This is a genomic window from Bradyrhizobium betae (assembly GCF_004123905.1).
Classification (GTDB): Bacteria; Pseudomonadota; Alphaproteobacteria; order Rhizobiales; family Xanthobacteraceae; genus Bradyrhizobium; species Bradyrhizobium betae_A.
Map to the genome: position 1 here is coordinate 1 of NZ_MZXW01000045.1, position 52,365 is coordinate 52,365.

Below are 52,365 nucleotides of genomic sequence, written 5' to 3' on the forward strand. Positions count from 1 at the left end.
GAGCAGCTGGCCGTCAGGCCGCTCGACCGCGACGGCCGTTACGGTGTCTTCTTTGCCAGCTGGCAGGTCGGCTCAATCGACTTGACCCGCGGTCAAACTGTCAGTGATGTGTCCGAACAACCGTCAGCTATGTCCCCGGTCTGAACATCAAGCCGGGCGATGACATCGAGTGTACGGCTCGCCCAACGCCATAGCCGCCTAGTGCGCGTCGCCGCCGCCGGCCAGCGAGGCCGGCTTTTTCAGCAGCATGACCAAGAGGCTGAGGCCGAGATAGAACACCGTCAACACGAAGAAGGCATCGCCAAAGCTCATCACCACGGCCTGGCGGTGCACGATCTGGCTGAGCTGCTTCATCGCCATCAGCGTGGAATCGCCGAGCCCCTGGAACTTCTGCATCAGCATGGTCAGGGTTTCGGTCGCGGTGGCGTTGCCCCAGGTCACGCGTTCCTGCAGGCGCGTGATGTGGAGGTCGGTGCGGTCGTTGAGCACGGTGTTGATGACGGCAAGGCCGACCGCACCGCCGAGATTGCGCATCAGGTTGAACAGGCCGCTCGCGTTCTTTACCCGGTCGGGCGCCAGCGTGCCGAGCGCGATGTTGTTGGTCGGCACCATCGCGAACATCATGCCGATGCCGCGCAGGATCTGCGGCACGAGCAGTTCGTAGAAGTCGTAGTCGCGGGTGATCCAGGTCATCTGGTAGGAGCCGATCGCGAACACGATGAGGCCGAACGCGATCATGTAGCGCATGTCGAGCTTGACCATGAGCCGGCCGACCAGCGGCGCGACCAGGAACATGGTGATGCCCGAGACGAACATGGTCTCGCCGATCATCAGCGCGCTGTAGCCGCGCACTTCCGCGAGATAGCGCGGATAGATGTAGGTGAGGCCGTAGAGGCCGATGCCGATGCAGAACTGGAGGACGCAGCCGATCGCGAAATTGCGGTTGGAGAAGGTGCGCAAATTGACGATCGGCTCGGCCGCCGTGAACACGCGCCAGAAGAAGGCGATCGCCGAGATCGCGCCGATCCAGGCGCAGATCGCGACCGACGTGTCCTGCATCCATTCATATTGCGGACCTTCCTCCAGCACATATTCCAGCGTGCCGAGGAAGCCGGCCATGAACAGCAGGCCCCACCAGTCGAAGCGATCGAGCAATTCGAAATGCGGCTCGTCGAAATCAACCAGCGCGATCACCCCGAGCGTGATGGCGATGCCGGGCACGACGTTGATGAAGAACAGCCAGTTCCACGACATCAAATCAGTGATGTAGCCGCCGACGGTCGGGCCGATCGTTGGAGCCAAGGTCGCAACAAGCCCGATGATGGGACCGACGATGTGGAATTTCGAGCGCGGGAACACCGTATAGGCCGAAGCGAACACCGTCGGGATCATGCCGGCGCCGAGGAAGCCCTGGAGCGCTCGCCAGAGGATCATCTCCTCGATGGTGGTGGCGAAGCCGCAGAGCAGGCTCGAGACCGTGAAGCCGGCGGCCGAGATCGCGAACAGCAGCCGCGTACCGAGGGCGCGCGACAAAAACCCCGATAGCGGGATCGCAATGACTTCGGCGATCAGATAGGCGGTCTGCACCCAGGAGACTTCGCTGGAGCTCGCCGACAATCCGGCCTGGATTTCGCTCAGCGAGGCCGAGACGATCTGGATGTCCAGGATCGACATGAACATCCCGAACACCATGATGATGAAGGCGAACAGCCGCTTCGGCGCGATGCGCTCCGAAGCGGGGTTCGCCATCATGGCGGGGGAAGCAGTCGTGGCGTTGGCCATGGTCTGACCTCGTAGCGCTCAGAACGCGCGCTTACTGCGGATGGACCATGGTGGGATCGTCGAGATCGATCTCGCTGTCGGCGTCGGGCGCGCCCTTGTTGGTGTCGACAGTCGCATAGACCGACATGCCGGCACGGAGCAGGTTCTGCTTCGCCACCGACTTCGGCACGCGGATGCGCACCGGCACGCGCTGCACGATCTTGGTGAAGTTGCCGGTGGCGTTGTCGGGCGGCAGCAGCGTGAACACCGAGCCGGAGCCCGCGGCGATGCTGTCGACGATCCCTGAGAACTTGCGCATGCCATAGGCATCGACCTTGATCGTCACGGGCTGGCCCGGACGGATGCGCTTGAGCTGCGTTTCCTTGAAGTTGGCGTCGATATAGACGTCGTCGAGCGGCACGACGTTGCCGAGGCGCTGGCCGACCGCGATGAAGTCGCCGGCGTTGACCAGGCGGTTCGAGAACGTGCCATCGACCGGCGCGCGCACCGCCGTGAAGGCGAGGTCGCGCTCGGCCTTGGCGAGCGTGGTCTTCAGCTCGGCGAGCTGCGCCTGTGCTTCGGCCTGCTGCGCCCTGGTGACGTCGACATTGCTGACGGCGACGTCGTAGGCGGCCTGCGCAGCCTTGACCGCAGCGGCGCCCTGGTCGCGTCCGGCTTCCGAGCTCTCGAAGGTGGCGCGCGAGGCGAAGCCCTTGCTGCTCAGCGCCTGCTGGCGCTCATAGTCGAGATCGGCGCGCTTGAGGCCGGCTTCGGCGGAGACGAGCTGCGCCTTGGCCTGCGCGACCTGGCTGTCAAGCGCAGCGATCTGGCGGCCGATGCGATTGATGGTGGCCTGCTGGGTCGCGATCCGGGTCGCGGCGGCATCGACCGCGATCTTGTAGTCGCCGTCGTCGATGCGGAAGATGACGTCGCCGGCGCGCACCGTGGAGTTATCGCCGGCAAGGACCGAGGAGATGTGGCCGGCCACGCGCGCACCCAGCATGGTGTTGTTGGCGCGGACATAGGCATCGTCGGTCGAGACATAGAAGCGGCCGACCAGTGTGTAATAGCCGGCATAGCTGGCGGCCGCGAGCGCCAGCACCAGGCCGATCCCCATCATGACGAATTTGCGCTTGCCGGATTTTGGCGCGGCAGCGGCGGGTGCGGTCGGGGCCGGCTTGTCCGTCACGGGCTTCTCCGGAGCCTCGCCGGTGCGGCGCTTGGTTTCCTCGGCCACATGAGAGCGCAACTGCTCGGCGAGGGCTACCGGCGTCTCAGCCGTAGCGTCAGCGTTCGCCGAATTCGTCTCCACCGCTTCCTGGCGAAGGACGCGCGCAGCCTGATCTCTCGATACGGCCATAAAGGCCTCCCCAAAAAAAGCGCGATCAAGGGCGGCCGCGCTGCGGCCAGCTCCTCTCGCTGATCCCAAATATCATTGACCGAACGGTTCGGTCAATATACATAATATTCCCGAGCATGGACCCTACTGGCCCGAATCCTTTATTTGCGTTTCATCGTCCGGCACCCGTCCAGAAACCTTCCGAGACCCTGAACCAATGGTTGTAGCTGCCAGCGAACGTCTGCACGTCATCCAGGAGGAGGACAGCTCCAAGCGCCGCCAGATTCTGGACGGTGCCCGTAAGGTGTTCATGGATCTGGGTTTTGACGGCGCCAGCATGGGCGAGATCGCGCGCGCGGCGCAGGTCTCCAAGGGCACGCTCTATGTGTACTTCGCCGACAAATGCGCGCTGTTCGAAGCCATCCTCGAGCAGGAAGCGCTCCAGCACGGCCAGGTCGTGTTCAATTTCGACCCCGCCCGCGATGCCGAGACCACGCTGAAGGAGTTCGGCCAGGCCTATATCCATCTGCTCTGCCGGCCCGGCGGCGGATCGGCGATCCGCACCGTGATGGCGATCGCCGAGCGCATGCCCGATGTCGGCCGCCGCTATTATCTGCGCGTGCTGGACAAGACCATCAACCGGCTGTCCGAATATCTCAAAGCCCATGTCGCCTCCGGCGATCTCGCGATCGACGATTGCGACCTCGCGGCATCGCAGTTCATGGAACTGAGCAAGGCCTCACTGTTCCTGCCTTTCGTGTTCCAGGCCGCGCCGCCGCCGTCGGAAGAGCGCATGACCGAGGTGGTCGACAGCGCGACGCGGATGTTCCTGGCGGCGTACCGGGCGAGGTAATTGCGAGCGGACCGCGCGTTGCGCGCGCCGGTCCTGCGCCATTATATTGCGGGCCATGTCTCGTGATCTTCGCCCGCCCGTCGATATCCTCCATTATGAGATCGTCCAGGAACAGGCCTCGGCGCTTGGCCGGATGGGCCGCACACTCGAACAGGCGCTCACGCGTTTGCGCGAGTTCGACGCTGCACACGCGCTCGCTGAAGTGCCGGGCTCGATGCCACTGGCCCGGCGCAAGCTGGTGATGGAAGCCGGCCAGGCGCTCTGGATGTTCGTGGTGCAACGTGAGGCGTCAGGCCTCCGCGACAGCCGCTACATCATGCGCACCTACAACGTTCCGGCCGAGGTGCAGCTGTGCATGGGGCTGGTCCCAGCACCGTCGAAGCCGACCTCGAAATGACGTCGTAGAGCTACCGCCCGATCTCCTCCGTCTTGCGCCACCCATGCAGGACATCGCGTCCATCCCGCATGAACGCAAAGCAATTGCCGCCGCCGGCCGGCTGATCGTGGGCGCGGTCGATTGGATGGCCGGCGGTGTGGCAGAACAGCAGCGTGCCGACGGCACCGTGGCCGACGAAGAGAACATCGCCGGGACGATTGCGTGCCAGCACCGCCTCGGTCTCGCGCACGATGCGCGACTGCGCGTCGATGGCCCGCTCCCAGCCGCGGACGCTCAGATAAGGCTGCGCAAAAAACTGGTCGGCGACTGCTTCGAATTCGGCCGGCTTCAGGAAGCCGGTCGCCGAGCGGTCATTCTCGTGCATGGCCTCGCAGATCTCGATCATGATGCCGAGCCTGATGGCGATGATCTCGGCGGTCTCGATCGCCTTGCGCTCGCCGCTGGAGATGATCTGCGTGGTGTTCGCGAGCCAGCCCGCATGCGCAAGCCCCTCGGCGCGCGTTCGGCCTATCGGGCTGAGGCCCCATTGCGGCACGGGCACATCAGGGTCGATTTGCACCTGCGGATGGGTGAGATAGCGGACGATGTCGGTGGGCATAATGAATCTCAGTCTCTCCTCGTCATTGCGAGGAGCTCGCGACAAAATTGCGTAGCAATTTTGCGCTGATGCGACGAAGCAATGACGATGGAGGTCGATCTTCGCAAGGCAAGCCTAGTCGTCCGCGAACTCGTCTTCCTCGTTGATCTTCTCGCGCTTGTTGCTCCTGCGCCCACCGAGCGAACCGGTCACGGACGGATCGCGCGTGCTGGCATAAGGACTGCGCCCGCCCGCTCGCGCGGCGACTTCCTCGCCGGAGACTGCGGCGGGCTGGCAGATCAGGCGGCGGCTGGCGCGGCGCATCAGATCCACGTGGATGTGATCGTAGTGATAGACGTTGGAGCCCGGCGCCAGCACCGTGGTGAAATGCGCGCACGCCCCCGACTGCACGTCGCGCAAAAATCCCTGCTCTTCCGGCATGCCGCGCCAGCCGTCCTTCACGGTGATGCGGCGGCCATCGGCGAGCACGAAGGCAGCGATATCGAGCGCGTTGCCGAAGGCATGCTCGGAGATGTGGGCGTGCGAATTGCCGTTCATGCCGCGGCAGGAATAGGCAGAGATCTGCTTGATCTCGGCGACGCGGGCGCCGAACCAGCGCATCGCCGACGGCTGCACGGTGTCGGACAGCCAGCGGTCGAGCTCGGAGACGATCGGACAGGCCAGCGTCGCGGTCGGCTTCACGACAACCGGACCGACGGCGGCGACAGGATTGCCTTGCACAGGGCCAAGGCGCGGCTGTTGCGCCGGCGGCTGCGCGTAAGGCGCCGCCGACCGCGCCGGATAGCTCGGCGCATTCATGTAGCGCGCCGCACCCGCAGCATCGGTGCCCTCGGGCGGCAGGTCGATCTCGTCCTCCTGCGGCGCCACGCCGGGTGCATTCAGCGGCATCGGACCGGATGACGCGCCGTAGCCGGAGGGCTGGCGCACTGCACTCTCGGGATAGTTCGAGCGCTGCGGATAGTTCTGCCCCTGCGGATAATTCGACTGCGGCTGCACCGGCCAGCGCGGCTGGTTGCCGACGCTCCCCGGCGGGCGCAATTCCTCATCGGCAAAGCCGTAGCTGCTGGAGGCGTCACCGATGGCGGCGACCTTCAGCGGATACTCGGCGCCGCACATGCCCGGGCCGGAGATCGGCTCGATGCGGACGATGTCCGCGCTCTCCTTGACCGCGCCCGATTTCAGGCATGCGGCTTCGGCCTCGGCCCGCCATGGTTCACGTTCGGCCTGGAAAAAGCCGCGTCCGCAACCCGCTAGCGAAACAAGGACGATGGAGCCGACGAGATACAAACGAACTCCGCGCGTCATGCACGCACGTTCGGTGAATTTACTTAAAGACTCTTCAACACGTTGATTTCAGTGTTCTTTAACCATACCGGGCGCGGCCCGCCGATTGCTGCCGAAGATGAGTGACAGCAAGGATGACTTTTTCGTATCGAGAGTTTCTGTTAACCATGATCCTGCGCGCTAGGCAGCGCGCATGGAGGGAGCCACCTCATGACGTTCGCCGGGAGACTGAGCATAGTCACCGCGTACCTCGCCATGGCCTTTGTCGGCGCCATCGTGCTCGGCATGATCTAGAGACTTTGGTACCCGCTACGACCTAGCGCCCCACTGCCGCGACGTGGTGATCACCTTGTCCGGCTGCCCCTCCACCCGCGTCCAGTCGTTGCCGGAGCACCAGAAGCGCCCGATCGCGCAGGCCTCGACATAGAGCTTGCCGGGACTCTTCAGCGTCATCGTCCCATAATAGGTGTTGCCGCTCGAGCGGCTGTAGATGCTGCCGGCCCACGCGTCGTGCGCTTTCGGCTTCATGTTGACGAGCACGCTCTCGCCCTTGCCCGAATTCTCGGTCAGGACGTAGCCGCATAGCGCTGGGCCGCAACGTTCGATGCGGACCATGCTCTTGGCGCCGTCGCTCTCCCATTGCCCGAGCGGCAGATAGTCAGGCTCGTCGTCGCTACGTTTCGGAATTGTTGTGGCCGGCTGAAGCGTGGGGTCCGGATTGCCGACCGGCGGCTCCATCCGCGGCCGGTCGAGCGTAATCGTCTTCGGCAAATCAAGGCGCGACAGCTCAACCCGCGGCGGATTGGGGCTCAGCGCCTCAATCCTTGGCGCCTCAAGTTTTGGCGCCGGCGGCGGCACGACAGGTTGTGACGTCGCGGCGGCAAGGACAGTGGCCGGCGGTGCCGGTGGCGGAGCGACGACCGTCGCTTGCGCTGGCCGGACCGGCGCAACCGGATAGACCGGCTGCGGCGCCTGGACGACCGGGGCGGGCGCAGGCGGCGGGGCCGGTCTCGCGTCGACATCTTCCTTCGACCGCAGGCTGCGCTCGGAAACCGAAACACAGGAGGCGGACCGGCAGTTGCGCGGCGCCTCGACGTGGAACCGGTGGCCGCCGATCGAGAAGGAATAGGAGCCGGCCTCGGCTGCGGGCGCCATCGCCGTCAGTGCGATCACGATGCCAAGTGAAGTCACAAGCCGCGTCATCGGCGCCTCCCTCTGTGTCCCGACAACATTACGCGGGAGGAACCCGGCTGAATGTGCGCTGGCTCACCCAAAACTCACTTACGAGCGCCCGCGAGTCGTTGTGACGTCCATCACAGAACGCCGGAGAGGCACGGCGTAGGGTCGAACCACGCTTCATCCACCAGCGACTTCGTCCATATCGGGACCACACATTTTTCGGAGGTTGTCATGAACAAGCTCACCATCGCCGCCGCGCTCTTCCTCGCTTCGACTGCCGCAACCCATGCCGGCAATTCGATCTCGTTCCAGGTCGAAGGCCAGCACATCCGCATCGAGACGCCGCGCAATTGCGCCTCGCTCAATTGCGTGACCATCGTGGCGCCGGGCCTGTCTGACAAGCCGATCAAGCTGAACAACATCAACCTCAAAGGCCTTGGCTCCAAGGACGATGATTCCGACACCGCGCCGGCTCCGGCCACCACCGCGCAGCCTGCGCCGGCGCCGGTGCAGCAGCAGCCCGTGCAGCAGGCGCCGGTGCAGGCGACCGCGCCGGCCGCCCCCGCCGCGCCGGCAGCGACCATTGCCGCCGCCCCGTCTATCGATACGACGACGCAGCCCGCGCCGGTCGCGGCTCCTGCTCCGGTCGCAGCAGCGCCTGCTTATGTGCCCGCCCCGGCTCCGGTTGCCGTCGCGCCCGTGCAAGCCGCCAACACGCCGATCGGCGTCTGGGCGACCGAAGAGAACAAGGGCAATGTCCGCGTCGAGCAGTGCGGCACCAATCTGTGCGGCTACGCCGAGAAGTCCAACGAGCGCATCCTGATCAACATGAAGCCCGACGGCGCGAAGTGGAGCGGCCGCATCCACGATCCCGACTCCGGCCGCAACTACGACTCGACGATCGCGATGAAGGGCCCGAATGCGATGCGCGTGCAGGGTTGCGCCTTCGGCGGCATGTTCTGCGGCGGCCAGACCTGGAAGCGCGTGAGCTGACACCGGACGCATCGCGGCTGACGAGCCTTCTTGTTCTAATGATGGCGCCACGTCCCTGACACCGGGACGTGGCGTTTGAACGTTCACCGGTGCCGTGCGACCATGTTCATCCACCATTCAGCCTGACGCGGCTGATATCGGCAGACCTCGCCTCACGTTCTCACCGGGACCTCATTCGTGGCTTTGATAGTGGCTTGGCGCCGCTTCGTGTTTGCTGTTCCGCTGCTGGCGTTGCCGCTGGCCGGCGCGAACGCTGCATCTGTCTCCGAGACAATCGAGCTTGCGCAGGTGCAGCCGCAAGTACAGCCAACGCCTGCACCCTCCCCGGCGCCCGCCGCCACGCCAACACCCGCGGCAGACGCACAACCTGCCGCCGTCGAGCCGATCGGCAACGTCGCGACCGTCACGGGGATCGCCACCGTGATCCGCGACAAGAACTCCTATCCGCTGAAAGTGCGCGACGACATCTATCTCAACGACGTCGTGCAGACCTCGTCGAGCTCCTCGCTCGGCATCACCTTCAACGATGCGACCACGTTCAATCTCTCCGCCAGCGCCAGGATCACCATCGACAATTACGTCTATGAGGACGGCGGCAAGCAGAATTCGGCAATCTTCGACATCGGCAAGGGCACCGTCGCCTTCGTTGCGGCGGCCGTGGCGAAGACCGGCGACATGAAGATCGCGACGCCGACCGCGACACTCGGCATCCGCGGCACCACCGGCGTCGTCGACGTGCCCGAGAACGCGACCGCGAACACCACGAATAACGTCAACGTAAAACTCTATCCCGACGCTGACGGCCGGGTCGGCCATATCGAGGTCAACGACCGTAGCAGCGGCACGCGGCTCGGCGCACTGACGCAAGGCGCGAGCGGCTTTGCGATCCGCCCGGGCGCGGGCGGCACAGGCGGCATGCGCTTTGCGGCCGTGCCGATCACGATTCCCGCGCAGCAGATCGCGCGCGACCGTGGCTTCGTCAGCCAGGTGCATCTGGCGCAAACCACGGGCCGCCAGATCGTCACCGAGCAGCGCGATTTCCGCCGCGCCAATCCGGCCGCGATCAGCCGCATTCCACGGCCGGCCCAGCCGCCTCAGCAGCAGCAATTGCGGCCGACGACGGCGCCGGCTCAGCAACCGCAGCGGCCGAACGGCCAGCCCGGTCCGAACAACCGTCCGGGTCAGCAGCAGCCGGGGACACCGGGTCGCCAGGGAGCGCAACCGCCGCAGCGGCAAGGACAAGGCGGCGCCGCGCAGCCGGGCACGCCGCGCGCAGGCCAGGGGCAGCAGCAACAGAGGCAACAACAAGGTGCGGGACAGCCTGCAGGTACACCGCGCACCGGACGAGGCACGCAATCCGGCGGCGCGACACAGCCGCAACGAAACGGACAGACTCCGGCTCAGCCCGGAGCGGTCACGCCGTCGCAGCCGGGCACGACACCGCAGCCACAAACGCCGCGCACCGGATTGCAGCCGGGCCAGCCCGGTGCGCAGCCGGCCGTCCAGCCGCAACAAGGCGTTGCACCGCGCCGGCCCGGCTTGCAGCAGCGCCTGCCCGGTGCCCAACGCCCCGCCGCACCACGCAGGCCCGCGCCCGCTCCGAAGGAGAAGAAGCAGCGATAGTTGGAGGACGCGCTCGTTGTTCTCTGTCATTGCGAGCGCAGCGAAGCAATCCAGAGTCCCTCCGCGGAAAGATTCTGGATTGCTTCGCTGCGCTCGCAATGACGACGTGGAGAGAGAGGAACGGAAAAGCTCACGCCTCGCCGCGCAGCCAGGCCTTCACCTTCTGCAACAACCCATGCCGCAACTCGTCGACGGATGCCGCTTCGGCCGGCGTCAGCGTGTGCAAGGCTGCATCGATGTCGTCGGCCGCCAATGGCAACGTCGGTTCGGGAACGGGCATCGCCTCCGGAGCCGCCACAGGCACCAGCCCCGCCGCCGCAAGCGCGATCGGGCCGATTTGCGTCAGGAACGTGCGCTCATATTCGCGCGACAGGCGCGCGAGCGCCTCGTCCAGCGTCACCCAGTCCACCGCCTTGATGTCGTTCATCAGCTTGCGGACCGGACCGCCATTGGCTTCCATCCGCCAGAAATGCACGACCTTGGAGCGACCGCCGGACTGATAGACGAGCGTGCCCAGAAACTCGTGGATGGCGACCTCGTGGCCGGTCTCTTCCAGCACCTCGCGGTGCGCGGCTTGCTTCGGCGTCTCGCCGTCGTCGAGCTTGCCCTTGGGCAGAACCCATTCGTTGCGCTTGCGCTGGCGCACGACCGCAATCAGCGGCGGCGAACCACGCCGCAGCACAATACCACCCGCCGCCATGACCGGCGCCCGCGCCATCATCAAATCCGTCGTCTTAGAATCGTCCCCGCTGACGATATAGGCGGCGGGGACGGCGGATTGAAGGCTAGTTTCGCTTCAACAGCGCTTGACCTGCGCGAATACGTGTACCCTCGGCAATGCCGTCGCAGAACGCGAAATCGCCGGGCGCCAGGATGATGATGGTCGAGCCGTGCTCGAACCAGCCGAGCTCCTCGCCCTTGGTCACGTTGACGTCGCAGGGGAAATTCACCGGGCCCTTCGTCTGCGCGTTCAGCACCATGTCGAGGAAGTGCAGGCGGATGCTCGCGACCAGGATCGCCGCGACCGGCACGAGCGTCACCGCTTCGCCAGTCGACAAATGCGTGCGGATCACCGCGCGCTCGTTCTTGCAGAACAGGCGCTCGACCCGCTTCAGCGCGATCGGATTGACGTTCCAGACGTCGCCATGGATCAGCGTGACCCGCTCGATATGCGCGTCAAAGGGTGCATGGAAGCGGTGATACATGCTCGACGTCAGCCGCAGCGTGACAAAGCTTCCGTTGCGGTGCTGATCGACCAGCGCGGAATCGCCGAGCAGGTCGAGCAGCGAATAGGGCGCGCCCTTGACCTGGAACAGCTCGGTGTCGGCAATCCTTCCATGGGCGCCGACGATGCCGTCCGAGGGACTGGCAACGATCGCCGGATCCGGGTCGAACGGCCGCAGGCCCGGCTTGAGCTCCCGGGTGAAGCAGTCGTGCAGGCTCTTGAAGTGGGTCTTGCGCGCCTCCGACAAATCGAGGTCGGAGAACAGCTTCCACAGCGCGATCGAGCCGTCCCGAACGAGCGGGTTCTCGATCTTGGAGAACCAGCCCATGAAGCGGGTCAGGGCCGCGCGGGGGATGCGGTTGGTCAACAGGAAGTTGAGGTCTTCCTGCTGGGTGAAAGAGGCGATGAGGGCTTTGACTGTCATGAATCTGTCAGCTCGCAGTATTAGCGCTTGTTGTCATGGAAACGACACTCCCGATTCTCTCATTTTCCGTGGCCGCCGCAGCGTCCGCTGCCGCCGCCTTCCCGAAGCTCAAGGCGCGGCTCGCATTGTCCCGCGCCAAGCACCGCTCGCTCGCCGGGCACTCCAAGATGTCGCGCCGGGTGGCAAAGCTGCTCCCGTTCTACGAGTTCGAGGGCGACAAGTACTTCGGCTGCGACGGCGCGCCTGATCATGTGGTGACGCAGCGCAAGGAGGCCTTCTTCCGCCTCGCCAGCCTCTACGCCGGGCGCTACCCCAAGGGCCGCGCGATGACGAAGGAAGCGGCGGAAAAAATCTCCGACCTGCACTTCACCGAAACCTACCGCGTGCCGTTCCAGTTCTCGCGTCTCGTCCGCGAGCATCTGGGCACCTCGACCTTCATGGAATCGTCCAGCGGGGTCACCGTCACGGATGTCGACGGCAACACGTCCTACGATCTCACGGGGTCCTACGGCGTCAACATCTTCGGCAACGATTTCTACAAGGAGTGCATCGAGGGCTCCGAGAAGCGGGCGCATGCGCTCGGTCCGGTGCTCGGCCCCTACCATCCCGTCATCCTCGATAACGTGCAACGGCTCTGCCAGATCTCCGGCCTCGACGAAGTCTCCTTCCACATGTCCGGCACCGAAGCCGTCATGCAAGCGGTGCGGCTGGCGCGCTACCACACCAAGCGCACGCATCTGGTCCGTTTCGCCGGCGCCTATCACGGCTGGTGGGGCGACGTGCAGCCCGGCGTCGGCAATCCGATCGCCGCGCACGAGACCTACACCCTGGCCGAAATGTCGGAGAAGACGCTGCACGTGCTGCGCACGCGCAAGGACATCGCCTGCGTGCTGGTCAATCCGCTGCAAGGCCTGCATCCGAACGGCAACGCGCCCGGCGATTCTTCGCTGGTCGATTCCTCCCGCGGCGGCAACTTTGATCGCGCGGCGTACACGGAATGGCTCAAGAAGCTGCGTGCCGTCTGCACCGAGCGCGGCATCGTGCTGATCTTCGACGAAGTCTTCGTCGGCTTCCGTCTCGCCGCCGGCGGCGCCCAGGAATATTTTGGCGTCAAGGCCGACATGGTGACCTACGGCAAGAGCCTCGCCGGCGGCCTGCCGGTCGGCGTGGTCTGCGGCAAGCGCGAGCTGATGCGCCGCTTCAACGACGATCGCCCCGCCGACATCTGTTTCGCCCGCGGCACCTTCAACTCGCATCCCTACGTCATGACGGCGATGGACGAGTTCCTGAGCCGCTTGGCCTCCCCGAACTTCCGCGCCATCTATGACGGGCTGGACGCCACCTGGAACGGCCGCGCCGAAAAGCTCAACCAGATGATGACCGACGCCGACCTGCCGGTCCGCTTCGCCAACTTCTCGTCGATCTGGACGGTGAAATACACCACCCCGTCCCGCTACAACTGGATGCTGCAATACTATCTGCGCGCCGAAGGCCTGTCGCTGAGCTGGGTCGGCACCGGACGGCTGATCTTCAGCCTGAACTACACCGACGCCGACTTCACCGAAGTCGCCGAGCGCTTCGTTCGAGCGGCGGAGAAGATGAAGGCCGACGGCTTCTGGTGGCACGACGGCGTGCTCACCAACAAGAACATCAAGCGGCAGATTTTGAAAGAGATGCTGGCCAAGCGTTTTGGCCGCTGAGGTCGCAGCCTTTTCCCCGAACACCGCCCGCGCTTCCCCCTCGCCCCGCTCGCGGGGAGAGGGTCGGGGTGAGGGGGACTCTCCGCGCGCGCGGTGAGAGTTGGCGGACACCCTGCTAGCAGCCCCCCCGCGGAGAGCCCCCCTCACCCGCATTTGCGCTTCGCGCAAATGCGACCTCTCCCCGCACGCGGGGAGAGGTGAAGGAAGCACCGCGTAAGCAGCCCCCAAGACGTGGATGCCCGGCACGAGGCCGGGCATGACGTAACCATCAGACATCGGAATGTTGGATCTGGGCGAGAGCCGGATCAGGCGTGCTGCTCTTCGAGCGTGGACTCGGAGATGAGGCCCAGCGTGTGCTCGGGGTTGAGGTGCAGGCCGGGATCCATCAGCTCGCCGCGCATCAGCGCCAGCGGCGCACTGCGGTAAAGCATCAGGTCATGGAACGGATCGGTCAGGATCTTGGTCATCCAGACAAGACCGGTCTCGACGTCGCGGATGAAGAACAGGTGCACGGTGCGGAACAGCAGGCCGCCGCCGCCGATCACGAGCCAGATTTTTGCAACCTGCCGCATGAAGTCGGTCGCGCTCGCCCAGGGCGTGAACAGGCCGAACAGCGTCGGATCGACGAACAGCACCAGCGGCGACAACGCCCAGATCGCCATCAGCACCACCTTGCGCTGAAGGTTGTAGCCGACCTTGATGTCTTCCTTGTACTCGTGCGTCGCCTGGTTGATGTGGTCGTAATCGTGCGGCTCGAAGAAGAAGTGACCGGCCTGGCGCGAGGTCATCGAGACCAGCCAGCCGACCAGCGCCGAGAGCATCGGATCGACGAACAGCCAGACATAGGCGAAGAGGAAGCTCAGCGCGCTGACGAAGTGCAGGCTCTGATTGATGCGGCTGTGGTGATAGTAGCGATGGTCGTCCCAGCGCTGGATTCGCAGCTGCTCGAGATAATTCTTGATCATGCTCTCCCCCAAAATGCTTTCGGGTTCAGGATTTACAGGGATTCGATGTAGGTCGTATGACATCATCATTTTGTCATGTGACGATGTGCAGCGGCGCGATGACGCACGGGAACGCGTGAGCGGCGGATCGAACCGCCGCTCTGACACAGCCTTGCTCAGGCCGCCTTGGCGACGTCGACCTTGCGGAAGCGCACCAGCGAGAAATGGCCGAGCGGCGGAATCAGACGGCGCTCGGCGAGCTCGATTCCCTTCGCACCGGACAGCCACTTGGCATAACGCGACCAGGCGAACTCGGCAGTGCGGAAGCCGAGCGGGCGCACCACCGGCTGGAGCTTCTGCTCGATGAAGCGGCGCACGCCGGTGTCGGCGCTCACGCGGGTGAGGATGATCAGCTCGCCGCCCGGGCGCAGCACGCGGGCGAATTCGTCCAGCGCCACTTCCGGATTCGGCACGGCGGTGACGACATATTGCGCCATCACGACGTCGAACGAATTGTCGGGGAATTCGAGCTTCTCGGCATCCATCACCGCGAGGCCCTCGACGTTCTTCAGATTGCCCTCGGTGACACGCTGGCGCGCCTTGTCGAGCATCGCTTCCGAGATGTCGGTGCCGAAGATGCGCAGGTGCGGGGCGTAGAGCGGCAGCGAAATGCCGGTGCCGACGCCGACCTCGAGCACGCGGCCGCCGATCTTGTTGGTGGCTGCGATCGCCGCTGCGCGGCCCTTGGCGAACACGCCGCCGAACACGAGGTCATAGACGGGCGCCCAGCGATCATAGGCCTGCTCGACCGTGCCACGGGTGAGGTCGAGTTGCTGGGTTCCGTCAAGGTTCATGATCTTAGCCATCGATGAGGTTCTCGCTGTGGGTCAAGACGTAAGGGTCAACCGCGCACCGGCCGCCGCGCCATGACGGGCGAGGCGCGCAAGGCACGGCTGGGCTGAAGTGAGGTGAGGTTACCGACGAACTGGCGCGCGCTGTTCTCCCAGGAGCGCTCCAGCGCGAAGTTGCGGCAGGTCTCGCGCGACATGGTGAGGGCGCGCAGGCACGCGGTACGCAGATCGTGGTCGATCGCACCGATCGGGTGATCGGCGATGACGTCCTTGGGGCCCGTGACCGGGAACGCCGCAACCGGCGTGCCGCAGGCGAGCGCCTCGAGCTGCACCACGCCAAAGGTGTCGGTCAGGCTCGGGAAGACGAACACGTCAGCCGCGGCGAGATGCGCGGTCAGATCCGCGCCCTTCTTCTCGCCGAGGAAAACGGCATCGGGATACTTCTTCTCGAGCGCCGCCTTCTGCGGGCCGTCGCCGACGACGACCTTGGTGCCGGGCAGGTCGAGCGAGAGGAATGCTTCAAGATTTTTCTCCACCGCCACGCGGCCCATGGTCATGAAGATCGGGCCCGGCAGGTCGAGCTTGGCAGGATGATCGGGATGAAACAGCTCGGTGTTGACGCCTCGCCCCCAGAAGCCGAGGCGCTTGAAGCCGCGTCCGGCGAGCTCCTGCCGCAGCGAGGGCGTCGCCACCATGGTCATGGCGGCGGCATCGTGGAAGTGGCGCAGCACGGCATAGCCGACGGCATCAGGGATGCCGGTCCGCACCGACACGTATTCCGGAAAGCGCGTCGTATAGGACGTCGTGAAGGCGAGCCCATTGCGGCGGCAATAGGCGCGCGCAGCCCAGCCGATCGGGCCTTCGGTCGCGATGTGCAGCGCTTCCGGCGTCGCCTTCTCGATCCGCCGCGTGATCTCCTTGCGGCTCGGCAGCGCGATGCGCAGGCCCGGATAGGTCGGCAGCGGCCAGGACGGAAAGCCCTCCGGCGTGAGGAAGTCGATCTCGACGTCGAGCGCCTTGGCGGCAGCGGCCAGCGAGGTCAGCGTCCGGACCACACCGTTGACCTGCGGATGCCAGGCGTCAGTCGCTATTAATACCCGCATGGGGAAATCCCGAGAGTTTGATGATTCTCGGCTTAGGACCATCAACCACGGATATTTCAGGCGTGTGACGTCACAGAAGTGTCGGCCCGCTGTTTTGTTCGTTAACAAGCCCAGGCGGCCACGAAACTGTCATGAAACAATCCTTTCCGCGACGAAACCGTTTTCGGTTTTCCGCGCAAACGTCCCGAAACTTTTTGTCGTTAGTGAATTAGGCAACGGAGCACCGAAACGGTGCCGGGGTGACCTAAGAAACACCAAAGCAAACAGGGGCGACCAATGTTCGATCTGGACACGTTCAAGACGTACTCGCGCGCCGTTGCTTTCGGCGCAGTCGCGATCTCGGCCATCGCGTTCGCAGGTCCGGCCAAGGCCGCGCCGGTGCAGCTCTTCCCCTTCTTCCAGCCGCTGCCGCCGATGGCCGCACCGCAGCCTTACCAGCCTTATCAGGCTGCGCCATCCGAGGATCAGGACGCAGTCGAGATGCCGGCCCGCTTCCGCCGCCAGACCGTCTCCTACGCGACGCGTGAGGCCCCGGGCACGATCATCATCGATACCCCCAACACCTATCTCTATTACGTGCTCGGCAGCGGCCAGGCCGTCCGCTACGGCATCGGCGTCGGTCGCGACGGCTTCACCTGGTCCGGCACCCAGTCGGTGACCAAGAAGGCCGAGTGGCCGGATTGGACCCCGCCGCCTGAGATGATCGCCCGTCAGCCCTATCTGCCGCGCCACATGGCCGGCGGCCCCGGCAACCCGCTCGGCGCCCGCGCCATGTATCTCGGCGGCACCATATACCGCATCCACGGCACCAACGCCCCCGACACGATCGGCAAGCACGTCTCCTCCGGCTGCATCCGCCTGACCAATGACGACGTCAGCGACCTCTATTCCCGCGTCAACGTCGGCACCAAGGTGATCGTGCTGCCGATGACCGAGCGCCGCGCCGACCTCGGCGACGCGACGCGCTAACGCGACAGGACATTGTGACGCAAACGGCCCCGGAACCCACCGGGGCCGTTTTCGTTTGCCCTCGACATCCCGGCGCGCCCGCGTGTTGCGGCGCGATCTCCGATGGAGGCGCAGATGCAAACACGCCCGCCAACGTCCGTACGGCTGCGCGCGATCGCGGGCGCCGGCGCGTTGACGCTGCTTCTGTCCGCCCCCTCCTCTCTCGCGCAGCAGCCGGCGAACGACGAAGCGGCCCAGCAGGCCTTCAACAATTCCTGCCGCACCTGCCACTCGGTGAAGGAGGGCGACAATCGTCTCGGCCCCAACCTCAACAAGATTCTGGGACGCAAGGCCGGCGCGCTGCCGAACTACAACTACTCGCCGTCGATGAAAGAAGCCGGCTTCGTCTGGGACCAGGACAAGCTCACCCGCTTCCTGATCAAGCCGGACGAGGTCGTGTCCGGCAACAAGATGCAGCCCTATGGCGGCGTCTCGGCCGACGAAGCGGCCAAGGTGGTTGCTTATCTGCTGGCGGTGGGTGGACAGTAAGATTGCGGCGTCACGAGGTGCTCGCCGGCTCATGCCGTCGCTCCACGTGGAACGATTTCGCGGTGATCAGCCAGGTCCGATTGATGCAGTGATACGCCAGATAATCGACGTACTGGAGCGCATCGATCCGAACGCGAACCTTCACCATGGCCTGCGCCGACGACGCCAGATCAACGAGCAATATCTCCTGAAGGCGCGGGGCATTCTTCGATTTGGGCGACGCGGTCGAGGCCAGCATCGTCCTGTAGTCGCGAACGGGCAGGATCCGCAGTTCAGCGTCGCGAAATCCGTGGAGCTGCGCAGTCGGCGCAAAGACGCGGTCGAACTGCGAAACGTCATTGTCGTACATCAGCGTGAAGTAGCGATCGACAGCCTCCAGCAGAGGCGCGATGGTCGGGCGTTCGGTCACGGCTCACTCCATCAACAAGGTCGGAGCAAGCCATCCCACGGAAAACCGCGGCATGTCCTTGCGAACTGGGCTAGTCTTGGCGGCTCGGGCGCAATATTGCGCCCTTCTCGATCCCACAGGATGCCGTTCATGCCAAAATGCGAGCTGGATGCGATCGACCGGCGCATCGTCACCGAACTCCAGACCAATGCACGATTGAGCAACATCGAACTGGCGGACAAGGTCGGATTGTCGCCGTCACCCTGCCTGCGGCGGTTGCGGCGGCTGGAGCGGGACGGCTATATCGACGGCTACCGCGCCACCTTGCGGCGTGGCCGCCTCGGGCTCGGCTTCTCCGCCTTCCTCGGCGTCAAGATCAACGGCCATGCCAACGACCAGGCGCTGAGCTTCGAAAGGACCGTCGTTGCCATGCCCGAGGTCGTCGCCTGTCACCTCGTCTCCGGGGAGGCCGACTACCTCCTCGAAATCGTCGTGCCCGAGCTTGAGGACTATCAGCGCTTCCTCGTCGACAAGCTGCTGAACCTGCCGATCGTGCGGGAGGTGCGCAGCAGCATCGCGATCCAGACGCTGAAGGCTGGCGCGCCCCTTCCGCTGGCACATCTCGCATAGCCATGATCAGACTGCTCACACCCGCCGACGCAGCTCTCTACCGCGCGATCAGGCTGGAGGCTCTCGCGGCGCATCCCGAAGCCTTTGGCAGCACGCTCGAACGCGAGCAGGAAAAACCCCTCGCCTGGTTCGAGGAGCGCCTCACGATGTCGGATGTGTTCGGCGCGTTCATCGCAGACGAACTCGTCGGCACCGCCGGATTCTATCGCGAGGACGGTGCGAAGACCGCGCACAAGGGAGTGCTTTGGGGGATGTTTGTGCGGCCCGAGGCGCGGAAATCCGGCACGGGAAGACTGCTCGTCAACGCGGTCGCAGCGCACGCCGCGGAGCGCGTCGAGCAGCTCCAGCTCGTCGTCGTCAGCGAGAACGTGCCCGCCCTACGCCTCTACGCGGCGGCCGGCTTCATCGAATACGGCCGCGGAGTGAAGGCGCTGAAGTTTGCCGGCCGATACTACGATGAGACCCTGATGGTCATGTTCTTCAACGAGAGCGACGCGATGCAGCCGCGGTGATGCGGCGGCCGTCTTAACGGCCGACCGCCCTTCGCCGCTCCGAGATCAGCCTCAGCCACGCTGCCGAATGAAACGCGCTCATCAGCAGATACATCGGCACCATCCCGCCGAGCACAGACCCATGTCCGGCGGCGCACAGCATGTCCGCCGAGCCACCGCCGATCATGGCCGTCAACACGGCCATGATCGCGAAGGTCGGCGTGGCCGCTAACGCCAGCCATCTGGCGAGGTGGCGCGCGGCCACCACGCCATCGCGGCTCGCACCGGCAGTTGCGCTGGCGGGACTAGTCACGGCCTTCCGCCGCCTCTTCGCGAAACGCCTTCTCGCCGGCGTCCGAGATCTCGACCCACTTCTTGTCGGGCGCGGCACCTTCCGCGTAGCTGTCGTGCCAGTTCCACCATTTGTAGGTCGGCGTCTGCGGATAGCCTTTTGGCGAGTCCTCCCAGACCTCCTGGCGGCCGAGCGGCGTGATGTCGAGGTAGTTCCAGGTGCCGCCCATCTGCTCGTCGCCGCGGCTCTTGATGAAGTAGGTGCGGAAGACGCGGTCACCGTCGCGGTAGAACACGTTGGTTCCGTGCCATTCGTCGACGCCGAAATCGGCATCGAAACTGTCTGTGACGGTGACCCATGGCATGGTCCAGCCCATCCGCTGCTTCAGCCTGGCGATGTCGGCCTGCGGCGCACGTGAGGCGAACACCAGCGTGGTGTCGCGGGCGTTCAGATGCGAGACATGGGCGACCTGGTCGGCCACCATGGAGCAGCCGCGGCAGGCGTGATCGGGCCAGCCGAACACGCCTGGCTCGAAGAAGGCGCGGTAGACGATCAGCTGCCGCCGGCCCTGGAACAGATCAACCAGACTGACCTTGCCGCCGGGCCCCTCGAACGCATAGGTTTTGGTGACTTCCATCCACGGCATGCGCCGGCGCTCGGCGGCGAGGGCGTCGCGGGCACGGGTATGCGCCTTTTCCTTGACGAGCAGTTGCTGACGGGCTGCCTCCCAGTCCTGCGGCGACACCACCGGCGGTGTCTGCATGGCGGCGTTAGTTCCTGCTTTTTCTGCTGAAGTCATCATGGTTCTCCAAACCTCTTGCTCACCGCACAGTGTCGGCCGTCAACGATTTCTGGCACCAAGCGGTTGCGCGGTGGGAGTAACAAGTGTGGCGGGATTGACATGGAATCGCTGATCACCGCCGCGGCGCGGGCGCTCGAGGCCGGCGATCCGCTCGGTGCGCTGAATCGTGTGGCGTTGCGCAACGATGCCCCGTCGCTGGCGCTACGCGGCATCGCGATGGCCCAGCTTGGCGATCTCGCCAAGGCCAAGACGCTGCTGCGGAGCGCCGCGCGCGCCTTCGGCCCGCGCGAGGCGGTTGCGCGCGCAAGATGCGTGGTGGCGGAAGCCGAGATCGCGCTGGTCTCGCGCGACCTGAACTGGCCGGTGAAAACGCTCGCGGCCGCGCGCGCCGCACTCGAAAGGCACGGCGATCTCGCCAATGCGGCGCATGCAGGCCATATCGAAGCGCGCCGCCTGCTCCTCGTCGGCCGCCCCGACGACGCCGAGCGCACGCTGGCCGAGCTCGGCGCCTCCCCGCTGCCGCCTGCCTCCCAAGTCGTCCGCGAGCTCGTGGTCGCCGGCATCGCCATCCGGCGGCTGAAAACCAAAGACGCGCGCGCGGCGCTCGACCTCGCGGCAACAGCAGCGCGGCAGGCGAAAATCCCGGCGCTCCTGGCCGAGGTCGACAGCGCAAGGCTCATCCTCGACACGCCGGCGGCGCGCCTGATCGCGCGCGGCAGCGAGCACCCGTTGTTGCTCGGGGAGATCGAAAGACTGGCGACCTCGACAGCGCTGGTCTTGGACACCTTCCATCATGTCGTGCGCAGGCAAGGCGTTGTCGTCTCGCTCGGAACCCGGCCGGTGCTGTTCGCGCTCGCCCGTCTGCTGGCGCAGGCATGGCCCGCAGATGTCTCGCGCGAGGCGTTGATCTCAGGTGCGTTTCAAGCAAGGCACGTCGATGAATCCCACCGCGCACGGTTGCGCGTCGAGATCGGGCGGCTGCGCACAAAACTCAAACCGCTGGCCGATGTCAGCGCGACCAAGCAGGGTTTTGTGCTGTCGCCGCGCAAGACGCGCGACGTCCTCGTGCTGGCGCGGCCGGTCGAGGAGAAGCACGCCTCGGTCCTCGCCTTCCTCTCCGACGGCGAGCCGTGGTCGAGCTCCGCGCTCGCGCTGGCGCTGGGAACCAGCCCGCGCACGGTGCAGCGGGCGCTCGAGGAGCTGGCGCGATCGAACAAGGTGCAGTCGTTCGGACATGGCCGCGCGCGGCGCTGGATGACCCCGCCCGTCCCGGGTTTCCCGACAGGCTTGTTACTCCCCGGACCGCTCCTGAAGACGTAGGATGCATCACCTTACAAGGATGAAGACATGAAGCGTTCAGCCGCCGAGATCGTCAGGGAGTACGGGCCTTTTCCCGGCGTCGAGAACGTGCACGGCGTCACCTATGACGGCAGCCATGTCTGGTTCGCATCCGGCGACAAATTGAATGCGGTCGATCCCGCCAGCGGCAAGATCGCGCGCTCGATCGACGTCGCCGCGCATGCGGGCACGGCGTTCGACGGCCGGCACCTGTTCCAGATCGCCGAGGACCGCATCCAGAAGATCGACGCCGCCACCGGCAAGGTGCTCGGCACGATCCCGGCGCCAGGCGGTGGCGGCGATTCCGGATTGGCCTGGGCGGAAGGCTCGCTTTGGGTCGGCCAATATCGCGAGCGCAAGATCCACCAGATCGATCCGGAGACCGGCGCGGTGCTCCGCACCATCGAGAGCAAACGCTTCGTGACCGGGGTGACGTGGGTCGACGGCGAGCTCTGGCACGGCACCTGGGAAGGCGAGGATAGCGACATCAGGCGGATCGACCCCGAGACCGGCAAGGTGCTGGAGCAGCTCGACCTGCCCGCGGGGACCATGGTCTCGGGCCTGGAGTCCGACGGCGGCGACCGCTTCTATTGCGGTGGCGGAGATCGCGGCAATGTGAGGGCAGTCCGCCGGCCCCGGCGCGGCTAGCCCCGCGCTAACCAATACAATGGCACGTTCGCAGCCGGTAACACATTCGCCCCAATTCCACCCCACCGGTGCGCTCTAGCGCCCTCCTCGCCCGCCCTGTAAAATCCCCATCGGGGCGGCCTGGGGGATTGATGCGTCTGACATTGAATTTCAAAACTGTCCTGATCGCCGTCGTGGTGCTCGCAGTGTCGTTTCTCGTCAGCCTGAAGGCGATGGACTTGCTGTCGCCGCGCGCGACCAATTCAGCTCCGCCGGTCGCGCAATTGCCGCCGCTACCGCCGGCCGCGAAGAGCTCGATCGTGGTCGCCCCGGTCGCGATTGCGATCTCGGCAATCCGCGAGCAGGCCGAGAAGGCCGCCCCGCGCAATTTCGCCGGCAAGGCCGACAACCCGATCTCGCAGATCCTGGAGAACGCCGACATCGGCTGGTCCGCCGCGCGCGGACCGATGGCGGCCGCCGGCGACAAGGACGTGCTGACGATCTCGACACCGCTCAGCGGCAAGCTGAACGTGACGGGCTCGCTGTCGTCGAAGGCCACCGGCGCGCTCGGCGAGGCGCTCGGCAGCGTGCTCGGCGGCGATGCGGCGAAACGGATCGGCGCGGTCAACATCAAAAATCTGAACGCCAGCGCCGAGATCAAGGGCAACGTCATCGTCACCTCGCGCCCGAAGCTCGCCGCGAACTGGCATCTCGAGCCCAATCTCGGCGCCCAGGTCAATCTCGGCGACACCAACCTCAACGTCTCCGGCGCCAAGGTCAACGTGCCGGCGCAGGTCAAGCCGCTGATCGACAAGAATGTCGGCGAGCAGATCAACATCGTCTCCGAGCGCATCCGCAACGATCCCTCGCTGCGGGAGAACGCCAAGCTGCAATGGGCCAAGGCCTGCCGCTCGATCGCACTGCAAGGCTCGGGCTCTTCGGCCGCGCTGCCGCCGCTGTGGCTCGAGATGAAGCCGATCCGTGCGATTGCGGCGCAGCCGCGCGTCGACGCACAGAACGTGACGCTGCTGCTCGGCCTCGAGCTCGAGACGCGCGTCACCTCGACGCCGACCAAGCCGGACTGCCCGTTCCCCGAAAAAATCTCGATCGTGCCGCCGACCGGCACCGGCGTGAATATCGGCGTGCCCATCGACGTGCCCTTCACCGAGATCAACAAGCTGATCGCGGCGCAAATGGTTGGCCACACCTATCCCGAGGACGGCTCCGGCCCGGTCGACGTCACCGTGAAGAGCGTCAACGTGATCCCCTCCGGCGACCGGCTCTTGATCTCGCTCTTGGTGCGCGCCAAGGAGAAGAAGAGCTGGCTCGGTCTCGGCGCGGAAGCGACCGTGCACATTTGGGGCCGGCCGATGCTCGACCAGGCGCAGCAGACGCTGCGGCTCGGCGACATCCAGCTCGCGGTCGAGTCCGAGGCGGCCTTCGGCCTGCTGGGCGCGGCGGCGCGCGCGGTGGTGCCGCAGATGCAACAGGCGCTGGTGCAGAAGGCGACGCTCGACCTGAAGCCGATCGCCGCCAACGCCCGCGAGAAGATTGCCGCCGTGATTGCCGACTTCCAGAAGAACGAGGACGGCCTCAAGGTCGATGCGAAGATCGACAGCCTGACGCTCGCCGACATCGCCTTCGACTCCAAGACGCTGCGCATCGTCGCCGAGGCTGGCGGCTCGCTGAATGTGGCCGTGACCAAGCTGTCGGGGATGTAGCCCGCCCCCACGCGCCGGACGTGCGTGCTTGCCCCCTCGCCGGAGGATGCTAAGCTGTTCCTCGCGACCTCGAACGAGGTGCTGACAGCACTGGTGCTGACAACGCGAGGACGACATCGGCATGGTCACGTCTGCGCCGGCACTGGTGCGCTTTTCCGGCATTCAGAAGACCTATGATGGCGAGCACCTCGTGGTGAAGAACCTCGATCTCGACATCAGGAAGGGCGAGTTCATCACCCTGCTCGGCCCGTCAGGCTCGGGCAAGACGACCACGCTGATGATGCTCGCCGGCTTCGAGGTTCCGACCCAGGGCGAAATCTACCTCGCGGAACGGCCGATCAAGAACCTGCCGCCGCACAAGCGCGACATCGGCATGGTGTTCCAGAACTATGCCTTGTTTCCGCACCTGACGATTGCAGAGAACATCGCCTTCCCGCTCTCCGTTCGCAACACGAACAAGGCCGAAGCGCAGGAGCGCGTCAAGGCGGCGTTGCGCATGATCAAGATGGAAAGCCTGGCGCAGCGGCGGCCCGGGCAGCTGTCCGGCGGCCAGCAGCAGCGCGTGGCACTGGCCCGCGCGCTGGTCTTCAATCCGCAACTGGTGCTGATGGACGAGCCGCTGGGCGCGTTGGACAAGCGCCTGCGGGAGCAGATGCAACTGGAGATCAAGCAGCTGCACGAGACGATGGGCATCACGATCGTCTACGTCACCCACGATCAGAGCGAAGCGCTCACCATGTCGGACCGCATCGCCGTGTTCAACGACGGCATCGTGCAGCAGATCGACAGGCCCGACGCACTGTACGAGCATCCGGTGAACAGCTTCGTCGCCCACTTCATCGGCGAGAACAACGTGCTGGCCGGCACCGTCGAGACTGTGGACAAGGAGTATTGCGGCGTCGCGCTGGCCGGTGGCGGCACCGTGACCGCGCGGGCGGTCAATGTCTCAGGCGCGGGCGCATCGACCTCCCTCTCGGTGCGGCCGGAGCGGATCGTCATTGTCCCGGACGGCACCTCCGGCGAAGGACCGAACCGGCTGCCGGCCAGGGTGCAGAACACCATCTATCTCGGCGACCACGCGCTGGCCGTGCTCGATGTCTGTGGGAATGCCGAGTTCATGGTCAAGCTTCAGCCGGGCGCGCATCGCGGTCTCACACCCGGCGAAGAATTGTTCGTCACCTTCCGCCCCGAGGACTGCCTGGCCCTCGATCCCGCCTGATCCGGCGATCAACATCAACGCAACGCAGATGAAGAAGGAACAACGACCATGCTGAAGCGCAAGACTGGCAAGATTGCTCTGGGTTTCGCCGCAGTGCTCAGCGCCAGCGCGGCGCTGGCCACGGTCGCGCAGGCGCGTGACCTTACCATCGTGTCGTGGGGCGGCGCTTATCAGGATGCCCAGAAGAAGGTCTATTTCGAGCCCTTCAAGAAGGCAGCCGGTATACCGATGAACGACGAATCCTGGGACGGCGGCGTCGGCGTATTGCGCGCCAAGGTGCAGGGTGGCGCCGCCACCTGGGACGTCGTCCAGGTCGAGAGCGACGAGCTCGCGGTCGGCTGCGAGGAAGGCCTGTTCGAGAAGCTGGATTATTCCAAGATCGGTGGCGAGGCCGCCTATATCCCGCCGTCGGTCAACGCTTGCGGCGTCGGCGCCATCCTCTATGACTTTGTGCTCGGCTACGACAAGGACAAGCTGAAGGAGGCCCCGGGCGGCTGGGCCGACTTCTTCGACATGAAGAAGATTCCCGGCAAGCGCGCCCTCCGTCAGGGCCCGAAGACCACGCTGGAGATTGCGCTGATGGCCGACGGCGTCGCACCGAAGGACGTCTACAAGGTGCTGGCGACCGACGAGGGCATCGAGCGCGCGTTCAAGAAGCTGGATACCATCAAGGGCGACATCGTCTGGTGGAAGGCCGGCGCCCAGCCGCCGCAATTGCTCGCCTCCGGCGAGGTCGCGATGACCTCGGTCTACAATGGCCGCATCGACACCGCGAACAAGAACGAGAAGAAGAATTTCGGCATGGTGTGGGACGGCGCGCTCTTCACCCTCGACAGCTGGGTCATCCTGAAAGGCAGCCCGAACAAGGACGCCGCCTACAAGTTCCTCGACTTCGCGGGCAAGGCGGAGAACCAGTCGAAACTGTCAGAGAACATTGCCTATGGCACCTCGAACAAGGACGCAGCCGGTCTGATTCAGCCCGCCGTTCTGAAGAACCTGCCGACCGCGCCTGACAACATCAAGAATGCGGTCGAGATCAACGTCGGCTTCTGGCTCGAGAACATCGACCGCCTGACCGAGCGCTTCAACAAATGGGCCGCGAAATAGCGCGCCCAGCAAGGCTCGACCCATGACGGATGCGCTCTTGACCGGCGCCGATGCGTCGACCGAGGTGCCGCTCAAGCGCCGATTGAGACGTGCGGAGCGAACACGCCAGGTCAAGGCATTGGCGCTGGTAGCGCCGCTTCTGCTGTTTCTGCTCTTCACCTTCGCAGGCCCGATCGCCGGCATGCTGTGGCGCGCCGTCGATGACCGGGAGGTACGCCAGGTCCTGCCTCAGACCATAGCGGCTCTCGCCAGTTGGGACGGCAAGGACCTGCCGGACGAACAGGTCTATGCTGCGCTGGCAGGCGACATCCTGGCAGCGCGCACCGCCGGCACCATCGCCATCGCGGCCAAGCGGCTCAATTACGCGCTGAATGGTTTTCGCACGATCCTCACCAGCACCGCACGCAATCTGAAGGCGGCGCCGGAGCCCGGCACGGCCAGGGAGACGCTGGGCAAGATCAACCCCGCCTGGCGCGAACGCGCCACCTGGACGACGATCAAGGACGCCAGCGGTCCTGTGACCGGCTTCAACCTTTTGTCGGCGCTCGATCTGACGCGGAACGCGGACGGCGCGATCGTCGCAGCCGCGCCGGATCAGGCGATCTACCGCGACATCTTCGCCCGCACCTTCCTCATCAGCCTCGCGGTCACCGCGTTCTGCCTGATCCTCGGCTTCCCGGTCGCCTATTTGCTGGCGACGCTGCCGCCGGGCCGGTCGAACCTGCTGATGATCTTCGTCCTGCTGCCGTTCTGGACGTCGCTTCTGGTCCGCACCTGCGCCTGGATCGTGCTGTTGCAGAGCAAAGGCGTCGTCAACGACAGCCTGCACTGGCTTGGCATCATCGACGCGCCGCTGCGCCTGATCTACAACCGCTTCGGTGTCTGCGTGGCGATGACCCACGTGCTCCTGCCGTTCATGATCCTGCCGCTGTACAGCAGCATGAAGGCGATCTCGCCTGCTTACATGCGGGCCGCCGCCTCGCTCGGCGCGCCACCGCTCACCGCCTTCCTGCGCATCTACCTGCCGCAGACCCTGCCCGGCATCGGTGCCGGATGCCTGCTCGTCTTCATCCTCGCGCTCGGCTACTACATCACGCCGGCCCTCGTCGGCGGCGCCGCCGACCAGATGATCAGCTACTTCATCGCGCTCTACACGACCGAGACAGCCAATTGGGGCCTTGCTTCGGCGTTGGGTGCGGTGCTGCTGCTGGCAACAATTCTGCTCGCTCTCGTCTACGGCAAGCTGGTGCAGGGACAGCAGGTCACGGGAGGGATGAAGAATTGAGCGACAATTCCTCCCTCCGCACGCCGAGCCAGCGCATCGCGTGGAGCGCGACCATCGTCATCTCCACGCTGGTGTTCATCTTCCTGATCACACCCATCCTTGCGATCATGCCGCTGTCCTTCAGCTCGGGCTCGTACCTCACCTATCCGCTGCCGGGCCTGTCCTTGCGCTGGTACGACGATTTCATCAATTCGCCGCGCTGGATGAATTCGCTGAAGAACAGCATGATCATCGGCGTCGCCTCGACGCTGCTGTCGATGGTTCTCGGCACGCTGGCAGCTCTTGGGCTGGCGCAGTGGAAGAGCCGCCTCAAGCCACTGGTGCTGGCTTTCGTGCTGTCCCCGGTCGTCGTGCCCGGCGTCATCACCGCAGTCGGTCTGTATTTCTTCTTCGCACCGATCGGACTGACCGGCAGCTATCTCGGCTTGATCCTGGCCCACACCGCGCTCGCGACGCCCTTCGTCGTGATCACGGTCGGTGCGACGCTGCAAAGCTTCGACACCAACCTCGCACGCGCCGCCGCCTCACTCGGCGCCTCACCGCTTTATGCGTTCCGCCGCGTGATCCTGCCGCTGATCCTGCCCGGCCTCGCGTCAGGCGCACTGTTCGCCTTCGCGACCAGTTTTGACGAGGTGGTGATCGTGCTGTTCATGGCAGGGCCGGAACAGCGCACCCTGCCGCGCGAAATGTTCAGCGGCATCCGCGAGAACATCAGCCCGACCATCACGGCAGCGGCGGTGGTCCTGACGACGGTCTCGGTCATCCTCCTCGCCACCCTGGAAGCCTTGCGCCGACGCAACGAACGGCTCAAGGGCAGCAGCACCTGAGCGGCAGCGTTCTTCTTCTCCCCTTGTGGGATGGCGCGAAGCGCCGGATGAGGAGTATCTATCCGCCCATTCAATGACAGTGGGACTCGCGGAGAGGGACCCCTCACCCATCTCGCCGCTATCGCGGCGAGCCACCCTCTTCCACAAGGGGAGAGGGCAAGAACACCGCCTCCCCCTACTTATTTCTCAACCCTCCCCCACGCGTCCCGGGCTTTGCTGCCGCGATCGATTGTCGCTAGAACGGTCCTCGCAACAACGCCCAAACAACAATGCTGAGGGAGAAAACATATGCAAAAACTCATCGCCGCAGTCGCGGCCGGGCTCGCGCTTGCCGCGACGTCCGGCGCCGCGCAGGCGCAGATTTCCGACGATGTCGTCAAGATCGGCGTGCTCACGGACATGTCGAGCCTCTATGCGGACGCGACCGGCAAGGGCTCGCTCGCCGCGGTCGAGATGGCGGTCGCCGATTACGGCGCCAAGGTCGCCGGTAAGCCCGTGCAGGTCGTCGCAGCCGATCACCAGAACAAGCCCGACGTCGGCGTCAATATCGCCCGCAACTGGTACGACAACGACAAGGTCGATGCGATCTTCGACGTACCGACCTCCTCGGTGGCGCTGCCGATCTCGGCGCTGACCCGCGAGAAAAACAAGATCCACATCAATTCCGGCGGCGGCTCCTCCGACATCACCGGCGTTGCCTGCTCGCCCAACACGGTGCACTGGACCTACGACACCTATGCGCTGTCGAACGTCGCAGGCCGAGCGATGGTGAAGCGCGGCGAGGACAGCTGGTTCTTCGTCACCGCCGACTACGCCTTCGGCATGGCGCTGCAGCGCGACGCCGCCAATGTCGTCAAGGAGAGCGGCGGCAAGGTGCTCGGCGAGGTCCGCCATCCGCTCAACTCGTCGGACTTCTCCTCCTTCCTGCTCCAGGCCCAGGCCTCCAAGGCCAAGGTGGTCGCACTGGCCAATGCAGGCGGCGACACCACCAACGCCTTGAAGCAGGCCGCCGAGTTCGGTCTGACGCAAGGCGGCCAGAAGATGATCGCGCTGTTGCAGGAGATCACCGACACGCACTCGCTCGGCATCAAGGCGACGCAGGGCCTGATCGTCACCGACGCCTTCTACTGGGACATGAACGAGGAGACGCGCGCCTTCTCGAAGCGCTTCAACGAGAAGGTCGGCCACATGCCGACCATGATCCAGGCCGGGCTCTATTCGGCGACCATGCATTATCTGAAGGCGATCGAAGCGATCAAAACCGACGAGGCGCCGAAGGTGATGGAGCAGATGCGCGCCACGCCGATCAACGACTTCTTCGCCAAAGGTGGCAAGATCCGCATCGACGGCCGCATGGTCCACGACATGTATCTGTTCGAGGTGAAGAATCCGGAGGAATCCAAGGGCGAGTGGGACCTCTACAAGCTGATCGCCACCGTGCCCGGCGACGAAGCCTTCCGCCCGCTCGACAAGGGCGGCTGCCCGCTGGTGAAGTAGGCTCCGTCATTGCGAGTGCAGCGAAGCAATCCAGAAATGCGTCCGCGGCAACAGTCTGGATTGCTACGTCGCAAGTGCTCCTCGCAACGGCGGAGAAAAAACACACACGACAGCGCGCCCGGTGAAAACCGGGCGCGCTTCGTTTAGGCACTCACGCGATCCGTATTACTCCATTACTCCGAGTACTTGAACTCGGGCAGGTTCTTCAGCTCGTCCTTGCTCGCATTGAACACGGCATGGTCGGGATACCACTTTGAGCCCGACGAGGTGGTCGTGGTCGTCGTGGTCTTCTCGGTGCCGGTCGCAGCGCCCGTGGTCGTGCTAGCCGCGGGCCTGGTGCCCGGGGCCGCGCCGGGGCTGGTATAGGCCACGGCCTCATTGACGAATTTCAGCTTCTCGTACGGCACCGCGACGAGATGCTCGCCCATGCCCAGGAAGCCGCCGACGCCGATAACGGCGATCTTGACGTTGCCGGACTTGTCCATCAGCAGATCGTTGATCGAGCCGATGTTCTCGTTGGCATCGTTGTAGACCTTTACACCCGCCATCTTCGAAACACGCCACTCACCCGACGCAGTCGTAGTTGTCGTCGTGGCAGTGGCCGCCGCCTTGTCGGTCGTGGTCGTCGATTGCGCGAACGCAACGGTCGCAAGAAGTGCCGTGCCGGCGAGGCCGGCGGCGATCGATTTCATCAACATTGTTGTCCTCTCCTTCAGCAGAAAACTTATGCGGAGAGAACAGCGCTGATCACGCTCGGTTCCTGAGATGCGGCAATTTCGTCGCGCAACAATGGCGCTGCATTGCAACGAGAGTTCCCGCGCGCGCGGGAACGTTCCAGATGCACAATTCCCCGCCGACGCCGTGCGCCCTGGGTGAAGCACGAGCGCGGCGGGGAACGCGCCGACCTGCGTCGCCAGGTCAGCTCTGAAAGTCAGCTCTTGAAGTCAGCTCTGGTAGTCGATCAAAAGTGCGGAGAAATCCGAGCTGCTCGATGCGCTCGTCGAGCTGCCATTGGCTCCATAGGACGAGCTCGACGATTGCGCCTGCTGCAGCGCCTGGAGGAACTGCTCGAGCAGCTTGGCCGTGCTGCTCTCGGTCGAGTTGCTGCTTGTCGAATCCGTGGTCGATGTCGACGGCGAGTCCGAAGCGGAGCTGCCATCCGACGGCGGCGGACCGGGCGGGGGGCCGCCGGGCCCCTTGGCGAAGGCGGACTGAAATATGCCCTTCAGCTCGGTGGCCTGGTCCGACGTCAGCGTCCCGTTCGAGACCTCGCCGGAGATGAGGTCGTCGATCTTCGACTTCAGGCCGTCCCTGGACGGCTTGGTGCCGCTCGACTGATCGCTGGAGCGGCTCTGCTGGAGCGCCGTATCGATGTCTTGCAGGGCGGTCGTGAGGGCGGATTGGTCCGACGACGAAATCGTGCCGCCGGACACTTCCGATTGCAATTCCTGCTGCAGCTTTTGCAGCGGGGACTGGTAATGACCGGCGGAGGCCGCCGAAATCGAGGTCATGCTGACACCGTGATTTTTTGCGGGGTTTCGTACGCGACTGCGCCACGATATGGTTAACGGCCTTAACGAGACCTTGCCGCTCCACTGCCTGCTCGTTGCGGCGTGTTACGCAGAGACGTCCAGAAACAATCTGAAACAAAAATCTTCGCCTTTTGGCCCGAATCTTGGACAAACAAAGCGCATGGCCATTCCCAATCCCAACATCCTGGTCGTCGAAGACGACCGCGAAACCCGGACGTTGATTGCGAAATACCTGCGCAACAACGCCTGCAACGTCACCGCCGTGAGCGATGGCCGCGAGATGTCGCGCGCCATGGCCGATCATCGTGTCGACCTCATCATCCTCGACGTCATGCTGCCCGGCGAGGACGGCTTGAGCCTCTGCCGCAAGGTGCGTGCGGAGGCGCAGACGCCGATCATCATGCTGACCGCGCGCGGCGAGGACGTCGACCGCATCGTCGGCCTCGAGATGGGCGCGGACGACTATTTGCCAAAACCCTTCAACCCCCGCGAGCTGCTCGCGCGTATCAACGCGGTGCTGCGCCGCCAGGCTGCCGCACAGGCGGCAAGCTCGATCGAAGGCGCCTCGACGCTCGCCTTCGAAGGCTGGCGCATTGATCTGCGCCTGCGCGAGCTGCGCAATCCGGAAGGCGCGCGCGTCGCGGTGACCAGCGCCGAGTTCGATCTGCTCAGGACGTTCTGCGAACGGCCCGGCCGCGTGCTGTCGCGCGACAGCCTGCTCGACCTCACGCAGGGCCGCAACACCGGCTCGTTCGAGCGCTCCATCGACGTGCTGGTCAGCCGCATCCGCCGCAAGATCGAACCCAACCCCGCCGATCCCACCATCATCAAGACGGTGCGCTCCGGCGGTTATCTGTTCACGCCGAGAACTGAGCCGGCAAGGACTGAAGCTGCAAGCACGGAAGCGGTCACTGCGCCTCTGAGCAGCTGACGGAACGCCGACGATGAGACCGTTCGGGTTCTTCCATCTCAAGGGTATCGGCGGGCAGATCGCCGCGCTGGTGCTGGCTTCCACCGTCACGCTCCATCTCGTCGTCACCACCGCCTTCCTGATCAGCCGGCCGGACCGCCCGGACACGCCGCCGGACGGCGCCCATCAATTGACCGATGCCGCGCTGCTGCTCGGCTCGGCCGATGCTGGCGAGCGGCCGCGCCTCATCGCCGATCTCGCCCGAGCCTTCCCCAAGCTCGGCCTCGAGACGATCGCGCCCGGCACGGCGACGACCGTCGACGAGAGCGAAGGCATGCACGTGCACGGCATGCGCCGCCACCTCGGCCAGGCCTACAAGGTGATGCAGCTCGGTCCCGAAGGCGGCGCGCGGCGCATCGGCGTGCAATTGCCCGACGGCGCCGTCATCGCCGGTCGTGTCGACGGTGGTCCGCGCCCCTGGTTCTGGGGCGCGCCGTGGCTGATCACGCTGATGACGGCGTTCATCTCGATCTCCGTGCTCGGCCTGTGGGCGGCGCGCGCGCTGGCGGCGCCGCTGTCGTCCTTCGCCAAGGCCGCCGAGAATTTCAGCCTGGACGGCACCGCCGAGCCGCTGCCCGAGCGCGGCCCGGAGGAGATCCGCTCGGTGGCGCGCGCGCTCAACCGCATGCACGAGCGGATCGCGCGGCTGATGTCGGATCGCACCCGGATGCTGGCTGCGATCAGCCACGATCTGCGCACGCCGATCACCCGGCTGCGCCTGCGCGCCGAGTTCATCGAGGACGAAGGCAACCGCAAGCGCATCCTGATCGATCTCGACCAGATGCGCTCGATGCTGGAAAGCGTGTTGTCGCTGCTGCGCAACGACCGCAAGATCGAGGCGCTGACGCTGGTCGACATCGCCAGCACGCTCCAGCTTATCGCCGACCAGTTCGGCGACATGGGCCATGTCGTGCACTACGAGGGCCCGCTATCTGCAACCGCTGTCGCGCGTCCCGATGATCTGCATCGCGGTATCACCAACCTGGTCGAGAACGCGGTACGCTTCGGCGCCGAGGTCACGGTCCGCCTCGACATATCAGGCACAAAACTCGTCATCGACGTCGAGGACGACGGCCCCGGCATTTCGGACGCGCGCAAGCAGGAGATGCTGGAGCCGTTCGTGCGCGGCGACGACGCCCGCACCATGGACGATTCCACCGGCTTCGGCCTCGGCCTGTCGATCGCGCGCGCGATCGCACTCGCCCATGGCGGCGAGCTGTCGCTGCACGACCGCGCGCCGCACGGTTTGATCGTGCGGATGCAATTGCCGGTGTGGCAGCAGCCGCGGCTGGCGGCTTAAGCCAGCAACTCAGGCTGCGAGCGGCGGATGCTCGATCGCGTGCTCATCGAAGATCGCCACGGCCTCGAAGCGGTAGCCGCAGGCTTGGCACTGCCAGAGATAGGAAACGCGGCCTTCGCCTGGCTCGATCCAGTCCGGGAACGGGATCGGTGTCCCGCATTGTGCACACGGGTTCTGCATGGGGATGTCGCCGATGTTTGCTCGGGTCATGGACGTCCTCCCGAATGCTGTTGAAGAGCGATTTTTGGGCGAATGCACGAATGGACAGACCTGCTGTCGCGTAACCTGCTCCGCCAGCTCGAAACTTAGCTTAGGTTTGAGTCGTAAAAACGACGGCGCGGCGAAAATCCGGCGAGGCGGCGTTTCGCCACATCATCGCCGTGTTCCCACGTCCTAACGCGCATGGGTGCAGGCCCGTTCTGCCGAGGAACATTACAATGAAAATTTTACGCATTGCCGCGCTGCTCGCGGCCGCACTGGCGTTGCCGCAGGCTGCATTCGCGGGCCAAGCCGAATATTCCGAGATGGTCGCGGCGCATGCGCGCGCCAACGGCGTGCCGGAAGCGCTGGTGCACCGCGTGATCATGCGCGAGAGCCGCTATCAGCCTGGCCTCGTCGGTCATGGCGGCACCATCGGCCTGATGCAGATCAAGCTCGCGACCGCCCGCGGGCTCGGTTACACCGGCGATGCCGCCGGGCTCCGTGACCCCAACACCAACCTCACCTACGCCGTGAAGTACCTCGCCGGCGCCTATCACGCCGCCAATGGCGACCACGCCCGAGCCGTGCGTTATTTCGCGGGCGGCTATTACTATGTTGCAAAGCGGCAGCGGCAGGAGATGGTGCAGCAGGCCAGCACTGAGACCTGGCTGGAGCCGAACGGCAACCCGCAGCCGATGTTCGGCAACGTCCCGCACCGCAAGCTGGCCCAGCGTGTCCGCAATGCGCGGGCGCAGGTTCCCGGGAACATGCGTTGACACCAGCCGTCACTGGCCTACATTAGAGCCGTTCCGAGGGGTGCTCCGAGGAGGAGCTGAGATACCGCTAAATGGGCAAATCCGCCCAGGACCGCGGTGACCCTTTGAACCTGATCCGGGTCATGCCGGCGAAGGGACAGGGATGTTGCAGACGACAAAACGTCCGGATTCACCGGTATCCATCATCGGCGCAGGCATTGCGGGAGCCTGGCAAGCGCTGTTGTTCGCGCAGGCCGGCCATCCCGTGACGCTACACGAGCGCGGTGACGCCGCCATGACCGACGCCACCAGCCACTGGGCCGGCGGCATGCTGGCGCCTTATTGCGAGGCGGAGGTCGCCGAGCCCGTCATCTCCAGGCTCGGCCGGCGCTCCCTCGCCATCTGGCGGCGCGAATTGCCCGACACCCCCTTCAACGGCTCCCTCGTCGTCGCCCATCCGCGCGAGCGCAACGACTTTGAGCGCTTTGCGCGGATGACCGAGGGCCATCGCCGGCTGGATGCAGCCGGCCTCGCCGCGCTCGAGCCGTCGCTGGAAGGCCGTTTTCGCGATGCGCTGTTCTTCCCGACCGAGGGCCATGTCGAGCCGCGCCGCGTGCTGCCGAAACTGCACGAGCGCATCGTCGCCGCCGGCGGCACCATCAAGTTCGACAGCGACGTCACGGCCGAGGATCTGGACGGCCTAGTGATCGACTGCCGCGGCCTCGGCGCGCGCGACGAGCAGCCTGAGCTGCGCGGCGTCAAGGGCGAGATGATTTTGATCGAGACCGCCGAGGTGCAGCTGTCGCGCCCGGTGCGGCTGATCCATCCGCGCTGGCCGCTCTACGTGATCCCGCGCGAGCAAAACCTGTTCATGCTGGGCGCGACCTCGATCGAGGCCGAGGACACCGGCGTCAGCGTCCGCTCCGCGCTGGAGCTGTTGGGCGCGGCCTATGCGGTGCACCCCGCCTTCGGCGAGGCCCGCATCGTCGAATTCGGCTCGGGCCTGCGGCCCGCCTACCCCGACAATCTGCCGCGCATCGGCATTCGCGGCGACGAGATCAGCGTGAACGGGCTCTACCGCCACGGCTTCCTGATCGCGCCGGCGCTCGCCGAGCTGACGCTGCAATACGTCCAGCGCGGCCAGATCGACAACGAGGTGATGCAATGCGCGTGATCGTCAACGGCGAGCAGCGCGAGATCAATGCGGCAAGCGTCGACGCGCTGCTCGCCGAGCTCGACTACGAGGGCACCCATTTCGCCATCGCGCTGAACTACGACGTCGTGCCGAAGAGCCGCTGGGCCGAGACCAGCCTGAAGGCCGGCGACGAGATCGAGATCATCACGCCGCGGCAGGGAGGATGATGTGATGATGTTGTCGCTCCACACTCCACTGTCATCGCTCGGCTTGACCGGGCGATCCAGTACGCCGCGGCCCCTCCGTATCACGGCACGGCCTCTGGAATACTGGATCCCCGCCCCCCGTGCGCAATTGCGCACCAGGCGGGGGATGACACCGTCATTCAAGGAGACACCTTCATCATGGTGACCTTCTACGGCAAAACCTTCGCCTCCCGCCTCCTAATCGGCAGCGCGCTCTATCCTTCGCCTGCGATCATGCAATCGGCGATCCGCGCCTCCGGCTCGAACATCGTCACGGTGTCGCTGCGCCGCGAATCCGCCGGCGGCAAGTCGGGCGATGCGTTCTGGAAGCTGATCCGCGAGCTCGACGTCACCGTGCTGCCGAACACCGCCGGCTGCCGCAGCGTGCGCGAGGCCGTGACCACCGCAAAGCTCGCGCGCGAATTGTTCGGGACCAGCTGGATCAAGCTCGAAGTGATCGCCGACAACGACACGCTGCAGCCCGACATCGTCGGCCTGGTTGAAGCCGCCACCATCCTGATCAAGGACGGCTTTGAGGTGTTCCCCTACTGCACGGAAGACCTCTCGGTCGCCAACCGCCTGGTCGATGCCGGCTGCAAGGTGGTGATGCCATGGGCAGCGCCCATCGGCAGCGCGAAGGGCATCACCAATCGCGATGCGCTCAAGCTGCTGCGCGAGCGCCTGCCCGACATCACGCTGGTGGTCGACGCCGGCATCGGCGCGCCCTCGCACGCAGCCGAAGCGCTCGAGCTCGGCTATGACGCCGTGCTGCTCAACACGGCCATCGCCAAAGCCGCCGATCCCGTCGCGATGGCCAACGCCTTCCGCCTCGGCTGTGAGGCCGGCCGCACCGCTTACGAAGCCGGGCTGATGAATGCCCGCGACTTCGCTTCCCCTTCCACCCCTGTCGTTGGGACCCCGTTCTGGCATGCCGTATCCTGATCGTTTTTACCCTGTGGTCGACAGCCTCGCCTGGGTCGAGCGCCTGACCAGGCTCGGCGTCGGCACCATCCAGCTGCGCGCAAAGGACCTCGACGACTCGCAAGCGCTCCAGATCGTCACCGATGCGCTGGCGATCACGAACGGCACGCAAGCCAAGCTGGTCGTGAACGATTATTGGCGCGCGGCCGTCGTTGCCGGCGCAAAATATCTGCATCTCGGCCAGGAGGACCTTGCCGACGCAGACCTCAACGCGATCCGCGAGGCAGGCCTGTCGCTCGGCATCTCCACCCATGACGACGCGGAGCTCGCGACCGCGCTCGCCGCAAAACCCGATTACGTCGCGCTCGGCCCAATCTTCTTCACCACGCTGAAGTCGATGCGCTTCGAACCGCAGGGCATTCCAAAAATCACGGAATGGAAGAAGCGCATCGGCAACATCCCGCTGGTCGCGATCGGCGGCATCAAGTTCGAGCACGCCGCGGAGATTTTTGCCGCGGGCGCGGATTCGATTGCGGTGGTGTCCGACGTCACCCAGAGCGCCGACCCGGATGCGCGGGTGCGGCAATGGCTCGGCCTCTCCACGGAGGCCGCGTGATGCACATAACACCCTGTTCAATCCGTCACCCTGAGGTGGCCGCTCCTTCAGCGGCCCTCGAAGGGCGACGGCCCGGCTCCATCCTTCGAGGCTCGCCCTGCGGTGCACTTGCACTGCATGGCTCGCACCTCAGGATGACGAACAGCACGCGACGACGCGATAATCATATTCAACGGAGGATCCCATGAACATCCGCTCCAACCCCGACAAGACCGTCCCCGCCGTCACCACCGGCCCGCTTCCCTCCTCGCGAAAAATCTTCGCGACCCCGGACGCCGCGCCTGATATCCGCGTGCCCTTGCGCGAGATCATCCTCTCAGAAGGTGCCGGCGAGCCGAACCTGCCGGTCTACGACACCTCCGGTCCCTACACCGATCCGTCCGTGACCATCGACGTCAACGCCGGCCTCGCGCGTGACCGCAAAAAGTGGGTGCTGGAGCGCGGCGGCGTCGAGGAATATGACGGGCGCCAGATCAAGCCCGAAGACAATGGCAGCGTCTCCACCGACAAGGCCGCGCGCGCCTTCTCGGCCTATCACAAGCCGCTGCGCGGCCTCGACGGCCACAAGATCACCCAGCTCGAGTTCGCCCGCGCCGGCATCATCACCAAGGAGATGATCTACGTCGCCGCCCGCGAAAATCTCGGCCGCAAGCAGCAGCTCGAGCGCGCGGAGCAGGCGCTGGCCGACGGCGAGAGCTTTGGCGCCGAAGTCCCCGCCTTCATCACCCCGGAATTCGTGCGCTCGGAGATCGCGCGCGGCCGCGCCATCATCCCCTGCAACATCAACCACTCCGAGCTCGAGCCGATGATCATCGGCCGCAACTTCCTCACAAAAATCAACGCCAATATCGGCAACTCCGCGGTGACATCGTCGGTCGAGGAAGAGGTCGAGAAGATGGTGTGGGCGATCCGCTGGGGCGCCGACACCGTGATGGACCTCTCGACGGGCCGCAACATCCACACCACCCGCGAATGGATTCTTCGAAACTCGCCGGTGCCGATCGGCACCGTTCCGATCTATCAGGCGCTGGAGAAGTGCAACGGCGATCCCGTGCAGCTGACCTGGGAGCTCTACAAGGACACGCTGATCGAGCAGTGCGAGCAGGGCGTCGACTACTTCACGATCCACGCCGGCGTCCGCCTGCAATACATCCACCTCACCGCCAGCCGCGTCACCGGCATCGTCAGCCGCGGCGGCTCGATCATGGCGAAGTGGTGCCTGGCGCATCACAAGGAAAGCTTCCTCTACACCCATTTCGACGAGATCTGCGACCTCATGCGCAAGTATGACGTCTCGTTCTCGCTCGGCGACGGCCTGCGTCCCGGCTCGATCGCCGACGCGAACGACCGCGCACAGTTCGCGGAGTTGGAGACGCTCGGCGAGCTCACGAAGATTGCGTGGGACAAGGGCTGCCAGGTCATGATCGAAGGCCCCGGCCACGTGCCGATGCACAAGATCAAGATCAACATGGACAAGCAGCTCAAGGAGTGCGGCGAAGCGCCGTTCTACACCCTCGGGCCCCTGACCACCGACATCGCGCCGGGCTATGACCACATCACCTCAGGCATCGGTGCGGCCATGATCGGCTGGTTCGGCTGCGCCATGCTCTGCTACGTCACGCCGAAGGAGCATCTCGGACTGCCTGACCGCAACGACGTCAAGGTCGGCGTCATCACCTACAAGATCGCGGCCCATGCCTCCGATCTCGCCAAGGGCCACCCGGCCGCGCAACTGCGCGACGACGCGCTCTCCCGCGCCCGTTTCGACTTCCGCTGGAGCGACCAGTTCAACCTCGGCCTCGACCCCGACACCGCAAAAAACTTCCACGACGAAACCCTGCCGAAGGAAGCCCACAAGGTCGCCCATTTCTGCTCGATGTGCGGCCCAAAATTCTGCTCGATGAAGATCACGAAGGACGTGCGGGACTACGCGGCGACGCTGAACGATCCGAACAGCATCGGCATGTCGATCAGCGGGACCGCCGAGGACGGCATGGCCAGGATGAGCGCGAAGTTCAAGGAGATGGGCGAGAGCTTGTATCTGGATGCGGCGAAGGTGAAGGAGAGTAATCGGGTGTTGTGAGGGCACCAGGTTATTGCTGCGCGACACCGGAACGGATGCCGCGCAGCTTCATAATGGAAGTACGCCCTGTGGGAGTTTACCCGCAGATAGAAACAACCTTTGCTTGCAATATGCTTTCTGCGTCAATAAGCTTTCGCTATATTAATTGGAACCTTTGATGCCATGTTCATTCCCGACAAGCTGCACTGGGCTGCCGATCGTTTGAGAGCGGGGCGGCGCGTTAACCGCATTACAGTTCGAGATTTCTTGGGAATTTTTGGAGCTGAGCGCCGTGGCTCAATAAAGGTTCAGGCCATTCGGGAAGCTCTCGATGCCTTGAACCTTACCACTGATCCTGATTTTGAATTGACTTGGATCGACGAACCTATTTGGCTTCGACTTAAAGATGGCGCCCAAGTTGCAGCGGCTCCAAACATCACCATCGAAGGTATTGCCAGCGATGCGGAGCTTGAGGGATCGGCAACATCGCCAGCTCAAGCCGCCGTGCCGGCCGAGCCTCCGCTTACATCGACCGCACCTGAAACCCCCACTCGTTCGGAAATTGTAGATGGCCTTTCTGGGGACGATCCGACTTTTCGCATCGGAAGCCTCCCTGCCGCGAACAAAGCTTTGATTGCAATAAGCAACGATGCCCCGCTCAACAAAGCCATCACGCTGATGCTCCAGTACGACTTTTCGCAGCTTCCCGTGATGCAAGGAGAGCGCGACGTAAAGGGTGTAATAACTTGGAAGTCGATTGGCCTGAAGCTCGCAATGGGACAAAAATGCGTGTCGGTCGGCGATTGTCGTGAAGAAATACGAATTATCGACTCGAACCGAACGTTGTTCGAAGCCATTCCAACAATTGTCGAGTTTGGTTATACGCTTGTACGAAATCAGCAAGATCGTCGCATCACGGGTATTATAACAGCGAGTGACCTTAGCCTCCAATTTCAGTCGCTTTCTGAGCCATTTCTCCTGCTGAGAGAAATAGAACTACACATCCGGCGAATCTTGGGAAAAAAGGTCACTGAGTCCGATTTCCAAATTCTCGAAGGCGCTGCACCTTCGAATCGCAAGGTTAGCCAGATAGAAGAACTCACTCTTGGGCAATACATCAGACTGTTTCAGCATCCGGACATTTGGACGAAGCTAGCGCTAAGCATTGACGCCACTGAGTTTGTTCAGCTACTTGATCAAGTCCGAGAAATACGGAATGAGGTCATGCATTTCGATAGGGATCCAATGACAAAGGATCAGCTGGACACGTTGAAGCGCGCAACACGGTTCATGCAGCACCTTTACGAATTCATTCCAAGTCACTAGTTGCGCGTGGCACGCCTCTTTGCTTCTCCCGGAGCCAGAATCTCGTCCCTCTCGGAAGCTCTTCTCGAAAGACTCCCCGACCAGCTCCGCCTCAACCTCCGCCTCGTCTTCGTCGGCACCGCCGCCTCGACGCGCTCGGCTGAACTCGGGCACTACTACGCCCATCCCGGCAACCGCTTCTGGCGCGCGATCCATGAGGCCGGGATTACGCCGCGGCGGTATCAGCCGGGCGAGTTCGCATCGTTGATCGAGCTCGGGATCGGCTTCACCGATCTGTCCAAGTCGGGCGCCGGGATGGATCATCAGATCGCGGCTGAGACGATCGACGTATCAGGCTTCAGGACCAAGATCGAAAAGTATCGGCCGAGGACGATTGCGTTCACGAGCAAGAGGGCGGCGAGCTTGTTTTATGGCAGGCCGTCGAGCAGGATCGCGCTGGGGCGACAGCCGCGCGACGAAAGCTTGCCGGAGATCTTCGTGCTGCCCTCGCCGTCGGGTGCGGCGTCGGGGCATTGGACGATCGAGCCGTGGCGGGAGCTTGCGGCATGGATCTATCGCGCGCGCTGAACGGTTTAATCCCGGGGCGCCTCCGCCCTCGTGTCCCGGGCAAGCGCAGCGCAGACCCGGGATCCAGAGGCTCCGGGCACGGATCCGTCATGGGCCCGGCTCTGCAGCGCATCACGCCGCAAGTGGCGGCGCGCTGCGCTGCGTCCGGGGCACACCACCACTCTCATTTCGCACTAGCCTGTCGGAAACTGCGTCCGTCGTTCGTCCTCTGTAAACAGACCACCCCGGAGCCCCCCGATGCCCACCATCACCGCCTTCGAAAGCTCACCCGACCGCGGCAGGGGACAGGCGCGCGACATGCGGGTTCGCTGGGCGCTCGAGGAGGTTGGGCAGCCCTACGACGTTCGCCTCGTGTCGTTCGCGGCGATGAAAGAACCGGCGCATCTTGCGCTGCATCCGTTCGGGCAGATTCCGACCTTCGAGGACGGCGACCTCGCCCTGTTCGAGACTGGTGCGATCGTGCTTCATATCGGCGAGCGCCACGCCGGGCTGCTGCCGCTTGAGGCGAACGCGCGGGCCCGCGCGATCGCGTGGATGTTTGCCGCGCTGAACACGCTGGAGCCGCCGATCGTCGAGCTCGGGATGGCGATGCTGTTCGAGCGCGACAAGAGCTGGTACGCGGAGCGCCTGCCCATGCTCCAGGAGCGCGTCCGTACTCGCCTCGGCGAATTGTCCCGTCGCCTCGGCCGTGCCGACTGGCTCGATGGCGCCTTCAGCGCCGGCGATCTCATGATGGTCACGGTGCTACGAAGGTTGAACACATCCGGCCTGCTGGACGAGTACGCCGACCTCGCCGCCTATGTCGCGCGCGGCGAGGCGCGGCCGGCGTTCCGGCGGGCGTTTGATGCGCAGCTGGCGGTGTTCAGGGCTGCGTCGGGTTCGTAGGGTGGAGTAGCCGCGCGGCGGCGCGAAGCGCTGTCCGCGCTGCGTAACCCACCGCTTCTGTTTCCGCAGCTACCGATATGGTGGGTTACGCCTTGCGCCGTCACGCGTGGAGGGAGCGCGCTTGTGGGCGGCTAACCCACCCTACGCCACTGTTGCAAGCGTCTCACCCCGGCGATACGACTCGAGATGGAAGAGCCTGATATCAACCGGGCCGCATCATCCAGGGAAGGCACCGCCATGAGCGAGGATCTGACCGGTGTCTGGGACGGCAGCTACATTCAACCGGGCACCGGAATGGTCACGTTCACGGCGACGCTGGTCGAATCCAGCGGCGCGCTCAGCGGTGATGTCACCGAGCCCTGCTCGAACCCGCGCTGCCCGCTCCGCACCCACAACGCCTCGATTGCGGGCCAACGCTCCGGCAGTGCGGTCTCTTTCGTCAAACGTTACGAGCCGCCCGGCTACGGCTTCGACACGGTGCATTACGAAGGCACTGTCAATGCCGAGGTCACCGAGATCGACGGGCGCTGGCGGCTGCCGGGCTTTTCCGGCGCGTTCCTGATGATCCGCGCCGGCAAGGCTGCGCAAGCCGTCAAGACAGACAAGCGGGCCAAGGTGCCATCGCGCTGAAGGGAGCGACAGATGCTGACCCTCTACTCCTACCCAGACCTGTTCGGCGTCGCCGACAACAACGGCTACGGCCTCAAGGTCTACGCCTTCCTGAAACTCGCCGGCGTGCCGTTCGTGCACGAGCATGTGTTCGATGCCTCCACGGCACCGCGCGGGCAGCTGCCCTATGTCGTCGACGACGGCGAGACCATCGGCGACAGCGAGACCATCATCGCGCACGCCATCGCGAAATACGGCCTGGGCATCGATGCGGCGCTGTCAGCCGAGCAGCGCCGGACCAACCACTTCGTCACGCGCATGCTCGACGACCTCTATTGGGTCATGTCCTATTCGCGGTGGAAGGACGAGCGCTATTATCCGGCGTTTCGCGACGGCTTCATCGCGCAGCATCCGCAGATCAATGCCGACGGATTCGAGAAGGCGAAAGCGTATAACGCGCAGCGCTATCACTACCAGGGCATCGGCCGCTACACGCCCGATCAGGCTTACGCGCGAGGGTTGGCCGACTTGCAGGCCCTGGCGGAGATCGTGCCCATCGCTGGCTTCGTGCACGGCGCGAAGCCGACCAGCTGTGATGCCGGCATCTACGGCTTTGTCGCCAACATCCACTATTTTCCGATCCCGACACCGCTGAAGGCGTTCGTCGATGCGCACGCAAACCTCGTCAAGCATTGCGAGGCGATTCATGCGATGGTCGGAAGATCGTAATTCGTAGGGTGGGTTAGCCGAAGGCGTAACCCACCTCTTCTGTTTCCACGGCGGCGGAATGGTGGGTTACGCCGGGCGACCGCGCTTCGCGCAGCCGCACGGCTAACCCACCCTACGGCACCGCCTTCTACCGCATCGTGATCGCGAGCCCGCTGAGATCGGCGTTCGCCATCAGGCCGACCTGCGTGCCCGACAGTTCCAGCACCGCGCCCTTCTGGTTGGTCAGCACGATGGCGCGGGCGCCGCGGCCGACCGCGATGCCGGCGCCGGCGGCCCCGTAGACACCGGCGACATCGGAGGGCCGGTTGATGTTGGAGACGCGGCCGCGCAGCACGGTCCTGGAGCCGCCGAAGACGAGGCCGTAATCGAGCCCGCCGGTGGAGAGCGAATAGGCGCGGCCGCGGAAGTTCAGCACGCCCGAGCCGCCGGACCCGCCGATGATCCAGCCCGCCTTGTAGATCGTCAGCACCACGGTGCCGCCGTCGGCCATCGCCGAGGTCGAGAGGCCGGCAAGCGCGGCAAGGCCGACCAGCGCGGCGCGAAGGGTGGTGGCGATCTTCATGGAGTATCTCCGGGGGCTATTTTTCAAAGGAGGAAACGAATCAGACGCGACAAATCTATCCGATCGATCGCGGCGGCAACATGATGGGTGGACGTGAGGCGCGAGGTGCAGCAACCCACTCAGCTGTCATCGCCCGGCCAGTGCGCAATTGCGCACTAGGACCGGGCGATCCAGTATTCCAGAGACGCTTGTGATTGGATCGAGAGACCGCGGCGTACTGGATGCCCCGGTCAAGCCGGGGCATGACGGCGGAGTTTGAGGCTCCACACCGACCACCGCCAGCATGCCATTCTGCCCCTGTTTTGCCCGACGGCGCAAGCAAAAATTTCGCGCTTCCCGAATTCGAGAAAACCATCAATGATTTCCGCTATGTCCCTACTGTGCATGGGGTTGTTTTCGAATTTTTGTTTCTGCCTCCTCTCCCGAATGCCGATTGCATCTCCCCTGCATGTCGCTACCCTCACGCGTCTCAGCCCTTCCGAGGTGATCCCATGCCGATCCAGCATTTCGCGCCCCCGCCCCACGTGAAGGCGCCGCCGCTGTCCTTTGCGACGCGCGTCGGCGACCTCCTGTTCGTCTCCGGCATTCCCGGCTTCGACGCCAATGGCGCGCTACCCGACGGTTTCGAGACGCAGTTCGCCAATGTCGTCGTCAACATCAATCGGGTGCTGGACGAGGCCGGTGCAACCGTCCGCGACCTCGTCAAGGTCAACGTGCTCCTGACCCGCGCCTCGGACGTTGCCGCCATGAACGCGCTCTATGCCGGCGCCTTCGGCCCGCCGCCCTATCCTGCCCGCACGACTTGCGTGGTGCAGGCGCTGCCGGATCCGAAAATGCTGATCGAGATCGAGGCGGTGGCGTCGCTTTCGAAGTGAGCTGCGCCGGGGGCGTGTGACTTGCCGGGCACTCGGCCGAACCAAGTTGCCTGCTCCGTCTGACATATCCGTGAACGGCCGCTCCCCCGCTTGCAAAGGGCCTGCTTTTACCGCACGAATTTTCGAGCCACACTTCCCCCACAAGGAGATACTTCATGCGTCGCGTTCTCGCCCTTTGTGCCGTTGCCGGCATCGCCACCTCCGTGTTCGCCGCGCCGGCCTCGGCGGCGGTCGGCTATTACGTGATCCGCTGGGACAACACCGGCATCTGCCAGGTCTGGAACGAAGACCTGAAGTACAAACCGTTCCAGTGGGGCGTCTCGACCTACAAGGTCGTCAGCAAGCCGCTCCCGACCTTCACGGCCGCCTCCGACCTCCAGATCAAGCTGCGCGCCGAGCGCAAATGCACTCTCTAGGCTTCACGCGACAGATCGGATTTCGAGGGCGGGCTGCGCGAGCGGTCCGCCCTTCTTCTTTTGCAGGCACCGCCTCGGTTTCAGCCGCAGACCCGCGGGCACGCCTTGAACCTGACCGGTATGCGGAACTACTCACATTTTGACCGGGACGTGGCTGGTCAAAATTCGGTCGGCGGACGACAAGGATCGGGCAAGGATGCGATGCGTGCAACGACGACAGCAACAGTTCTCGCCGCATCACTCCTGCTCGCCGCAACTGCGCAGGCGCAGGCCCCGCAATCCTTCCGCGTGATCTCGCCGATCTTCGGCCAGCTCGTCTCCTTCGCGATGCCGTCGAATTTTTCAGTAGTGTTCGAGAACACCAAGGGCGGCCACTACATCCGCGAAGCCGTGATCAAGGGCGAGACGCCCGAGCGCTGGACCCAGATGATCACCGTCACGGGCGAGAAGGGCATGACGCTCACGCCTAGCGCCTCGCCCGAGAAATTCGCAGGCACCATCGCCGGCGGTTTCAAATCGGCCTGCCCCGACAGCTTTGCGGCGAGACCGCTCGGTGCGCTGAAGTTCGGCCGCTTCGAGGGGTTTGGCGCCGTGATCGGCTGCGGCCGCGTCGACAGCGGCCCGACCCGGCACAGCGAGACCGCGCTGCTGATCGCGCTGAAGGGCACGGCCGACTATTACACCATCCAATGGGCCGAGCGCGGTCCCGAAAGCGACGAGCCACCGGTCAACGACGAGCGCTGGCAAAAGCGACTGCTCGACCTGAGCCCGATCGAGCTCTGCCCGATCGTAGCAGGCGAAGCCGCGCCCTATCCGAGCTGCGTCAACAAGAGCTGAGGCTCTCACGCGTCCTTGTGCGCGCCGGGATGAATCAAAATATCGCGCGCGGCGGCGAGGTCGATGAAGGCTTCTGCGCTGCCGCCCTGGTCAGGATGCATGCCCTTGGCGGCGCGGCGATAGGCCCGGTTGATGTCCTCGCAGGTGAGCTGCACCGCGAGCGGCAGGCCGAGCATCTTGCGGGCGCGATCCTCGCTGGAGAGCTTCTTCGGCGCGGCGTTGCGACGGCCGAAGCGCGGCGCGGTCAGATCGTGAACGACATCGAGGACCACACCGATCCGGCGCCGGGCCGCCAGCGTGACGCCGTGATCGTCATTGTCCGCGGCCTGGCGCAGCACCGGAAGCGCCTGCTCGGCCGCCTGGCGCAGCATGGTGTCGGTGCTCATCCGCGCGATCTCGGCCACGAGCCGGCCTGCGTCGGTCCAATTAGCAGCCTCCGCCGACCGCAGGCGCTCGAGCGCCAATTTCCAGGATTCAAGCCGTTCCATCATGCGCGCAACGTTTAGCAATGAAGATCAGTATGCCAAGGCCGCCGTTTCCGACCCCTTAATTTCGGGTTAGCCTTTCATGAAACTTAGAAACGAAAACGGGAGGAAATTGCCATGGCGTTGCTCGCAAACCACATCGCCGTCGTCACGGGCGCCGGTTCCGGCATCGGCCGGGCGATCGCGGCAGGCTATGCGCGCGAGGGCGCGCAAGTGGTGCTGCTCGACGTCAATGCCGACACCGTCGCGGAAGCCGCGAAGGAGATCCGCAACGCCGGCGGCAAGGCCGAGAGTTTTGCGCTCGATGTGACCAAACGCGATGATTGCTTTGCATTGGCAAAGCAGGTCGCCGACAAGGTCGGACAGGTCTCGATCCTCGTCAACAATGCCGGCATCACCCGCCGCAACGCCTTCACCGCCGAGACCGAGACGGTGGCGAAGGACTGGAACGACATCATCTCGCTCAACCTCAACGGCGTCTTCAACATGACGCAGGCGTTCCTCTCGCCGTTGCGCGCAGCCAAGGGCCGCATCGTCAATATCGGCTCGATCCAGTCCTTCGTGCATCTGCGCACACCGAGCTCGGCGGCGTATACGACCTCGAAACACGGCGTGCTCGGCTTCACCAAGGCGCTTGCGGTCGAGCTCGGCAGGGAAGGCGTGCGCGTCAACGCGATCGGGCCGGGCTTCATCGAAACCAACATCAACGCCAATGTGCGCGCGACCAATCCGGCGCTGGTGCAGGCCTTTGTCGATCACACGCCGCTGGCGCGCACCGGCAAGCCCGAGGATATCGTGGGACCCGCGATCTTCCTGGCGTCGGATATGTCGGCTTACGTCACAGGAACGATCGTGATGGTGGATGGCGGGTACCGGACGGTGTGAAGCGTGACGCACAATACGTCCGCTTCGCTATGCATCTTGTGCCAATCGCGGCCACTCCGCGGCATTCCCAAGGTCATCTCGTGCGATCGCCCGCGATTAACCTTTCATTAACCAAACCCGCCCACCGTAGATCTACGGCCTGGGGGTCGTTGTTCTCGATCCGCTTCCAGCGAAGGAAGCGGGCGTTGATCGGGGTGTGTTGATGACCACTGTTCATGTCGCGGCGCCGCAGGACGCAGAATTCCTTGCTCCGAACCAGATCGTTCCGCTGCTGATCGGCGCAACCATCGACGAAGTCGAGCGCGAGCTCGTGCTCCAGACGCTGGCGCGCTGCGACGGCAACCGCACCCGCGCATCGCGCGTGCTAGGCCTGTCGGTGCGCACGCTGCGCAACAAGATCAGGATCTACGCCGCCTCGGGCATCGAGGTGCCCGCCTATCACGACTAGCGCGTGACCGCGCGACCGATCAGTCCGCCGGCGAGAACCGCAAGCGCGATGATCGCCACGGCAGCCGCGATCAGCTCGATGGCGCGCAGCACGAAGGCCGTCATGACGGCCCATGACGATTGCGGCTCCTCGGCAAAGGCGACCGGCACGACATCGGGCACGAGCAGATGGGCAAGCCCGATGGCAACCGCAAGGATGACTGCCGACAGGCAGAAGATGGTCCACGCAGCTCGCATCACGCACTCCTCGAGAAGGTTGTGGCCGTGCGCAATTCAATGACACGGCGTCCCGTGCCGCTGATTGATGTTGATCAAGCCTGTCGCGATGCGCGGGCGGAATTGCTGCTGTCGTCAAACGCCGCTAAGTAGCTTGCTTCCGCACAGGGAGTAGTGGCGTGGCAGACGAACAGGGACGGCAGGGGCCGCGTGGGCGGCAGGGCGAGCCAGGACGGCCGGGTCCGCAGGGACATCCGGGCAAGCGCGGGCCGGACGGCGCGCGCGGCAAGCCGGGGCCTCAAGGCAAGCCCGGCGCGGCCGGAAAGGCCGGTCCGCAGGGCAAGGCCGGGCTGCCAGGCAAGCCTGGTGAAGCCGGTGCGCGGGGCGCAGCCGGACCGCAGGGCCCCGTGGGACCGCAGGGCCCGCGCGGCGAGGCCGGCCCGCCCGGCCAGCTGCCCTCGATCGAGCAGGTGCTGCCGTGGCTGGATCAGCTCTTCGACGCCTGGGATGAACGCCGCCGTCAGCGCGAGCGTGAAGCCGCCGAGCGAGACGCACGGGAAGCCGCCGAGCGCGCGGCGCTCGAGGCCGCCGTGCAGGAGCCCGACGAAACGGACCTCGAGGACGACGACGGCGAAGACGACGAGCACAAGAAAAAGAAGAAAAAGAAGAAGCACGGCCACAAGGATTAGCGGCTACTTCGCCTGGTCCTCGCGTCGCGGCAGCATGCCCATGCGCTCGAATTGCCAGCGCATGGCGCGATACCAGAGATAGCCGACCGCAGCGCCGCACAGCGCCAGGATGACGATGTTCGCGCTCGAGAACGAGCCGCCCCACCACATCATCCACGCGGTCCATAGCAGCGTGAAGACGATGGCACCTGCTCTCAGCGGAAGAAGGGGGCGGCTCATGGTCGTGCTCCGGGCTGTCAAAACCCCGGCAGACATCATTGCAAGTTGCGGCGGCCCCTACCGTGAGCCAGATCACGGAAGTGCCCGCCGGAGCCGCTAGCCAAAGCGCAACCGCGAACGTTCCTTCGCCTTCTCCGCCTCGACCTCACGGTCGCGCGCCGGCGCGTGGGTGTGCAGCGAGGTCAGGAGTTTTCGCGCAGCTTCCGAGACCTCGGCCACAGCGAGGTCGAACGCCGCCTCATTGGCCTGCGACGGCTTGTTGAAGCCGGAGAGCTTGCGCACGAATTGGATCGCGCTGGCGTGGATCTCGTCCTCCGTGGCCGGCGGCTCGAAGTTGAACAGCGTTTTGATGTTGCGGCACATGCGGTCTCTCCGGTTTTCTTGAAGACGATCGGCGGCGGCGAAATCCTACATCCTTCCGCCCGCTTCTGGTAAGGTCCGCCACAACGCGGCCGCCAATGATGAGCCGCATGGAGAGAGAAACATGAAGGCTTCTTGCGCGGCACTAGCGGCCCTTCTGCTGTCCGTCTCGACGCTGGCCGTGGCGGCCGATTATCCAGCGCCCAAGCAAGGCGACTGGGTCGCCAAAGACTTCAAGTTCCACACCGGCGAGACCATGCCGGAACTGCGGCTGCACTACACCACCGTCGGCGAACCGGGCGGCCAGCCCGTGCTCGTGCTGCACGGCTCGGGCGGATCAGCGGCGAGCATGTTGACGCCTGCTTTTGCCGGCGAGCTGTTCGGTGCAGGACAGCCGCTCGACGCATCCAAATATTACATCATCATTCCCGATGGCATCGGCCACGGCAAGTCGTCAAAGCCGTCCGACGGCATGAAGACCGCCTTTCCGAAATACGATTACGACGACATGGTCGAGGCGCAGTATCGCCTCGTGACGGAAGGGCTCGACGTCAAGCATCTGCGGCTTGTCATCGGCAATTCGATGGGCGGCATGCACACCTGGCTGTGGGGCGAGAAATATCCGAAGGCGATGGACGCGCTGATCCCGATGGCCTCGCAGCCGACCGAGATGGCGTCGCGCAACTGGATGCTGCGGCGGATCATGCTCGACACCATCCGCAACGATCCCGACTACAACGGCGGCAATTACGCCAGCCAGCCGCGCATGATGAAATACGCCATCACCGCCTACGGCATCGCGAGCATCGGCGGAACGCTGGCCTATCAACAGCAGGCGCCGACGGCGGCGAAAGCCGACAAGATCGTCGACGAGCGGCTCGCGACACCGATCACGGCGGATGCCAACGACTTCGTCTACCAGTGGGAGGCCTCGCACGACTACAATGCCGGCGAGAAGCTGGAGGCAATCGAAGCCTCGCTGCTGCTGATCAATTCCGCCGACGACGAGCGCAACCCGCCGGAGACCGGCGTCACGGACGCTGCGATGAAGCGGGTCAAGAACGGCAGACTGCATCTCATCCCGGCAAGCACCGAGACGCGCGGCCACGGCACGACGGGCAACGCGAAATTCTACGTCGAGCAGGTCCGACAATTGCTGCAAACCGCGCCGCAGCGAACGATGTAACAACAGCAGACCGCTCATATCGCAGCGCATCATATGCGACGCCTCTCGCACCGCATATTATTTGAGCATGCAATGCGCTGACAGCTCGGGCTTAATCATCGCAATGAGAATCGACACGCGATGAGGAGGACCGCATGCACAGGCTCGCGCTGTGCGTTTGGCTCGCTGCGACGACGGCGCTGACGAGCGCCGCGTTCGCGTTCGACAACGGGCAATACGACCACGTCCCGCCCGACATCCGCGCCTGGTTCAAGAGCGTGATGGCACCAAACGGCGTGCCCTGCTGCGACATCTCCGACGGTCACCGCACCGACTACGACGTGCGCGGCGGCACCTATTGGGTGCCGATCGAGGGACAATGGATGGAGGTGCCGGAGCGCGCGATCATCCGCGATCGCGGCAATCCGGTCGGACAGGCCGTGGTCTGGTACGTCCATCACCGCGGCGCCATCATCATCAGCTGCTTCGTCCCGGCCGATGCGGTGTGATGCGTCTGGATGGATTCCATTGGCCGGAGGCGGCACGATCGGGTAGCTTGACGCCAAGCTGATGCGGAGGCACGCCATTGACCGATCTTTGCGCTGAAGACCTCGCCACCATCTATGCCAAGCCGAGCCCGCGCGTGATCGCGAAGGCGCGTCCCGCGATCGACGCACATGCGAAGAAATTCATCGAGATGTCGCCGTTCTGCGTACTCGCGACGTCGGGCACTGACGGCAGTGTCGATGCCTCCCCGCGCGGCGGTGGCATCGGCTTCGCCCACGTCGCCGCTCCCAACCAATTGCTGATGCCCGACCGTTCCGGCAACAACCGGATCGACAGTTTTCGCAACGTCGTCGAGGGCTCTGGCTTCGTGCACCTGTTGTTCTTCGTGCCGGGGATCGACGAGACGCTACGCGTCGGCGGACGCGGCACGCTGTCGATCGATCCGGATCTGCTGGCGTCGATGGTGGAGTACGGCAAGCCGCCCCGCGCAGTGCTGAACGTCGCGGTCAGCGAAGTCTATTTCCACTGCGGCAAGGCGCTGATGCGCTCAAAACTGTGGTCGCCGGAAAAGGTGCAGCGCTCGGTGATGCCGAGCATCGGCGAGGTCATCCACGACCAGACGGGCCTTGGTGAGCCGGAGAGCCAGGAGATGGTGGAAGAGCGCTACAAGACGCAGCTGTAGCGGGCGCGTTCGCCGCTCAATAGAAGCGTGGATGGCCGGGTCAAGTGTTTAGACCGGACAGATCACTGACAGGTGTTCGGAGACATAGCTGACACATCAAACTGGGCTGGATTGGTCGATTCGGGAGGCCGTCCATGCCCTGGAACGAGGTGTCGGTAATGGATCAGCGACG

At 64.7% G+C, this 52,365-nt stretch carries 60 protein-coding genes, 1 pseudogene and 1 riboswitch; of the genes and pseudogenes, 40 read left to right on the top strand and 21 right to left on the bottom strand.

Translation table 11 applies throughout. The features are described 5' to 3' along the window. Window positions 1-144, top strand: a pseudogene (locus B5V03_RS42525) (IS481 family transposase); the annotation flags it as partial. A 54-nt stretch (window positions 145-198) separates the two neighbouring features. On the opposite strand, the gene B5V03_RS31385 reads toward B5V03_RS42525, so the two are convergent. Then, a complete protein-coding gene (locus tag B5V03_RS31385) occupies window positions 199-1,782 on the bottom strand; it encodes a DHA2 family efflux MFS transporter permease subunit (RefSeq protein WP_129274273.1) in 1,584 nt (527 codons plus the stop codon). A gap of 31 nt (window positions 1,783-1,813) precedes the next feature. After that, window positions 1,814-3,121 (bottom strand): HlyD family secretion protein, encoded by a 1,308-nt coding sequence (locus B5V03_RS31390; protein WP_129274274.1) that lies wholly within the window; start codon window positions 3,119-3,121, stop codon window positions 1,814-1,816. Between the two features lie 196 nt (window positions 3,122-3,317). Between B5V03_RS31390 and B5V03_RS31395 the strand changes: the two genes are divergently transcribed. Both B5V03_RS31395 and B5V03_RS31400 read left to right on the top strand, forming a co-directional pair. Beyond that, window positions 3,318-3,953 (top strand): TetR/AcrR family transcriptional regulator, encoded by a 636-nt coding sequence (locus tag B5V03_RS31395; RefSeq protein WP_129274275.1) that lies wholly within the window; start codon window positions 3,318-3,320, stop codon window positions 3,951-3,953. A gap of 55 nt (window positions 3,954-4,008) precedes the next feature. Next, entirely contained in the window at window positions 4,009-4,350 is a 342-nt protein-coding gene (locus B5V03_RS31400; RefSeq protein WP_129274276.1) for a DUF6665 family protein, read from the top strand. Window positions 4,351-4,360: 10 nt separating this feature from the next. Here the strand turns inward: B5V03_RS31400 and B5V03_RS31405 are convergent, their stop codons facing one another. The 3 genes from B5V03_RS31405 to B5V03_RS31415 form a co-directional block, all read right to left on the bottom strand. After that, on the bottom strand, window positions 4,361-4,948 hold the full coding sequence (locus tag B5V03_RS31405; RefSeq protein ID WP_129274277.1) for a histidine phosphatase family protein: 588 nt from the start codon (window positions 4,946-4,948) through the stop codon (window positions 4,361-4,363). Window positions 4,949-5,062: 114 nt separating this feature from the next. Further along, window positions 5,063-6,253, bottom strand: a complete 1,191-nt coding sequence (locus B5V03_RS31410; protein ID WP_129274278.1) for an extensin-like domain-containing protein — start codon at window positions 6,251-6,253, stop codon at window positions 5,063-5,065. A gap of 288 nt (window positions 6,254-6,541) precedes the next feature. Beyond that, window positions 6,542-7,435, bottom strand: coding sequence for a DUF2147 domain-containing protein (locus B5V03_RS31415; protein WP_129274279.1), 894 nt, complete (start codon window positions 7,433-7,435; stop codon window positions 6,542-6,544). A 207-nt stretch (window positions 7,436-7,642) separates the two neighbouring features. Here B5V03_RS31415 and B5V03_RS31420 point away from each other — a divergent pair, with 207 nt between their 5' ends. Continuing rightward, window positions 7,643-8,404, top strand: a complete 762-nt coding sequence (locus B5V03_RS31420) for a DUF2147 domain-containing protein (protein WP_129274280.1) — start codon at window positions 7,643-7,645, stop codon at window positions 8,402-8,404. A gap of 186 nt (window positions 8,405-8,590) precedes the next feature. Then, window positions 8,591-10,027 carry a FecR domain-containing protein gene (locus B5V03_RS31425; RefSeq protein ID WP_164988421.1) on the top strand — a complete coding sequence of 479 codons (1,437 nt, stop codon included), beginning with the start codon at window positions 8,591-8,593 and terminating at the stop codon, window positions 10,025-10,027. A gap of 130 nt (window positions 10,028-10,157) precedes the next feature. Here B5V03_RS31425 and B5V03_RS31430 read toward each other — a convergent pair whose 3' ends face one another. Both B5V03_RS31430 and asd read right to left on the bottom strand, forming a co-directional pair. Then, on the bottom strand, window positions 10,158-10,745 hold the full coding sequence (locus B5V03_RS31430) for an NUDIX hydrolase (protein ID WP_129274282.1): 588 nt from the start codon (window positions 10,743-10,745) through the stop codon (window positions 10,158-10,160). Between the two features lie 67 nt (window positions 10,746-10,812). Then, window positions 10,813-11,676: an archaetidylserine decarboxylase gene (asd, locus tag B5V03_RS31435; RefSeq protein WP_129274283.1), complete on the bottom strand. Its 864-nt coding sequence runs from the start codon at window positions 11,674-11,676 to the stop codon at window positions 10,813-10,815. Window positions 11,677-11,711: 35 nt separating this feature from the next. Here asd and B5V03_RS31440 point away from each other — a divergent pair, with 35 nt between their 5' ends. Beyond that, window positions 11,712-13,376 carry an aminotransferase class III-fold pyridoxal phosphate-dependent enzyme gene (locus tag B5V03_RS31440; RefSeq protein WP_129274284.1) on the top strand — a complete coding sequence of 555 codons (1,665 nt, stop codon included), beginning with the start codon at window positions 11,712-11,714 and terminating at the stop codon, window positions 13,374-13,376. A gap of 305 nt (window positions 13,377-13,681) precedes the next feature. On the opposite strand, the gene B5V03_RS31445 is transcribed toward B5V03_RS31440, so the two are convergent. The 3 genes from B5V03_RS31445 to B5V03_RS31455 form a co-directional block, all read right to left on the bottom strand. Further along, on the bottom strand, window positions 13,682-14,341 hold the full coding sequence (locus B5V03_RS31445; RefSeq protein ID WP_129274285.1) for a hypothetical protein: 660 nt from the start codon (window positions 14,339-14,341) through the stop codon (window positions 13,682-13,684). A 155-nt stretch (window positions 14,342-14,496) separates the two neighbouring features. Further along, window positions 14,497-15,186, bottom strand: coding sequence for a class I SAM-dependent methyltransferase (locus B5V03_RS31450; RefSeq protein WP_129274286.1), 690 nt, complete (start codon window positions 15,184-15,186; stop codon window positions 14,497-14,499). Window positions 15,187-15,221: 35 nt separating this feature from the next. After that, window positions 15,222-16,274: a glycosyltransferase family 4 protein gene (locus B5V03_RS31455; protein ID WP_164988417.1), complete on the bottom strand. Its 1,053-nt coding sequence runs from the start codon at window positions 16,272-16,274 to the stop codon at window positions 15,222-15,224. Between the two features lie 276 nt (window positions 16,275-16,550). On the opposite strand from B5V03_RS31455, the gene B5V03_RS31460 reads away from it, so the two are divergent. Both B5V03_RS31460 and B5V03_RS31465 read left to right on the top strand, forming a co-directional pair. Further along, window positions 16,551-17,243 carry a L,D-transpeptidase gene (locus B5V03_RS31460; RefSeq protein ID WP_129274288.1) on the top strand — a complete coding sequence of 231 codons (693 nt, stop codon included), beginning with the start codon at window positions 16,551-16,553 and terminating at the stop codon, window positions 17,241-17,243. 102 nt (window positions 17,244-17,345) lie between these two features. After that, the gene (locus B5V03_RS31465) at window positions 17,346-17,771 is read left to right on the top strand and encodes a c-type cytochrome (protein WP_129274289.1); all 426 of its coding nucleotides are present in this window, start codon (window positions 17,346-17,348) and stop codon (window positions 17,769-17,771) included. Window positions 17,772-17,781: 10 nt separating this feature from the next. Here the strand turns inward: B5V03_RS31465 and B5V03_RS31470 are convergent, their stop codons facing one another. Further along, entirely contained in the window at window positions 17,782-18,180 is a 399-nt protein-coding gene (locus B5V03_RS31470; protein WP_129274290.1) for a nuclear transport factor 2 family protein, read from the bottom strand. Window positions 18,181-18,309: 129 nt separating this feature from the next. Here B5V03_RS31470 and B5V03_RS31475 point away from each other — a divergent pair, with 129 nt between their 5' ends. Both B5V03_RS31475 and B5V03_RS31480 read left to right on the top strand, forming a co-directional pair. Next, window positions 18,310-18,789 carry an Lrp/AsnC family transcriptional regulator gene (locus B5V03_RS31475; protein WP_129274291.1) on the top strand — a complete coding sequence of 160 codons (480 nt, stop codon included), beginning with the start codon at window positions 18,310-18,312 and terminating at the stop codon, window positions 18,787-18,789. 2 nt (window positions 18,790-18,791) lie between these two features. Next, the gene (locus tag B5V03_RS31480) at window positions 18,792-19,301 is read left to right on the top strand and encodes a GNAT family N-acetyltransferase (protein WP_129274292.1); all 510 of its coding nucleotides are present in this window, start codon (window positions 18,792-18,794) and stop codon (window positions 19,299-19,301) included. A 13-nt stretch (window positions 19,302-19,314) separates the two neighbouring features. Here the strand turns inward: B5V03_RS31480 and B5V03_RS31485 are convergent, their stop codons facing one another. After that, window positions 19,315-19,593 carry a hypothetical protein gene (locus B5V03_RS31485; protein WP_129274293.1) on the bottom strand — a complete coding sequence of 93 codons (279 nt, stop codon included), beginning with the start codon at window positions 19,591-19,593 and terminating at the stop codon, window positions 19,315-19,317. Further along, window positions 19,586-20,374 (bottom strand): DUF899 domain-containing protein, encoded by a 789-nt coding sequence (locus B5V03_RS31490; protein WP_129274294.1) that lies wholly within the window; start codon window positions 20,372-20,374, stop codon window positions 19,586-19,588. The genes B5V03_RS31485 and B5V03_RS31490 overlap by 8 nt, the downstream gene beginning before the upstream one ends. A 99-nt stretch (window positions 20,375-20,473) precedes the next feature. Here B5V03_RS31490 and B5V03_RS31495 point away from each other — a divergent pair, with 99 nt between their 5' ends. The 8 genes from B5V03_RS31495 to B5V03_RS31530 all read left to right on the top strand — a co-directional run bounded on the left by B5V03_RS31495 (window position 20,474) and on the right by B5V03_RS31530 (window position 29,995). Then, the gene (locus B5V03_RS31495; RefSeq protein WP_129274295.1) at window positions 20,474-21,694 is read left to right on the top strand and encodes a helix-turn-helix domain-containing protein; all 1,221 of its coding nucleotides are present in this window, start codon (window positions 20,474-20,476) and stop codon (window positions 21,692-21,694) included. 27 nt (window positions 21,695-21,721) lie between these two features. Further along, the gene (locus B5V03_RS31500; protein WP_129274296.1) at window positions 21,722-22,360 is read left to right on the top strand and encodes a Vgb family protein; all 639 of its coding nucleotides are present in this window, start codon (window positions 21,722-21,724) and stop codon (window positions 22,358-22,360) included. 131 nt (window positions 22,361-22,491) lie between these two features. Next, a complete protein-coding gene (locus B5V03_RS31505) occupies window positions 22,492-24,060 on the top strand; it encodes a DUF4403 family protein (protein WP_129274297.1) in 1,569 nt (522 codons plus the stop codon). 121 nt (window positions 24,061-24,181) lie between these two features. Next, window positions 24,182-25,279: an ABC transporter ATP-binding protein gene (locus B5V03_RS31510; RefSeq protein ID WP_129274298.1), complete on the top strand. Its 1,098-nt coding sequence runs from the start codon at window positions 24,182-24,184 to the stop codon at window positions 25,277-25,279. Window positions 25,280-25,327: 48 nt separating this feature from the next. Further along, the gene (locus B5V03_RS31515; RefSeq protein WP_129274299.1) at window positions 25,328-26,386 is read left to right on the top strand and encodes an ABC transporter substrate-binding protein; all 1,059 of its coding nucleotides are present in this window, start codon (window positions 25,328-25,330) and stop codon (window positions 26,384-26,386) included. Between the two features lie 22 nt (window positions 26,387-26,408). Next, a complete protein-coding gene (locus tag B5V03_RS31520; RefSeq protein ID WP_129274300.1) occupies window positions 26,409-27,671 on the top strand; it encodes an ABC transporter permease in 1,263 nt (420 codons plus the stop codon). Further along, window positions 27,668-28,498: an ABC transporter permease gene (locus B5V03_RS31525; protein WP_164988418.1), complete on the top strand. Its 831-nt coding sequence runs from the start codon at window positions 27,668-27,670 to the stop codon at window positions 28,496-28,498. Before B5V03_RS31520 ends, B5V03_RS31525 begins: the two co-directional genes overlap by 4 nt. A gap of 288 nt (window positions 28,499-28,786) precedes the next feature. Next, window positions 28,787-29,995, top strand: coding sequence for an ABC transporter substrate-binding protein (locus B5V03_RS31530; RefSeq protein WP_129274301.1), 1,209 nt, complete (start codon window positions 28,787-28,789; stop codon window positions 29,993-29,995). A gap of 173 nt (window positions 29,996-30,168) precedes the next feature. Here the strand turns inward: B5V03_RS31530 and B5V03_RS31535 are convergent, their stop codons facing one another. Together B5V03_RS31535 and B5V03_RS31540 are read right to left on the bottom strand one after the other, a co-directional pair. Continuing rightward, entirely contained in the window at window positions 30,169-30,693 is a 525-nt protein-coding gene (locus B5V03_RS31535) for a PRC-barrel domain-containing protein (protein ID WP_129274302.1), read from the bottom strand. A gap of 246 nt (window positions 30,694-30,939) precedes the next feature. Beyond that, window positions 30,940-31,506, bottom strand: coding sequence for a hypothetical protein (locus tag B5V03_RS31540; RefSeq protein ID WP_129274303.1), 567 nt, complete (start codon window positions 31,504-31,506; stop codon window positions 30,940-30,942). A 181-nt stretch (window positions 31,507-31,687) separates the two neighbouring features. Here B5V03_RS31540 and B5V03_RS31545 point away from each other — a divergent pair, with 181 nt between their 5' ends. After that, complete coding sequence (locus B5V03_RS31545; protein ID WP_129274304.1) at window positions 31,688-32,458, top strand: response regulator; 771 nt, start codon at window positions 31,688-31,690, stop codon at window positions 32,456-32,458. 13 nt (window positions 32,459-32,471) lie between these two features. Further along, the gene (locus B5V03_RS31550) at window positions 32,472-33,797 is read left to right on the top strand and encodes an ATP-binding protein (protein WP_129274305.1); all 1,326 of its coding nucleotides are present in this window, start codon (window positions 32,472-32,474) and stop codon (window positions 33,795-33,797) included. A 9-nt stretch (window positions 33,798-33,806) separates the two neighbouring features. On the opposite strand, the gene B5V03_RS31555 is transcribed toward B5V03_RS31550, so the two are convergent. Further along, the gene (locus tag B5V03_RS31555; RefSeq protein ID WP_129274306.1) at window positions 33,807-34,007 is read right to left on the bottom strand and encodes a hypothetical protein; all 201 of its coding nucleotides are present in this window, start codon (window positions 34,005-34,007) and stop codon (window positions 33,807-33,809) included. Window positions 34,008-34,234: 227 nt separating this feature from the next. Between B5V03_RS31555 and B5V03_RS31560 the strand changes: the two genes are divergently transcribed. The 11 genes from B5V03_RS31560 to B5V03_RS31610 all read left to right on the top strand — a co-directional run bounded on the left by B5V03_RS31560 (window position 34,235) and on the right by B5V03_RS31610 (window position 43,848). Further along, window positions 34,235-34,774, top strand: a complete 540-nt coding sequence (locus B5V03_RS31560; protein ID WP_129274307.1) for a lytic transglycosylase domain-containing protein — start codon at window positions 34,235-34,237, stop codon at window positions 34,772-34,774. Between the two features lie 26 nt (window positions 34,775-34,800). After that, window positions 34,801-34,929: riboswitch (TPP riboswitch) on the top strand. Beyond that, window positions 34,917-35,927, top strand: coding sequence for an FAD-dependent oxidoreductase (locus B5V03_RS31565; protein WP_129274308.1), 1,011 nt, complete (start codon window positions 34,917-34,919; stop codon window positions 35,925-35,927). It overlaps the preceding riboswitch by 13 nt. Continuing rightward, window positions 35,918-36,115 (top strand): sulfur carrier protein ThiS, encoded by a 198-nt coding sequence (gene thiS / locus B5V03_RS31570; protein WP_129274309.1) that lies wholly within the window; start codon window positions 35,918-35,920, stop codon window positions 36,113-36,115. Before B5V03_RS31565 ends, thiS begins: the two co-directional genes overlap by 10 nt. Before the next feature lie 177 nt (window positions 36,116-36,292). Continuing rightward, window positions 36,293-37,075, top strand: coding sequence for a thiazole synthase (locus B5V03_RS31575; protein ID WP_129274310.1), 783 nt, complete (start codon window positions 36,293-36,295; stop codon window positions 37,073-37,075). Continuing rightward, window positions 37,062-37,670, top strand: a complete 609-nt coding sequence (locus B5V03_RS31580; RefSeq protein ID WP_129274311.1) for a thiamine phosphate synthase — start codon at window positions 37,062-37,064, stop codon at window positions 37,668-37,670. Before B5V03_RS31575 ends, B5V03_RS31580 begins: the two co-directional genes overlap by 14 nt. 184 nt (window positions 37,671-37,854) lie before the next feature. After that, window positions 37,855-39,753, top strand: a complete 1,899-nt coding sequence (gene thiC, locus B5V03_RS31585; RefSeq protein ID WP_129274312.1) for a phosphomethylpyrimidine synthase ThiC — start codon at window positions 37,855-37,857, stop codon at window positions 39,751-39,753. 162 nt (window positions 39,754-39,915) lie between these two features. Next, on the top strand, window positions 39,916-41,058 hold the full coding sequence (locus B5V03_RS31590) for a CBS domain-containing protein (RefSeq protein ID WP_129274313.1): 1,143 nt from the start codon (window positions 39,916-39,918) through the stop codon (window positions 41,056-41,058). Window positions 41,059-41,097: 39 nt separating this feature from the next. Then, window positions 41,098-41,625: a mismatch-specific DNA-glycosylase gene (locus B5V03_RS31595; RefSeq protein ID WP_129274329.1), complete on the top strand. Its 528-nt coding sequence runs from the start codon at window positions 41,098-41,100 to the stop codon at window positions 41,623-41,625. Window positions 41,626-41,862: 237 nt separating this feature from the next. Continuing rightward, window positions 41,863-42,510 (top strand): glutathione S-transferase family protein, encoded by a 648-nt coding sequence (locus tag B5V03_RS31600; RefSeq protein WP_129274314.1) that lies wholly within the window; start codon window positions 41,863-41,865, stop codon window positions 42,508-42,510. 237 nt (window positions 42,511-42,747) lie between these two features. Continuing rightward, complete coding sequence (locus tag B5V03_RS31605; RefSeq protein ID WP_129274315.1) at window positions 42,748-43,140, top strand: hypothetical protein; 393 nt, start codon at window positions 42,748-42,750, stop codon at window positions 43,138-43,140. 12 nt (window positions 43,141-43,152) lie between these two features. Then, entirely contained in the window at window positions 43,153-43,848 is a 696-nt protein-coding gene (locus B5V03_RS31610; protein ID WP_129274316.1) for a glutathione S-transferase family protein, read from the top strand. Window positions 43,849-43,975: 127 nt separating this feature from the next. Here B5V03_RS31610 and B5V03_RS31615 read toward each other — a convergent pair whose 3' ends face one another. Beyond that, window positions 43,976-44,410: a hypothetical protein gene (locus B5V03_RS31615; protein ID WP_129274317.1), complete on the bottom strand. Its 435-nt coding sequence runs from the start codon at window positions 44,408-44,410 to the stop codon at window positions 43,976-43,978. A 491-nt stretch (window positions 44,411-44,901) separates the two neighbouring features. On the opposite strand from B5V03_RS31615, the gene B5V03_RS31620 reads away from it, so the two are divergent. The 3 genes from B5V03_RS31620 to B5V03_RS31630 all read left to right on the top strand — a co-directional run bounded on the left by B5V03_RS31620 (window position 44,902) and on the right by B5V03_RS31630 (window position 46,538). Next, a complete protein-coding gene (locus tag B5V03_RS31620; RefSeq protein WP_129274318.1) occupies window positions 44,902-45,285 on the top strand; it encodes a RidA family protein in 384 nt (127 codons plus the stop codon). Between the two features lie 155 nt (window positions 45,286-45,440). Beyond that, window positions 45,441-45,701, top strand: a complete 261-nt coding sequence (locus B5V03_RS41775) for a hypothetical protein (RefSeq protein WP_164988419.1) — start codon at window positions 45,441-45,443, stop codon at window positions 45,699-45,701. Between the two features lie 201 nt (window positions 45,702-45,902). Beyond that, window positions 45,903-46,538 carry a hypothetical protein gene (locus tag B5V03_RS31630; RefSeq protein ID WP_129274330.1) on the top strand — a complete coding sequence of 212 codons (636 nt, stop codon included), beginning with the start codon at window positions 45,903-45,905 and terminating at the stop codon, window positions 46,536-46,538. Window positions 46,539-46,543: 5 nt separating this feature from the next. Here B5V03_RS31630 and B5V03_RS31635 read toward each other — a convergent pair whose 3' ends face one another. Beyond that, window positions 46,544-47,029, bottom strand: coding sequence for a J domain-containing protein (locus B5V03_RS31635; protein WP_129274319.1), 486 nt, complete (start codon window positions 47,027-47,029; stop codon window positions 46,544-46,546). A 111-nt stretch (window positions 47,030-47,140) separates the two neighbouring features. On the opposite strand from B5V03_RS31635, the gene B5V03_RS31640 reads away from it, so the two are divergent. Together B5V03_RS31640 and B5V03_RS31645 are read left to right on the top strand one after the other, a co-directional pair. After that, entirely contained in the window at window positions 47,141-47,908 is a 768-nt protein-coding gene (locus B5V03_RS31640; protein ID WP_129274320.1) for an SDR family NAD(P)-dependent oxidoreductase, read from the top strand. A 202-nt stretch (window positions 47,909-48,110) separates the two neighbouring features. After that, window positions 48,111-48,356 (top strand): helix-turn-helix domain-containing protein, encoded by a 246-nt coding sequence (locus B5V03_RS31645; RefSeq protein ID WP_129274321.1) that lies wholly within the window; start codon window positions 48,111-48,113, stop codon window positions 48,354-48,356. On the opposite strand, the gene B5V03_RS31650 is transcribed toward B5V03_RS31645, so the two are convergent. Continuing rightward, on the bottom strand, window positions 48,353-48,592 hold the full coding sequence (locus tag B5V03_RS31650; RefSeq protein WP_164988420.1) for a hypothetical protein: 240 nt from the start codon (window positions 48,590-48,592) through the stop codon (window positions 48,353-48,355). The two genes, B5V03_RS31645 and B5V03_RS31650, sit on opposite strands and share 4 nt — an antisense overlap. Window positions 48,593-48,750: 158 nt before the next feature. On the opposite strand from B5V03_RS31650, the gene B5V03_RS31655 reads away from it, so the two are divergent. After that, window positions 48,751-49,260: a collagen-like protein gene (locus tag B5V03_RS31655; RefSeq protein ID WP_129274322.1), complete on the top strand. Its 510-nt coding sequence runs from the start codon at window positions 48,751-48,753 to the stop codon at window positions 49,258-49,260. A gap of 3 nt (window positions 49,261-49,263) precedes the next feature. Here the strand turns inward: B5V03_RS31655 and B5V03_RS31660 are convergent, their stop codons facing one another. After that, window positions 49,264-49,479, bottom strand: a complete 216-nt coding sequence (locus tag B5V03_RS31660) for a hypothetical protein (RefSeq protein WP_129274323.1) — start codon at window positions 49,477-49,479, stop codon at window positions 49,264-49,266. A 96-nt stretch (window positions 49,480-49,575) separates the two neighbouring features. Continuing rightward, window positions 49,576-49,842, bottom strand: a complete 267-nt coding sequence (locus B5V03_RS31665; RefSeq protein WP_129274324.1) for a DUF2277 domain-containing protein — start codon at window positions 49,840-49,842, stop codon at window positions 49,576-49,578. A 121-nt stretch (window positions 49,843-49,963) separates the two neighbouring features. Between B5V03_RS31665 and B5V03_RS31670 the strand changes: the two genes are divergently transcribed. From B5V03_RS31670 to B5V03_RS31680, 3 genes are all read left to right on the top strand, one after another. Further along, window positions 49,964-51,025: an alpha/beta fold hydrolase gene (locus tag B5V03_RS31670; RefSeq protein ID WP_129274325.1), complete on the top strand. Its 1,062-nt coding sequence runs from the start codon at window positions 49,964-49,966 to the stop codon at window positions 51,023-51,025. A gap of 134 nt (window positions 51,026-51,159) precedes the next feature. Then, window positions 51,160-51,513 carry a hypothetical protein gene (locus B5V03_RS31675; protein WP_129274326.1) on the top strand — a complete coding sequence of 118 codons (354 nt, stop codon included), beginning with the start codon at window positions 51,160-51,162 and terminating at the stop codon, window positions 51,511-51,513. Between the two features lie 77 nt (window positions 51,514-51,590). Further along, entirely contained in the window at window positions 51,591-52,193 is a 603-nt protein-coding gene (locus B5V03_RS31680; protein WP_129274327.1) for an MSMEG_1061 family FMN-dependent PPOX-type flavoprotein, read from the top strand. The last annotated feature ends 172 nt before the right edge of the window (window positions 52,194-52,365 follow it).

What these genes read in the sequence shown, in the direction of transcription:
- B5V03_RS31600 (WP_129274314.1), top strand. Translation starts at nt 41,863, where the DNA reads ATGCCCACCATCACCGCCTTCGAAAGCTCACCCGACCGCGGCAGGGGA.
- asd (WP_129274283.1), bottom strand. Translation starts at nt 11,676, where the DNA reads ATGACAGTCAAAGCCCTCATCGCCTCTTTCACCCAGCAGGAAGACCTC.
- B5V03_RS31420 (WP_129274280.1), top strand. Translation starts at nt 7,643, where the DNA reads ATGAACAAGCTCACCATCGCCGCCGCGCTCTTCCTCGCTTCGACTGCC.
- B5V03_RS31670 (WP_129274325.1), top strand. Translation starts at nt 49,964, where the DNA reads ATGAAGGCTTCTTGCGCGGCACTAGCGGCCCTTCTGCTGTCCGTCTCG.
- B5V03_RS31615 (WP_129274317.1), bottom strand. Translation starts at nt 44,410, where the DNA reads ATGAAGATCGCCACCACCCTTCGCGCCGCGCTGGTCGGCCTTGCCGCG.
- B5V03_RS31645 (WP_129274321.1), top strand. Translation starts at nt 48,111, where the DNA reads ATGACCACTGTTCATGTCGCGGCGCCGCAGGACGCAGAATTCCTTGCT.
- B5V03_RS31515 (WP_129274299.1), top strand. Translation starts at nt 25,328, where the DNA reads ATGCTGAAGCGCAAGACTGGCAAGATTGCTCTGGGTTTCGCCGCAGTG.
- B5V03_RS31640 (WP_129274320.1), top strand. Translation starts at nt 47,141, where the DNA reads ATGGCGTTGCTCGCAAACCACATCGCCGTCGTCACGGGCGCCGGTTCC.
- B5V03_RS31430 (WP_129274282.1), bottom strand. Translation starts at nt 10,745, where the DNA reads ATGGCGCGGGCGCCGGTCATGGCGGCGGGTGGTATTGTGCTGCGGCGT.
- B5V03_RS31550 (WP_129274305.1), top strand. Translation starts at nt 32,472, where the DNA reads ATGAGACCGTTCGGGTTCTTCCATCTCAAGGGTATCGGCGGGCAGATC.
- B5V03_RS31660 (WP_129274323.1), bottom strand. Translation starts at nt 49,479, where the DNA reads ATGAGCCGCCCCCTTCTTCCGCTGAGAGCAGGTGCCATCGTCTTCACG.
- B5V03_RS31450 (WP_129274286.1), bottom strand. Translation starts at nt 15,186, where the DNA reads ATGGCTAAGATCATGAACCTTGACGGAACCCAGCAACTCGACCTCACC.
- B5V03_RS31505 (WP_129274297.1), top strand. Translation starts at nt 22,492, where the DNA reads ATGCGTCTGACATTGAATTTCAAAACTGTCCTGATCGCCGTCGTGGTG.
- B5V03_RS31385 (WP_129274273.1), bottom strand. Translation starts at nt 1,782, where the DNA reads ATGGCCAACGCCACGACTGCTTCCCCCGCCATGATGGCGAACCCCGCT.
- B5V03_RS31630 (WP_129274330.1), top strand. Translation starts at nt 45,903, where the DNA reads ATGCGTGCAACGACGACAGCAACAGTTCTCGCCGCATCACTCCTGCTC.
- B5V03_RS31560 (WP_129274307.1), top strand. Translation starts at nt 34,235, where the DNA reads ATGAAAATTTTACGCATTGCCGCGCTGCTCGCGGCCGCACTGGCGTTG.
- B5V03_RS31460 (WP_129274288.1), top strand. Translation starts at nt 16,551, where the DNA reads ATGTTCGATCTGGACACGTTCAAGACGTACTCGCGCGCCGTTGCTTTC.
- B5V03_RS31575 (WP_129274310.1), top strand. Translation starts at nt 36,293, where the DNA reads ATGGTGACCTTCTACGGCAAAACCTTCGCCTCCCGCCTCCTAATCGGC.
- B5V03_RS31565 (WP_129274308.1), top strand. Translation starts at nt 34,917, where the DNA reads ATGTTGCAGACGACAAAACGTCCGGATTCACCGGTATCCATCATCGGC.
- B5V03_RS31620 (WP_129274318.1), top strand. Translation starts at nt 44,902, where the DNA reads ATGCCGATCCAGCATTTCGCGCCCCCGCCCCACGTGAAGGCGCCGCCG.
- B5V03_RS31545 (WP_129274304.1), top strand. Translation starts at nt 31,688, where the DNA reads ATGGCCATTCCCAATCCCAACATCCTGGTCGTCGAAGACGACCGCGAA.
- B5V03_RS31605 (WP_129274315.1), top strand. Translation starts at nt 42,748, where the DNA reads ATGAGCGAGGATCTGACCGGTGTCTGGGACGGCAGCTACATTCAACCG.
- B5V03_RS31665 (WP_129274324.1), bottom strand. Translation starts at nt 49,842, where the DNA reads ATGTGCCGCAACATCAAAACGCTGTTCAACTTCGAGCCGCCGGCCACG.
- B5V03_RS31530 (WP_129274301.1), top strand. Translation starts at nt 28,787, where the DNA reads ATGCAAAAACTCATCGCCGCAGTCGCGGCCGGGCTCGCGCTTGCCGCG.
- B5V03_RS31500 (WP_129274296.1), top strand. Translation starts at nt 21,722, where the DNA reads ATGAAGCGTTCAGCCGCCGAGATCGTCAGGGAGTACGGGCCTTTTCCC.
- B5V03_RS31475 (WP_129274291.1), top strand. Translation starts at nt 18,310, where the DNA reads ATGCCAAAATGCGAGCTGGATGCGATCGACCGGCGCATCGTCACCGAA.
- B5V03_RS31440 (WP_129274284.1), top strand. Translation starts at nt 11,712, where the DNA reads ATGGAAACGACACTCCCGATTCTCTCATTTTCCGTGGCCGCCGCAGCG.
- B5V03_RS31610 (WP_129274316.1), top strand. Translation starts at nt 43,153, where the DNA reads ATGCTGACCCTCTACTCCTACCCAGACCTGTTCGGCGTCGCCGACAAC.
- B5V03_RS31455 (WP_164988417.1), bottom strand. Translation starts at nt 16,274, where the DNA reads ATGCGGGTATTAATAGCGACTGACGCCTGGCATCCGCAGGTCAACGGT.
- B5V03_RS31590 (WP_129274313.1), top strand. Translation starts at nt 39,916, where the DNA reads ATGTTCATTCCCGACAAGCTGCACTGGGCTGCCGATCGTTTGAGAGCG.
- B5V03_RS31480 (WP_129274292.1), top strand. Translation starts at nt 18,792, where the DNA reads ATGATCAGACTGCTCACACCCGCCGACGCAGCTCTCTACCGCGCGATC.
- B5V03_RS31400 (WP_129274276.1), top strand. Translation starts at nt 4,009, where the DNA reads ATGTCTCGTGATCTTCGCCCGCCCGTCGATATCCTCCATTATGAGATC.
- B5V03_RS31410 (WP_129274278.1), bottom strand. Translation starts at nt 6,253, where the DNA reads ATGACGCGCGGAGTTCGTTTGTATCTCGTCGGCTCCATCGTCCTTGTT.
- thiS (WP_129274309.1), top strand. Translation starts at nt 35,918, where the DNA reads ATGCGCGTGATCGTCAACGGCGAGCAGCGCGAGATCAATGCGGCAAGC.
- B5V03_RS31405 (WP_129274277.1), bottom strand. Translation starts at nt 4,948, where the DNA reads ATGCCCACCGACATCGTCCGCTATCTCACCCATCCGCAGGTGCAAATC.
- B5V03_RS31675 (WP_129274326.1), top strand. Translation starts at nt 51,160, where the DNA reads ATGCACAGGCTCGCGCTGTGCGTTTGGCTCGCTGCGACGACGGCGCTG.
- B5V03_RS31495 (WP_129274295.1), top strand. Translation starts at nt 20,474, where the DNA reads ATGGAATCGCTGATCACCGCCGCGGCGCGGGCGCTCGAGGCCGGCGAT.
- B5V03_RS31390 (WP_129274274.1), bottom strand. Translation starts at nt 3,121, where the DNA reads ATGGCCGTATCGAGAGATCAGGCTGCGCGCGTCCTTCGCCAGGAAGCG.
- B5V03_RS41775 (WP_164988419.1), top strand. Translation starts at nt 45,441, where the DNA reads ATGCGTCGCGTTCTCGCCCTTTGTGCCGTTGCCGGCATCGCCACCTCC.
- B5V03_RS31535 (WP_129274302.1), bottom strand. Translation starts at nt 30,693, where the DNA reads ATGTTGATGAAATCGATCGCCGCCGGCCTCGCCGGCACGGCACTTCTT.
- B5V03_RS31465 (WP_129274289.1), top strand. Translation starts at nt 17,346, where the DNA reads ATGGAGGCGCAGATGCAAACACGCCCGCCAACGTCCGTACGGCTGCGC.
- thiC (WP_129274312.1), top strand. Translation starts at nt 37,855, where the DNA reads ATGAACATCCGCTCCAACCCCGACAAGACCGTCCCCGCCGTCACCACC.
- B5V03_RS31555 (WP_129274306.1), bottom strand. Translation starts at nt 34,007, where the DNA reads ATGACCCGAGCAAACATCGGCGACATCCCCATGCAGAACCCGTGTGCA.
- B5V03_RS31415 (WP_129274279.1), bottom strand. Translation starts at nt 7,435, where the DNA reads ATGACGCGGCTTGTGACTTCACTTGGCATCGTGATCGCACTGACGGCG.
- B5V03_RS31490 (WP_129274294.1), bottom strand. Translation starts at nt 20,374, where the DNA reads ATGATGACTTCAGCAGAAAAAGCAGGAACTAACGCCGCCATGCAGACA.
- B5V03_RS31650 (WP_164988420.1), bottom strand. Translation starts at nt 48,592, where the DNA reads ATGCGAGCTGCGTGGACCATCTTCTGCCTGTCGGCAGTCATCCTTGCG.
- B5V03_RS31580 (WP_129274311.1), top strand. Translation starts at nt 37,062, where the DNA reads ATGCCGTATCCTGATCGTTTTTACCCTGTGGTCGACAGCCTCGCCTGG.
- B5V03_RS31520 (WP_129274300.1), top strand. Translation starts at nt 26,409, where the DNA reads ATGACGGATGCGCTCTTGACCGGCGCCGATGCGTCGACCGAGGTGCCG.
- B5V03_RS31445 (WP_129274285.1), bottom strand. Translation starts at nt 14,341, where the DNA reads ATGATCAAGAATTATCTCGAGCAGCTGCGAATCCAGCGCTGGGACGAC.
- B5V03_RS31540 (WP_129274303.1), bottom strand. Translation starts at nt 31,506, where the DNA reads ATGACCTCGATTTCGGCGGCCTCCGCCGGTCATTACCAGTCCCCGCTG.
- B5V03_RS31510 (WP_129274298.1), top strand. Translation starts at nt 24,182, where the DNA reads ATGGTCACGTCTGCGCCGGCACTGGTGCGCTTTTCCGGCATTCAGAAG.
- B5V03_RS31395 (WP_129274275.1), top strand. Translation starts at nt 3,318, where the DNA reads ATGGTTGTAGCTGCCAGCGAACGTCTGCACGTCATCCAGGAGGAGGAC.
- B5V03_RS31635 (WP_129274319.1), bottom strand. Translation starts at nt 47,029, where the DNA reads ATGATGGAACGGCTTGAATCCTGGAAATTGGCGCTCGAGCGCCTGCGG.